36 protein-coding genes, 1 tRNA gene and 1 pseudogene are annotated in these 50,412 nt (G+C 73.8%); 16 read left to right on the top strand and 22 right to left on the bottom strand.

The window, feature by feature from the left end; translation table 11 throughout:
• From ACH4K1_RS16720 to ACH4K1_RS16700, 5 genes and pseudogenes are all read left to right on the top strand, one after another.
• Positions 1–612 (top strand): annotated as a pseudogene (locus ACH4K1_RS16720) (M23 family peptidase); the annotation flags it as partial.
• 29 nt (positions 613–641) lie between these two features.
• On the top strand, positions 642–2,663 hold the full coding sequence (locus tag ACH4K1_RS16715; RefSeq protein WP_398090046.1) for a family 43 glycosylhydrolase: 2,022 nt from the start codon (positions 642–644) through the stop codon (positions 2,661–2,663).
• A 126-nt stretch (positions 2,664–2,789) separates the two neighbouring features.
• Positions 2,790–3,560, top strand: a complete 771-nt coding sequence (locus ACH4K1_RS16710; RefSeq protein ID WP_398090045.1) for a serine/threonine protein kinase — start codon at positions 2,790–2,792, stop codon at positions 3,558–3,560.
• Positions 3,561–3,635: 75 nt separating this feature from the next.
• On the top strand, positions 3,636–4,952 hold the full coding sequence (locus tag ACH4K1_RS16705; protein ID WP_398090044.1) for a serine/threonine-protein kinase: 1,317 nt from the start codon (positions 3,636–3,638) through the stop codon (positions 4,950–4,952).
• Positions 4,953–5,145: 193 nt separating this feature from the next.
• Positions 5,146–6,186, top strand: a complete 1,041-nt coding sequence (locus ACH4K1_RS16700) for a BTAD domain-containing putative transcriptional regulator (protein ID WP_398090043.1) — start codon at positions 5,146–5,148, stop codon at positions 6,184–6,186.
• 138 nt (positions 6,187–6,324) lie between these two features.
• Here ACH4K1_RS16700 and ACH4K1_RS16695 read toward each other — a convergent pair whose 3' ends face one another.
• Together ACH4K1_RS16695 and ACH4K1_RS16690 are read right to left on the bottom strand one after the other, a co-directional pair.
• Positions 6,325–7,371, bottom strand: a complete 1,047-nt coding sequence (locus ACH4K1_RS16695; protein WP_398090055.1) for an alpha/beta hydrolase — start codon at positions 7,369–7,371, stop codon at positions 6,325–6,327.
• Positions 7,372–7,458: 87 nt separating this feature from the next.
• Positions 7,459–9,951 carry a penicillin acylase family protein gene (locus ACH4K1_RS16690; RefSeq protein WP_398090042.1) on the bottom strand — a complete coding sequence of 831 codons (2,493 nt, stop codon included), beginning with the start codon at positions 9,949–9,951 and terminating at the stop codon, positions 7,459–7,461.
• Between the two features lie 251 nt (positions 9,952–10,202).
• Here ACH4K1_RS16690 and ACH4K1_RS16685 point away from each other — a divergent pair, with 251 nt between their 5' ends.
• Both ACH4K1_RS16685 and ACH4K1_RS16680 read left to right on the top strand, forming a co-directional pair.
• The gene (locus ACH4K1_RS16685; protein ID WP_398090041.1) at positions 10,203–10,439 is read left to right on the top strand and encodes a hypothetical protein; all 237 of its coding nucleotides are present in this window, start codon (positions 10,203–10,205) and stop codon (positions 10,437–10,439) included.
• Between the two features lie 109 nt (positions 10,440–10,548).
• On the top strand, positions 10,549–11,049 hold the full coding sequence (locus ACH4K1_RS16680) for a peptidase inhibitor family I36 protein (RefSeq protein WP_398090040.1): 501 nt from the start codon (positions 10,549–10,551) through the stop codon (positions 11,047–11,049).
• Here the strand turns inward: ACH4K1_RS16680 and ACH4K1_RS16675 are convergent.
• Complete coding sequence (locus tag ACH4K1_RS16675) at positions 11,013–11,411, bottom strand: VOC family protein (protein ID WP_398090039.1); 399 nt, start codon at positions 11,409–11,411, stop codon at positions 11,013–11,015. The genes ACH4K1_RS16680 and ACH4K1_RS16675 overlap by 37 nt on opposite strands.
• A complete protein-coding gene (locus tag ACH4K1_RS16670; RefSeq protein WP_398090038.1) occupies positions 11,408–11,908 on the bottom strand; it encodes a cupin domain-containing protein in 501 nt (166 codons plus the stop codon). Before ACH4K1_RS16670 ends, ACH4K1_RS16675 begins: the two co-directional genes overlap by 4 nt.
• A gap of 115 nt (positions 11,909–12,023) precedes the next feature.
• Between ACH4K1_RS16670 and ACH4K1_RS16665 the strand changes: the two genes are divergently transcribed.
• Positions 12,024–12,533, top strand: a complete 510-nt coding sequence (locus ACH4K1_RS16665; RefSeq protein ID WP_398090037.1) for a MarR family winged helix-turn-helix transcriptional regulator — start codon at positions 12,024–12,026, stop codon at positions 12,531–12,533.
• A gap of 607 nt (positions 12,534–13,140) precedes the next feature.
• Here the strand turns inward: ACH4K1_RS16665 and ACH4K1_RS16660 are convergent.
• Positions 13,141–13,216: transfer RNA gene (locus tag ACH4K1_RS16660), tRNA-Arg, on the bottom strand.
• A 306-nt stretch (positions 13,217–13,522) separates the two neighbouring features.
• Here ACH4K1_RS16660 and ACH4K1_RS16655 point away from each other — a divergent pair.
• The 7 genes from ACH4K1_RS16655 to ACH4K1_RS16625 all read left to right on the top strand — a co-directional run bounded on the left by ACH4K1_RS16655 (position 13,523) and on the right by ACH4K1_RS16625 (position 22,235).
• Positions 13,523–15,166 (top strand): ATP-binding protein, encoded by a 1,644-nt coding sequence (locus tag ACH4K1_RS16655; protein WP_398090036.1) that lies wholly within the window; start codon positions 13,523–13,525, stop codon positions 15,164–15,166.
• On the top strand, positions 15,163–17,013 hold the full coding sequence (locus tag ACH4K1_RS16650) for a GTPase (protein WP_398090035.1): 1,851 nt from the start codon (positions 15,163–15,165) through the stop codon (positions 17,011–17,013). Before ACH4K1_RS16655 ends, ACH4K1_RS16650 begins: the two co-directional genes overlap by 4 nt.
• Before the next feature lie 130 nt (positions 17,014–17,143).
• The gene (locus tag ACH4K1_RS16645) at positions 17,144–17,605 is read left to right on the top strand and encodes a single-stranded DNA-binding protein (RefSeq protein ID WP_398090034.1); all 462 of its coding nucleotides are present in this window, start codon (positions 17,144–17,146) and stop codon (positions 17,603–17,605) included.
• Positions 17,606–17,792: 187 nt separating this feature from the next.
• Positions 17,793–19,286, top strand: a complete 1,494-nt coding sequence (locus ACH4K1_RS16640) for a Cys-Gln thioester bond-forming surface protein (RefSeq protein ID WP_398090033.1) — start codon at positions 17,793–17,795, stop codon at positions 19,284–19,286.
• Between the two features lie 125 nt (positions 19,287–19,411).
• On the top strand, positions 19,412–21,076 hold the full coding sequence (ettA, locus tag ACH4K1_RS16635) for an energy-dependent translational throttle protein EttA (RefSeq protein WP_073766146.1): 1,665 nt from the start codon (positions 19,412–19,414) through the stop codon (positions 21,074–21,076).
• A gap of 5 nt (positions 21,077–21,081) precedes the next feature.
• A complete protein-coding gene (locus ACH4K1_RS16630) occupies positions 21,082–21,504 on the top strand; it encodes a thioesterase family protein (protein ID WP_228991236.1) in 423 nt (140 codons plus the stop codon).
• A complete protein-coding gene (locus ACH4K1_RS16625; RefSeq protein WP_398090032.1) occupies positions 21,501–22,235 on the top strand; it encodes a hypothetical protein in 735 nt (244 codons plus the stop codon). The genes ACH4K1_RS16630 and ACH4K1_RS16625 overlap by 4 nt, the downstream gene beginning before the upstream one ends.
• A 99-nt stretch (positions 22,236–22,334) precedes the next feature.
• Here the strand turns inward: ACH4K1_RS16625 and ACH4K1_RS16620 are convergent, their stop codons facing one another.
• The 4 genes from ACH4K1_RS16620 to ACH4K1_RS16605 form a co-directional block, all read right to left on the bottom strand.
• On the bottom strand, positions 22,335–23,378 hold the full coding sequence (locus ACH4K1_RS16620) for an ABC transporter ATP-binding protein (RefSeq protein WP_398090031.1): 1,044 nt from the start codon (positions 23,376–23,378) through the stop codon (positions 22,335–22,337).
• Positions 23,375–26,254 (bottom strand): ABC transporter permease, encoded by a 2,880-nt coding sequence (locus tag ACH4K1_RS16615; protein WP_398090030.1) that lies wholly within the window; start codon positions 26,252–26,254, stop codon positions 23,375–23,377. The genes ACH4K1_RS16620 and ACH4K1_RS16615 overlap by 4 nt, the downstream gene beginning before the upstream one ends.
• A 1-nt stretch (position 26,255) precedes the next feature.
• On the bottom strand, positions 26,256–29,543 hold the full coding sequence (locus tag ACH4K1_RS16610) for an FtsX-like permease family protein (protein ID WP_398090029.1): 3,288 nt from the start codon (positions 29,541–29,543) through the stop codon (positions 26,256–26,258).
• 363 nt (positions 29,544–29,906) lie between these two features.
• Complete coding sequence (locus ACH4K1_RS16605) at positions 29,907–30,311, bottom strand: globin (RefSeq protein WP_073766136.1); 405 nt, start codon at positions 30,309–30,311, stop codon at positions 29,907–29,909.
• A gap of 185 nt (positions 30,312–30,496) precedes the next feature.
• Here ACH4K1_RS16605 and ACH4K1_RS16600 point away from each other — a divergent pair, with 185 nt between their 5' ends.
• Positions 30,497–31,501, top strand: a complete 1,005-nt coding sequence (locus ACH4K1_RS16600; RefSeq protein WP_398090028.1) for a methyltransferase domain-containing protein — start codon at positions 30,497–30,499, stop codon at positions 31,499–31,501.
• A 106-nt stretch (positions 31,502–31,607) separates the two neighbouring features.
• Here the strand turns inward: ACH4K1_RS16600 and ACH4K1_RS16595 are convergent, their stop codons facing one another.
• The 13 genes from ACH4K1_RS16595 to ACH4K1_RS16535 form a co-directional block, all read right to left on the bottom strand.
• Positions 31,608–33,251, bottom strand: a complete 1,644-nt coding sequence (locus tag ACH4K1_RS16595; RefSeq protein WP_398090027.1) for an FHA domain-containing protein — start codon at positions 33,249–33,251, stop codon at positions 31,608–31,610.
• A gap of 130 nt (positions 33,252–33,381) precedes the next feature.
• Entirely contained in the window at positions 33,382–34,731 is a 1,350-nt protein-coding gene (locus tag ACH4K1_RS16590) for a VWA domain-containing protein (protein WP_398090026.1), read from the bottom strand.
• A gap of 174 nt (positions 34,732–34,905) precedes the next feature.
• Positions 34,906–36,369, bottom strand: a complete 1,464-nt coding sequence (locus ACH4K1_RS16585) for a PP2C family serine/threonine-protein phosphatase (protein ID WP_398090025.1) — start codon at positions 36,367–36,369, stop codon at positions 34,906–34,908.
• A gap of 2 nt (positions 36,370–36,371) precedes the next feature.
• Positions 36,372–39,197, bottom strand: coding sequence for a tetratricopeptide repeat protein (locus tag ACH4K1_RS16580; protein ID WP_398090024.1), 2,826 nt, complete (start codon positions 39,195–39,197; stop codon positions 36,372–36,374).
• Entirely contained in the window at positions 39,194–40,543 is a 1,350-nt protein-coding gene (locus tag ACH4K1_RS16575; RefSeq protein WP_398090023.1) for a hypothetical protein, read from the bottom strand. Before ACH4K1_RS16575 ends, ACH4K1_RS16580 begins: the two co-directional genes overlap by 4 nt.
• 107 nt (positions 40,544–40,650) lie before the next feature.
• Positions 40,651–41,685: a glutamate ABC transporter substrate-binding protein gene (locus ACH4K1_RS16570; RefSeq protein ID WP_398090022.1), complete on the bottom strand. Its 1,035-nt coding sequence runs from the start codon at positions 41,683–41,685 to the stop codon at positions 40,651–40,653.
• Positions 41,686–41,696: 11 nt separating this feature from the next.
• Positions 41,697–43,085, bottom strand: coding sequence for a hypothetical protein (locus tag ACH4K1_RS16565; RefSeq protein ID WP_398090021.1), 1,389 nt, complete (start codon positions 43,083–43,085; stop codon positions 41,697–41,699).
• A gap of 301 nt (positions 43,086–43,386) precedes the next feature.
• Positions 43,387–44,388 (bottom strand): N-acetylglucosamine kinase, encoded by a 1,002-nt coding sequence (locus ACH4K1_RS16560; RefSeq protein WP_398090020.1) that lies wholly within the window; start codon positions 44,386–44,388, stop codon positions 43,387–43,389.
• Entirely contained in the window at positions 44,379–45,644 is a 1,266-nt protein-coding gene (locus tag ACH4K1_RS16555) for a 6-phospho-beta-glucosidase (RefSeq protein WP_398090019.1), read from the bottom strand. Before ACH4K1_RS16555 ends, ACH4K1_RS16560 begins: the two co-directional genes overlap by 10 nt.
• 1 nt (position 45,645) lies before the next feature.
• Complete coding sequence (locus tag ACH4K1_RS16550; protein ID WP_398090018.1) at positions 45,646–46,557, bottom strand: carbohydrate ABC transporter permease; 912 nt, start codon at positions 46,555–46,557, stop codon at positions 45,646–45,648.
• A 3-nt stretch (positions 46,558–46,560) separates the two neighbouring features.
• Positions 46,561–47,502 (bottom strand): carbohydrate ABC transporter permease, encoded by a 942-nt coding sequence (locus ACH4K1_RS16545; RefSeq protein WP_398090017.1) that lies wholly within the window; start codon positions 47,500–47,502, stop codon positions 46,561–46,563.
• A 6-nt stretch (positions 47,503–47,508) separates the two neighbouring features.
• Positions 47,509–48,840 carry an ABC transporter substrate-binding protein gene (locus ACH4K1_RS16540; RefSeq protein WP_398090016.1) on the bottom strand — a complete coding sequence of 444 codons (1,332 nt, stop codon included), beginning with the start codon at positions 48,838–48,840 and terminating at the stop codon, positions 47,509–47,511.
• A gap of 58 nt (positions 48,841–48,898) precedes the next feature.
• Positions 48,899–50,122: an ROK family protein gene (locus ACH4K1_RS16535; RefSeq protein WP_398090015.1), complete on the bottom strand. Its 1,224-nt coding sequence runs from the start codon at positions 50,120–50,122 to the stop codon at positions 48,899–48,901.
• Positions 50,123–50,412: the final 290 nt, after the last annotated feature.

Here is a 50,412-nt window from a genome sequence, read left to right as displayed (position 1 = left end):
ACGGCGCCGAACGGTGGTTGGTCCGGGTGGGAGGGGACCGGTGGTGGTCCGGGGAACAGCCGGATCGAGATGGGGAAGGCGCCGGACGGCCGCCTCGAGGTGTTCGCGCTGAACGGCGAGGTGTTCGAGCATCAGTACCAGACGGCGGTCAGTGGCGGTTGGTCCGGTTGGGAGAAGTTCGGCGAGGGCGGCCACGACCTGACGGTGGACCAGAATCAGGACGGTCGTCTCGAGGTGTTCGCCTCGGGTCCGGTGGGGGTGTTCCACCGGTATCAGACGGGTCCTTCGGGCTGGTCGGGCTGGAAGGGGACCGGTGGTCTGGCGAACGCGCAGCTGACGACCCAGCGGGCGGTGGACGGTCGGGTCGAGGTCTTCGCGATCAACGGTGACGCGGCCCAGCACATGTGGCAGACCGGCGTGAACGCCGCCTACGGGCCCTGGGAGTCCTTCGGCACCGGTGGCACGGAGATCACGGCGGTGGCCAACGCCGACGGCCGGATCGAAGTGTTCGGAACCAGCCCCGCCGGAGTCCACCACCGCTGGCAGACCGGATTCTCCAGTTGGTCCCAGTGGGGCTGGCTCAGGGACACCGCCGGACCCGGAATCGACTGACGACCCGCCACACCCCTCTGGAGCGTCCCGTGCAACCGATCAGCAGGCGGCGCCTGCTGCGCGCGGCCGGAGCGGGAGCCCTCGTGCTCCCGCTCACGGCCCGTGCCGCGACCGCCGCCCCCGCTCCCCAGGCGCAGTGGGTGGGCGCCGGCTCCTTCACCCATGTCTACGACCCCTCCACCCCCGGCCGCCGCCGCTACCTCAACGATCACACCCTGATCAGGGCGAACGGCCGATGGCACCTCTTCGGCATCGTCGGGGACAGCGTCGCGCCCGGCCAGGTACCGGACAGCTCCGCCGAGACCTCTTTCGTCCACGCCTCCGCCCCCCAGCCGTACGGCCCCTGGACCAGCCATGCCGACGCGCTGACCGTCGCCCCGGCCTACCACGGCGAACAGCACCTGTGGGCCCCGCACGTCATCGAGGCCGATGGCCGGTACTGGATGTTCTACGCCGCAGGAGGCGCCGCCGGGGCCGCGATCAACCTCGCCACCTCCCCGGACCTCTTCACCTGGACCCGGATCCCCTCGGGCCCCCTCTTCCGGGGGCGGGCCGCACGCGACCCCATGGTGGTGCGGATCGGCGCCCAATGGGTCATGTACTACACCGAGCTCGCCGCCTCCGACGGCCGTCACCTGGTCTGCTACCGCCGCTCCGACGACCTGCTCCACTGGGGCGAGCCGGGCATCGCCTACGCCGACCCCAGCACCGCCGCCTCCGGAGTCTCCGTCACCGAATCGCCCTTCGTGACCGCGAAGGACGGCTGGTACTACCTGTTCATCGGGCCCCGCGGCGGATACACGGGCACCGACGTCCTCGTCTCCCGCGACCCCTTCCGCTTCGCCCTGGACGGCTACGCCGGACATGTGCCCGGGCACGCGGTCGAGCCGGTCGCCGACGGGGACCGCTGGTACGCGAGCGCCGCCGGCTGGTTCGGGCGCGGCCTGTACCTGGCCCCGCTGCACTGGCAGGAGACGCCGCCCTTCTGGCAGAGCCCGGACAATCCGGTCGCCGCCCAGGACGCCCAGGGCCGCCTGAACGTCTTCGCCCTCGACGACGCGGGGCGCTCGATGCTGCGGCGCGTCCAGCTCGACCCGGACGCCGGCACCTGGTCGGCGTGGGAGGAGTTCGGCGGGCCGGCCGGCGCGGTCCCCACCCTCGGCCGCAACACCAACGGCAGGCTGGAGGTCTTCTCCCTCGCCCCCGGCGGCGCCCACCTGCACCACCGGGTCGAGCGGCCGGGCGGAGGCTGGTACGACTGGGAGGAGTTCGGCGGACCGGCCGGAGCCGCCCCCGCCGTCGCGCGCGACGCCTCCGGCCGCCTGGAGGTCTTCGCCCTGAGCCCCGGCGGCGCCGTGGTCTCCCGGCGTCGGCAGTGGTCGCCCGGGGCCCTCACGTGGGACGCGTGGGAGCCCGGATTCGGCGGCCCGGCGGGAGCCCCGCCCGTCGTCGCCGCCCATGCCGACGGGCGGCTGGAAGTGTTCAGCCTCCAGCCCGGAGGCGCGGAGATCCGGCACCGGTGGCAGCTGTCGCCGGGCGGCTCCTGGTCCTCGTGGGCCCGCTTCGGCACCGCGGCCGGCGCGGCTCCGCGCGTGGCGCGCGACGGCAGCGGGCGGCTCACCGTCTCCGCCCTCGGACCGTCCGGTGCGGGAGCGTTCCACCGCCGCCAGTCCGCACCGAGCGGAGGGTGGGACGACTGGCTGCCCCTGTTCGGCTGGTCGGCCGGGACTCCGCTGCTCCTGCCCGGCGCCGATGGCCGACTGGAGGCGTTCGCCCTGTCACCCGGGGGCGACCGGCTCGATCACCGGTGGCAGTACGCGCCCGGCGGGGGCTGGGATCCCGGAGGCGAGTTCGGTGAGCCCGGCGGCCTCCTCGCCGCCACCCCCGCCGCCGCCCTGGACGCGACCGGGCGCATCCATGTCTTCGCGGTCTCCACCGAGGGCCGGGTGCGGACCCGCGTACAGGCCCGGCCGGGCGGCGGCTGGCAGCCCTGGGCCTCCTTCGGCGACCGCGCCGTGGCTCCGCTGCGTTCGGGATCCCCCGCTCTCTGAGGGGCCGCCCGCCCGCCCGCCTCTCCCGCGGCTGTCCTAAACGTGACTGATACCACGCGGTAGGGCGGCACTCACAGGCGGTAGCGTGCCCCATGCCGTTGGGAAACCGTGGGGGACGGGGGAGCGTTGAGCGGGATTGTCGTGCATCTGCCAGGCGGGGACGGGAGCGCTCCGGTGACCCTCCGGCTCGGTCCCGGGGAGAGTGCGCGTTTCGGCCGCGGCTCGTCCACCACGCCGGTCGAACTCCGCCTGGCCGAGTCGACCGTGTCCCGCCTCGCCGGGGAGATCCGGGCGACCGACGACCACTGGCAGTTGAGCAATCTCAGCAGCACCCACAGCTATCTCGTGGAGAACCCGGAAGGGGCGGGGGAGTACCTCCGGGTTCCGCCGCGCCGCCTCGGGGCTTCGATCCCCTTCGAGTTCTCCCGCGTGGTGCTGCCCTCCCGCAGCGACACCCCGGTCAGCTTCCAGGTGTTCGCCCCCGACCACGTCTACCTCGATCCGCGCTCCACGGGCGGAGCCGGGGAGAGCCGCACCCTGACGGCGTACTCCCTGGACGAGACCTCCACCTACTTCCTGGTGCTCGTCGCGCTGTGCGAACCGTGGCTGCGCGACGCCTGGCCCGTCGCGGTTCCGACCACCCCCCAGGTCGTCGAACGGCTCCGGGGCCACCCGGCGTGCGCCAAGCTGACGGCGCGCGCGGTCAGTTCGCACATCGACTACCTGGCGGACGAGAAGCTGAGGGTGGACGTCCCCGCGGCCGACGGCGCCGGGCGGACGGAGCGCCGGAACGGCAAACGCGAGGCCGTGGTGGCGATCGCTCTGAGATTCGGCATCGTGCATGAGGAGCACCTCGCGCTCCTGCCGCGAAGAGTCCAGCCCCCGACCGGGCGGTAGGCCGCGGTGCCCCCGCAGAACCGGGCCGCGTCCGGGAGCGGCGACCGGGCCGGAATCCTGCCCCCCGGATACCGCGTGGGCGAGTGGACCGTCACGGAGCAGATCGGTTCCGGAGGCTGGGCCACCGTGTACGCCGCACGGCCGGCGGACCGGCCGGACGGCCCCGAAGTCGCCCTCAAGGTCATGCCCACCGCCGGACTGGCGCCCCGCCAGGCCCGCGACGTGGCCGAAGCGGCGAGCCGCGAGGTCGAACTCGGCCGGCAGGCGCCCCACCCGAGACTCATCAGGCTCCTCGACACCCTCGTACTGAACGCCCCGGACCGGCCCGCCCTCGACGGGGCGATCGTCCTCGTCATGGAGCGGGCCAGGTGCAGCCTGCGCGAACTGCTCGCCGCCGGGATCACCGAGGAGGAGGGCGGCCGGATCATCACCGGCATCTGCGAGGGGCTGGCCCATCTCCACCGCAGCGGCTGGGTGCACACCGACCTCAAACCCGAGAACGTCCTCATCCACCAGGACGGCGAGGTGCGGCTCTCGGACTTCGGCTTCGCCATCGAACTCAGCGGAACCCACGGCTACGCGGCCCCCATGGGCACCCCGGACTACCTGCCCCCCGAGCGGTGGCGGCAGCCGCTGGGGGAGCGCGGCGTCCAGGTCCGGCCCACGGCCGACGTCTGGGCCCTCGGGATCGTGATCCACGAGGTGTTCGCCGCGGGCGCCTCGCCGTTCCCCGGCGCCACCCCCATCACGCGGGGCGCCGCCGTGCAGGAGTACGGCGAGGGCCGGGCGGCCCTGCGGATGGACAACGCCGTCCCGGAGTTCTGGCGCACCGTGGCCGCCGACTGCCTCGCGCCCACGCACGAGGCCCGGGCCGCGCACACCGCCGAGAACCTGCTCGAACGGATCACGGCCGCCGCGCGGAGCCCCGGCCGCCGGGCGCCGCGCCCCCGGTTCCTCTCCCGGCTCGGCGTCCTCGCCGCCCTTCTCGCGTGCGCGGCGACGCTCACCGGGGGGCTCTGGTGGATCGGGGACGGGGAGGACGCCGGCCGCTCCCCCGTGCGCATCCGGGTGTTCAACGCCGAGCGAGGCTGCCAGGACCGCGAGGGCCGCCACCCGGCGTGCAGTCTGGGGCTCGCGATCGATCCGCACCAGCCCTACACGGCCGAGAACGTGGTGTCGACGCGGGTGTGGCACGGGGACGTCCTCGAAACGGACTGCCGGCTGCGCGACGGCTGGCCCATCATCGACGAGGCGGACCTGCACTCCACCCTCTGGTTCCGGATCCGCCTTCCCGGCGAGGACGCGGAGTCCACGGCCTGGCTGCCCGCCGTCCGTACGAAAGACCATCCGGCCCTCCCCTGGTGCACCGGCCCCTCGGAAGGCCCCGGTTGAACGGCGCCGGCCCGCCCACCGGGGAAGACGGGTCTGCGGCTCCCCGGTGGGGGGCGCCGGACACGGGCCGTCCGGGGCGGGCCTCCGGCAGCCCGTCACTCCGGATCGTTCCGGATACCCGGCCCGGCGCTCCCTCCCTAACCTGACCACCGCACCGCAAGAGAGCCGTCCGAACGGAGCCGGGGGCACAGCCATGTCGACGACCACCCTCACCGGACACCCCACCGCCGCACAGCTTTCGCCCCCGGAGCGCCGGGTGCTCGCGGCGGTCGGCTGCGGACTGCGGGACGACGAGATCGCCATCGCCCTCGCCCTCTCCGAGGAGAGCGTCGCCGAGCACCTCGCGGGCGTCCTGGTGAAGCTCGGCCTCCGTGACCGGGACGCCGCCATCGTGCACGCCTTCGACTGCGGTCTGGTCGTCCCCGGGCACGGCGTCCGCACCCCTGCGCACCGGCCGCATCCGCAGGCCCCGGCACTGCCGACGGCGGCCGGCCGGCTCGGGATCTCGCTGCTCGGTCCCCTGCGGGTCCGGCAGGACGGACGGCGACTGGACGCGGGGCATCTGCGTCAGCAAGCGGTCCTGGCGGTCCTGGCGCTGGGCGCCGGGCGATCCTTCAGCCGGGGGGAACTGCTCGACGGAGTGTGGGGCGCGGAGCCACCGGCCGGGAACGTGGTGCCCGTCTACGTCTACCGGCTGCGCAAGGTCCTGCACCCCGGCGGGGGGCAGGACCCGGTCATCGAGCACGGCGCCCGCGGCTACCGGCTGGCCTCCGCGGCGGCCGACGTGGACGTGGCACGGTTCGAGCAGCTCTCCGCCGCCGTCGCGGAGGCGGAACGGGCGGACGAACCGCGTGCGGTGGTGAGCCTGTGCACCCAGGCGCTGGGGCTCTTCCGGGGGGAACCTCTGGCCGGGCTCCCCGGCCCGTTCGCCGAAGGGGAGCGGCTGCGGCTCACCGAGCGCAGGATCGCCCTCACGCAGCGGAAGCTGGAGGGGCAGCTGCGGCTCGGCCGGAACGCGGAGGCCACGGCCGAGTTGTTCGCGCTGACGGCGGCGCACCCCCATAACGAGCCGCTGGCGGCCCTGCTGATCCGGGCACTGCACCGGAACGGGCGGCAGGCCGAGGCGCTGACGGTGTTCGAGCGTGCCCGCCGCCGCCTCGCCGACGATCTGGGGGTCGCTCCGGGGCCGGTACTGCGAGGCGCGCACCGCACGGTACTGCGCGCCCGCCCCTGACCGCACCGGTGACGGCGCTCACCCGAGCGGGTGGAGCCGTCCGGGCTCCCCCACGGGCACTTCCCGCTCGGCGGCCGGGAACGGCTCCCGTCCTCCGTCGCCCGCCCGCGGCGGAGGGCGACGGAGGACGGACGTCTTTCAGGAGGCGAACTCCTTCTCCAGCCGGGGGATCAGGTCGCGGAGGTCCTGCTCCCAGCAGCCGGCGTTGTGGCCGCCGTCGCACCGGGTGCCCCAGGAGGCTCCGTCGCCGTAGTTGACGTAGTAGTAGGACATGCCCAGCGCGTCCATGGCGGCCTTGACGTTCTTGGCCGCGCCCGCGACCCAGAACTCCAGGTCGAAGATCGTGCCGTTGCCCTCGCCCACGTAAATGGAGACCCCGACCCCGCCGTTGGCCAGCTTGGCCATGTGCTGGGACGGATCGACCTGGTTCCACCGCCAGTCGGCGTTGAACACCGGGTAGGGGGAACCGAACGCGGCGTCACTGTCCACACCGGGCTTGTAGGGGGAGTCGGCGGGGTCGCAGACCTCGGACGCCGAGGCGCAGGCGACGCCCTGCGCGTCGATGAGCGTGGCGACCACCGCCATCCGGAGATCCATGGACCTGGCCGACAGGTCGATGTCCCCGGAGAGGGACGCCGTGTGGCGGAACAGGTCGGGGCGGGCCTGGGCGTAGTGGAAGGCGCCGAACCCGCCCATGGAGACGCCGGCGATGGCCCTCCCCTTCTTGGTGGGGATGGTCCGCAGGTTGGCGTCGATGAACGGGATCACCTGGTCGAGGTGGAAGGTCTCCCAGTTCTGGGCGCCGGCCGCGGTCTTCTGGTTCAGCCAGTTGGCGTACCAGCCCCGCGGGCCGCCGTCCGGGACCACGGTGATCATCCGGTCCGACGTCTTCAGGGCCGGATACGTCTGGCCGACCGGATCGTCGGGCGAGCCGTGCAGGAAGTACATCACCGGGTAGCGCCGGTCCGGGTCGTCGTAGTAGCCGCTCGGCAGGATGATCTTGATGTGCTGCTCGCCCTTGACCTGGGGGGTGTTCACCGTGAGGTAGAAGTCGTGGGCGTCACCGACCGCCGCGCCGACCTGGGTCAGGCCGAAGCCGTCCGGCATCGTCGGAGGTGCGGTGGCCGGGCCGGAGGCGCCGGCCGAACCCGCCGGCGCGACCACGGTCGCCACGGCGGCGAGCATCCACACCAGTGCGAGCCGCCACCAATGGACTGTTCTTTTCACTGCGTTCTCCCTTTTCGAGGCTTCGCTTCCGAGGCTTCCGCGCGCTCATTCCAGAACCTTGGTCCGCAGCTTCGGAGAAGCCGCGATCTGCTCCTCCGTGAACCGCTCCGTCACCCACGCTCCGGCCGAGAACAACCTGGTCTGGTCGGCGTAGTGCGGAGAGGTGGGATCGGCCGACTGGGAGTAGGCCATGACGGAGTACGCCTCCGGCGGGCCCTCCGCGGTGAACCGCACCTGCTGGACGAAGCTGGATCCGAAGACGACGTCGAACTCTCCGTCGACCTGGCCGGGGGTGATCACATTGAGCACGCCCAGCTGGCCGAGCCCACCGTGGATCGGGATCCGCTCCCCGTTCCGGGTGATCTTCTGGACGTCCGAGAGCGGGGCGTTGAGGGGAATGCCCGCCTTGCGCAGGGCGAGCACCGCCCGGGCGAACGCGGCGCTGACGTCGGAGTGGCCCGCGTCCAGCGAATTCGGCGTGTGGACCGGGTCCTTGGGGTCGAAGGGAACCCGCCACGGCAGCTTCTCCACACCCCGCCCGTTGAGCAGGTAGGCCCAGTAGTTGGCGAAGAGCCAGGAACCCCGGCTGTCCGCCGAGTAGTCGTGGCTGGTCCAGGCGGCCAGGATCGGGCACGCCTCGCTGACGTTGACGAGGACCCCGTCCACCAGGATGTGCCCGAAGGGGGCGTTCCGGCACATGGTCACGGTCGCGTTGAGGGCCAGATCGGCCGCCCTGCTGTTGTCGGAGAACAGCAGCTTCCCCATGGTCTCCGGTGTGAAGCCCCTGCCCGGCAGGCCGTCGGCGCCGTTGATCCGCTTCTGCGCGGTGAGGATGAGCTCCTGCGTGCGCAGCGACCGCGGCGCCGAGGTGTCGCCCATCACGCGGGGGAAGGCCAGCGGCTCCTCGGGGTTGGCCAGCCAGGCGCTGTCATTGGCGTTGCCCGCGAAGTCGGAACGGATCAGCCGGGGCTGCTTGTGCGGGTCCAGCAGTCCGGGAGCGGCCGCGTCCGGGTCGTCGGGCCAGTCGCACGCACTGCGTTTCCCGTCGAAGATGGAGACCGGAGGCACGTTCGGCAGCCGCAGCGTCTGGTGGAACAGCATCCGGCCGGTGAGCGTGAGGCACGACTCCGCCAGCTCGTCGGTGATGTTCGGGGTGGCCTGGATGTCCGCGTACAGGGCGTTGCCCTTGCGGTCGGAGGCGACGGTGTTGAAGAACGGGATGCCCTGGGTGGTCTCCAGGATGTCCACCACGTCGTGCACGTCCGTGGCCTGGTCGAGGCGGAACCAGGTGTTCAGCGCCCGCAGGTTGTGCATGTTCACGTCGCGTACCGCGTGCGCGCTCACCACCCAGGGCAGCGCCTGGCCGTGGATCGAGGTGGTGACCGGGCCGTAGCGGGTGGACCACAGGGTCCGGGTGACCCGGGAGAGCGACCCGTCCGGCTTGAGCACGTCGACCCCGACCTGCTGCGAGGTCATCCGCTCCCACGCGCCGTCCACGAGGTACAGGGTGGGATTCAGCGGATCCACCTGCACGTCGAACAGCCCGAACGGAGCCACCGTGGCGACCGTGTGGCTCCAGGCCACGTTCTCGTTGTAGCCGATGTTCACCGCGGGGAACCCCAGCAGGCTGGCCCCGGATACGTTGACCTCGCCCGGAATCGTCAGCTGGCTCTGCCACATGCGGTTCTTGCCCTGCCACGGGAAGTGCGGGTTGGCCAGCAGCATGCTCGTACCGCCCGAGACCCCCTGCGAACCGACGGCCAGCGCGTTGCTTCCCATGCTCTGCTGACGGCTCACCGCCATCGCCTCGCGGATCTTCTCCGCGGTCCTCGCGGCGGACTTCTTCGTGGCCTTCGCCGCCTCCTTCGAGGGTGCGGTGGACCGGCCGGCCGCCGAGGCTCCCGGAGGCGCGGCGGTGACCATGCCGTCCAGGAGGGCGTCGGCGCTGCCCATGATGATCTCGGCGTGCGCGTGCCGGTAGACGTCCAGCTCCGTGATCGGCCGCACCCAGGCCGCGCCGCGGCAGGCGGGGTCGGAGATGCCGTCCGCGCCGGTCTCCGCCAGATACCTGTTGTACCCCTGGACGTAGCCCCGGATGGCTTGCCGGACCTCCGGCGCCGGCCCGTCGGGGGCGGGTTGTTCGAGAAGCCGCTCCACCACGCGGTCGTCCTTGATGCGCTGGAAGTACAGGTCGCTGTTGAGGTTGGTGGTGGTGTTCTGGTTCTGGCCGGGACTCGCCCTGCCGTCGGGGCCCAGATGGCGTGACCGCTGGGCGGAGACCATCAGGTAGGTGTCGGCGAGGGTGCAGATGTTGTCCTTGGCCGACGCGTACCCGTAGCCCGTTCCCAGCCCCTCCCAGTCCGAGGCGATGATGTGCGGAATCCCGTACTCGGTGTAGCGGATCGTCGGCTTCTGAGGTTCGGTCCCGGTGGCGGTCCTCCCCTGTGCCGTCGAAGCGGTGGCCGCCAGCGCGCTCATCACCACCAACGCGGCCACGACCATCCGTGGCAGTCTCGCTCGGTATCTCCTGCGCGGCATTGCCGTCCTCCCCCTGGGGTGCAGCCCGTCGTTCCGAACGGATTCACGCTAAGGAGGACCGATGAAATCTCGATGATCAGCGCGTGGGCCCCCCCGCGGACCGGGCAGCCGCCCCTGGGCGCGGCCGTGCTCGTCCCCCACGGGCCGGGGGGTGTCATTCCGAACCGGAGTACACCAGGGCCCTGGCCGCGTGGCGCGGCTGCACGGCGGCGCGGGGACTGCCCTACGCGAGTTCCTCGGAGGCCGGCGCCGTGGCGAAGGCGACCCGGGGCCGTCCCACCGAGAAGGCCTGGCGGCGCGAGGTGACCGTCGCCGTCGCCGACGCCCAATGCAACCGTGCGGCCGGACTGGCGAGGACCGGGGCCCGACCGCAGCGCGAGCGGGTACGGGACGCCGCACGCGACGAGTTCGCGCGCCGGACCCGCTACTGCACCCGAGCGGTCACCGAGACGCTCGGCAGGGCCCGCTCCCTCGCCGATCCCGGCTGAACGGGCCGGACAAGGCGAGGCCGGACCCGCCCCGCCACCCCACCGACCGCCGGCCCGGCCGCCGGGCCCCGGCACCCGCCGGGGCGCCACCCACCAGGAGGAGAACCTCATGCGCGCCGTCCGACGCACCCTGCTGGGACTGACCCTGGCCGCCGGCCTGCCGGCGGCGACCGCCACCGGCGCACACGCCGGGGGCACCAACCCCACCTACACCACCTGGAACCCGGGCAACTGCCCGGCGGGGAACCTGTGCGTCTACAAGGGGGTCAACTACGCGACCGAGGGCGTCGGCATCGCCATGTTCCAGTACGACAACCGCATCTGGTCCGAGACCAGGAACAGCTGCATCGCCCACGAGGACTCGTCCTGGTTCACCAACGGAACCGGCACCTCGTACAGCTCCGTGGTGGTCTACCCGGACAACAACTACGGCGGGAACTCCTTCTGCCCGGACAAGGGCCGGGGCAACACCTGGGACAGCGTGGCGAACGACCAGGGGGAGGCGAACCAGTGGATCGACGGCCCCTGCCGACCCGCCCGCGGGCACCGCACGCGGGCGGCGCCGGACGCCGTTCACGTCCAGGTGCGTGAGCACAGCACGAGGCGGTAGCCGTCCGGGTCGGCGACCGTCGCCCCGTGCTCGTCCCAGTACGGGTTGTGAGCCGGGACCCGGGTCCCGCCGGCCGCCGTGAGACGGTGGATCAGGGCGGGGTCCACCGGCTCTCCGAGGTAGACCACGAACAGGTCGTCCACCGTCGGAGCCGGCTCCAGGGGGTGGTCCGGGTCGTGCGTCAGCTCGAAGTGCCAGGTGCCGCCCGGGGGGCCGACCATCAGCAGGTCGTGGTGGCCCGGCACGCGCTCGGTCGTCCGCCACAGCACGGTCAGCCCCAGGCCCTCGGTGTAGAACCGTTCCGCGGCGGCGAGGTCCCGCGAGGGCCGGGCCACCCGGATCGGGGTCGTGGCGTCGATCACGCGGAACGCTCCAGGGCGGCGCGCCAGACAGGACTGTCGACGTAGTGGTTGTCGAAGCGCTCCGAGGACTCGGCGATCTCCTTCGCGTCCGCTTCGCCGCGCATCACCCGTCCCAGCAGCCGCAGGTAGTCGAACCTGCCCATTCCGGGGGTGAAGACGAAGAGGACGTCCGCTTCACGGCCCGGCGCGGCCGCGAAGGCGTGCGGGGTGTGGGGAGGCACCGCCAGGAAGTCCCCTTCTTCCAGGACGGTGACCTCCTCGCCCACCAGAACCTGGAGCGCACCGCTGATCACGAAGAACAGTTCGGTCGCCCGGGTGTGGAAGTGGGCCGGCGCCCCTACGGCGCCCTCGGCGAAGGTGGAGCGGTAGCTCGTGACGCCGCCCGCCGTGCCGTCCGAGTCGGCCAGCAGGGTCATCACACTGCTCGGGTCGGCACAGGTCTCGGCATCCGCGTGACGGGTCAGCACCGCTGCCGGGGGGGTCTGGGATACGGACATGGGGCGCTCCTGTTGTTCAGTCTTGATAATCTCAACGTTGAGATGAAATCACCTCTCCTTCCTCGGCGTCAACTATCTTTACGTTGAGAAGATGTCCGTTGAGAGGAATGTGGCGATGAGTGATGCCGTGGACGCGATCATCAGTCAGTGGGCCGAGGAGCGCCCCGACCTGGTGGAGGACCTCTGGCCGGTGGAACTCCTCGCCCGGGTCCAGCGGTTGGGGCGGGTGGTCGACAAGTCCGCCAAGGCCGCTGCCGCCGCACACGGGGTGGAGCACGGCGAGTTCGACGTGCTCACCACGTTGCAGCGCTCGGGGCCGCCCTACACCCTCACGGCCGGGGCCTTCCTCAAGGCGTCCATGGTGACCTCCGGCGCGATCACCAACCGCATCGACAGGATGGAGGCGAAGGGGCTGGTCGAGCGGGTGCGCGACGAGGGCGACAGGCGCACCGTCAGGATCCGCCTCACGGAACGCGGGCACGAGGTCACCCGGGCCGCCTTCGCCGACCATCTGGCGCACTACGCGCGGCTGCTCGCCGACGTGGACCGCGACCTGGTCGCGAACACCGCCGAGGGCCTCCGGCAGGTGCTGGAGGCCCTCGGGGACACCACCCCCGTCACGTGAGGGCCGTCCCGTTCCCGCGGCCGCTCAGGAGCCGGCGGAACCGTACGGATCGAAGCGGAACGTGCTGAAGAAGTGGTCCCCGGGCTGCGCGACTCGCCCGGCCCGCCCCCTCGCGGCGGTCGCGCGGCGGCGTCTGCGACGCCGCGACCTGCCGAAGCCGCCCGGCGGCTTCCGGTCGGCGCTCGTACGGGGCGGAGACCGTACCGACGTGCACAGCCCTGCCGTTGGCGCCGACGGGGCGCAACTCCGGCAGTGGAAGGCCGTCTGCGTCGACAAGGATGCTCCGCGCGATTCCGGAGCGGCGCTGAAAGCCGGTGAACGCTCGCGCCCCGCCCATCGCGTCACGAACGATCAGCGAACCCCATCGCTCCCCGACCCGGCCGGGTGTGCGTGCCGCGGGGCGGGCGGGGTCGGTCCGGGGAGGGGCTGCGGGGCTTTCCGGGAGCGCGATTCGGGGGGCATGGGGGATGGCCACGCGTGGAAGGCCCGTTTCAGCCGGTGCCGACCGGACGCGCACCCCGGCGGAACGCGCGGGCCCGACGCGTCGCGAAGGCCAGGCAGACATGGCCTGACCTGTGAAAACGTCACCCTTTCGGTGCGACGTCGGTGGCGCCCCCGGCAGGACTCGAACCTGCGGCCAAGCGCTTAGAAGGCGCCTGCTCTATCCACTGAGCTACGGGGGCCGGGAGTCCTGATCGGTGGTTCCGTGGCCGTGCCGGGACAAGGATAGGGCTCCGATCGCCTGGACCCGGTTGCTTCACCTGCGTGGCACGATGTGGAGGTTCGGTGAAGCGAATCGATAATCGCAGGTAGGTGCGATTCCCGCACCGGTTTTCGCTCCCCTCGTGCCGGGTGTTGTGCACTCGTTATGCCTCCGCCCCGCTCACCCCCTCTGTCCGGCCTCTGTCAAGAGGGTGGAACCGCCGCGCAGAGAGGCCCATACGCTTCAAAAAGGCTTCAAAATTGGGCATTCTTCGCATGTGGTGACCATGGACGTACGGCCTCAGCTCATCGACGCACTTTCCGCCCTGCGCGACCGTGTCGCCGCCGTGCGCCTCCCCCTGCCCCTGCCGGGGGCCGAACGCGCCCGGCAGTCCCGGGCCGAACTCCTCGCCCAGCTCGACGACTACCTCCTGCCGCGCCTCAAGGACCCCGAGGCGCCGCTGCTCGCCGTGATCGGCGGCTCCACCGGGGCCGGGAAGTCCACCCTCGTCAACTCCCTGGTGGGATGCCGGGTCAGCGAGGCCGGAGTGCTGCGGCCCACCACCCGGACCCCGGTACTGGTCTGCCACCCGGACGACCACCACTGGTTCGCCGGGGCGCGCGTGCTGCCCCGGCTCACCCGGATCTGGCTCCCCCCGGGGCAGACGGCCGACCCGGACGGGCTGGACGACCTCGCCGCACGGGGCGGGGACGGGGAGGACGCCCTGCGGGTGGAGACGGCGGTCAGCCTGCCCCGGGGGCTCGCGCTCCTGGACGCCCCCGACATCGACTCCCTCGTCGTGCGCAACCGCGTCCTCGCCGCCGAACTCCTCTGCGCCGCCGACGTCTGGGTGATGGTCACCACCGCCTCCCGCTACGCCGACGCGGTGCCCTGGCATCTGCTGCGCACCGCGAAGGAGTACGACGCCGCCCTCGTCACCGTCCTCGACCGGGTGCCCCACCAGGTGATCGCCGAGGTCTCCCGGCAGTACGCCGCGCTGCTGACCCGGGCCGGACTCGGGGAGGTACCCCGGTTCACCATCCCCGAACTCCCCGAGTCCACCGGCGGCGGCAGCGGGCTCCTCCCCGCCAGCGCCGTCGCCCCGCTGCGCGCCTGGCTCGCCCACCGGGCCCAGGACCCCGCCGCCCGGCAGCAGGCCGTGGGGCGCACCGCCTCCGGCGTCATCGAGTCGCTCACCGTGCGGATGCCCGCCCTGGCCTCCGCCGTCGCCGTCCAGTACGCCGCCTCCGTACGGCTGACCGGCGTGGTCGAGGAGGCGTACGGCAAGGAGGCCGCCCGCATCCGCCGCCGGCTCAAGAACGGCGCGGTCCTCTCCGGGGGCGCGCGGACCCGCTGGCGCGGCTTCCCGCTCTACAGCTCGCCCGAGGAACTCCTCGACGCCCTCGTCGACAGCCTGGCGGCCCTGCTCCAGTGCTCGGTCTCCGCCGCCGACGAACAGATCCGGACCCAGTGGCGCCGCGAACCCGCCGGAGCCCGCTTCCGCTTCGAGGACGCCGGGCGGGAGGCCGGGGGCTGGGGCCCCGCCGAGGACGTCGAAGGTCGGATCGCGGTCGCGGTACGCCGGTGGCGGCGAGTCCTGGAGGAGCTGGCCGAGGAGGAGGTGCGCCGGCTCGACCGCAGCGTCGCTCCCGCCCCCGAGAACGTCGCCGCCCTGCTCGCCGCCGCCCTCCTCGGCGGGCGGCGCGCCCGCGCGGCGGGGGAGCAGCTGGCCGAACGCATCGGCGTCCAGGGCGCGCTGCGCCTGCGCGACAAGGGGGGCGAGCTGCTGACGACCTACCTCGACCAGGTCCTCGGCGGCGAACGCGACCGCCGCCTCGCCCCGCTCGACGCGCTCGACGTCGCCCCCGAACCCCAGGCCGAACTGATCGCCGCGCTTTCCGTACTGCAGAAGGAGAGGTGGCAGCGATGACCGCCGTCACGGACGAGGACCAGAGCAAGGACAGCGGCACCCGCAAGCGCGACGGGCGCTGGGACGACGGGCTCATCGCCCGGCGCGCGGCGGCGGCCAGGACCCGCGAGGCCGCCGACCCCGCCCCCCGCACGCCCGACGACGACGAGGCGGACCTGCAGGTCGAGGCGTACGCCCCCGCCGGGGGGCCGCTGCCCACCCGGCTCGACGCCCTGCGCGAACTCGTCGGCCTCTCCCGCGCCCGGCTCGACCGGGAGACCCTCGCCGAGGCGGGACGCGTGCTCGACGAGGCCGCCGCCCGGCAGCGGCTCTCCTCCCGGCACACGGTCATCGCCGTAGCGGGCGCCACCGGCAGCGGCAAGTCGACCCTGTTCAACGCGCTTGCCGGGGCCCCCATCTCCGACACCGGGCTGCGCCGGCCCACCACCTCCCAGCCCATCGCGTGCAGTTGGACCGACGGGGCCGCCGGGCTGCTGGACCGCCTGGCCGTCCCCGGCCGACTGCGCCGCAGGCCCCACCCCGGCCCCACCGCCTCCGACGAGGCGTTGCAGGGGCTCGTCCTGGTCGACCTGCCCGACCACGACTCGGCCGCCACCGAGCACCGCGAACAGGTGGACCGGGTCCTGGCCCTGGTCGACGCGGTGATCTGGGTCGTCGACCCGGAGAAGTACGCCGACGCCGCCCTCCACGAGCGCTACCTGCGCCCGCTCGCCGGCTACGCGGAGGTCACCTTCGTCGTCCTCAACCAGACCGACCGGCTGCCCGGCGAGGCGGCCGACCTCGTCCTCGACGACCTGCGCCGCCTCCTCGACGAGGACGGCATCGCCCTGGGCGAGCACGGCGAACCCGGCGCCACCGTCATGTCCCTGTCCGCGCTCACCGGCGACGGGGTACCCGAACTCCGCGAACTCATCGGCCGCTTCGTCCAGGACCGCACCGCCGCCGCCCGCCGCCTCTCCGCCGACATCGACGCGGCGGCGGGACGGCTGCGCCCGGTGTACGTGGCGGACGGCCGACCCGGTCTCGGGGAGCTGGCGCGCGAGGAGTTCACCGACCGGCTGGCCGAGGCGGTCGGCGCGACCGCCGCCGGGCAGGCCGCCGAGCGGGAGTGGCGCAGGAACGCGAGCCGGGCCTGCGGGACGCCGTGGCTGCGGCTCTGGCGCTGGTACGAGAACCGGGGCCTGCCCGGCAGCCTGGACCGGATGGGCCAGGCGCTCACCCCGCCCGAGGAGGAGCTGACGGCCCGGCAGCGGGTCGAACAGGCGGTGCGGATCGTCGCGGACGAGGCGGCGGGCGGGCTGCCCGGGCCCTGGGCGCAGGCGGTGCGCGAGGCCGCGTTCACCGGGGCGCAAGGATTGTCCGAGGCGCTGGACGACCTGGCGGTCAAGGCCGGGCCCCCCGGCGCCGGCAGGCGGGGCGGGGAGACGGAGACGGGGCGGAGCACGACCGCAGGCGCGCTGCCCGGCGGCCGGCCGGCCAAGCCGCCCCGGCCCGCGTGGTGGCCGGCCGCCGTGCTGGCCCAGGCGTCGATGACGCTCCTGCAGATCTTCGGCGGCCTGTGGCTGGTCGGCCAGATCGTCGGGGTCCTGGAGCCGGGGCTCGTCGTCCCCGCCCTCGTCATGCTGGCCGGAGTCGTCGGCGGCCCGCTGGTGGAGTGGGCGTGCGCCGCCGCGATCCGGGGACCGGCCAGGCGGTACGGGCAGGACGCCGAGCGGCGGCTGCGCGAGGCGGCGGCCGGATGCGGCCGGGCCAGGGTCCTCGACCCGGTCTCGGCCGAGCTGGCCCGGTACCGGGAAGTGCGCGAGCGGTACGTGACGGTGACGGAGTTCTCCACAACCGGCCGGTAGTCCACAGGCCCCGACGCGATCCCCGCCCGGCGTCCACCATGGAGTCCCACGCGGCACGGCGCCGTCCGACGCCGTGCGAAGCGCTACGACGCCGCGGGAAGCCGTGCGACAAGGAAAGCGGGGGCGGGAAATGAACGAGACCTTGGTGACCCTGGTGGGCAACGCCGCGACGGCGGTGGAGTTCCGGGAGACGGCCACCGGAGGAATGGCGCGATTCCGTTTCGCCGTGACCCCGCGGCGCTGGGACCGCGAGAAACAACTCTGGGCGGACGGCCGCACCAGCTTCTACACCGTCTGGTCCTGGCGGGCGCTCGCCGCCAATCTCGCCGGTTCCGTTTCGGTGGGGGAACCCCTGGTGGTGCACGGCCGGCTGAAGGTCCGTGAGGAGGAACAGGCCGGTCAGCGGCGTGCGTTCGTCGATGTCGAGGCCATCGCCGTCGGCCACGACCTGAGCCGGGGGACCACTGCCTTCCGTCGGACGGCCCGAGGGGAAAGCGAGCTGACGGAGCGTCCGGAACGTGCCACGGAGGGCGACGCGAAAGGTGGGCCGAAACAGCTGGAACATGCCGCCGCCCTGACCGCCGTGTCTTGAAAAGGCTGTTCGGGGAGGGCATCCGGGGATAACGATTCCGATTCGGAATGGTTGGCGGAGGGCGGTACGGGGGACGCACCTTCGCCCGTTCTTTAGGATTCCAGTGCTCACGGGTCACTTGGGTCTGCTGGCGAGGCATTCCCCACACGCGCACCACGCGCCAGGGCCTCGCCCGGAGGGGAATTCTGTGTTTTCTGCGTCTTCAGCGTCCGCTGCGCCGTCCGGCACGACAGGGGCGCCCCCCGGACGCGGAGTCCGCCGTCCGGCCGCCGCGCTGCTGCTCTCCGGCCTCGTCGCGGCGACCGCGCTCGTGGGCGCGGGGCCGGCGGCGGCCGACGACCCGGGCCGCCACCACGGTGGTGCGGCCGCGGTGCTCGACGGGCTGAAGACCTTCGACAGCGCCGTGCTCCGCGTCGAGGGGAAGAACGGCGCACCCGACCGGTCCCAGGAACTCCCCGCCGGACTCTTCGAGATGACGGTGGACGGCGGCGGCAAGCTCAAGACCTACTGCATCGACCTCCACAACCCCACCCAGGACCAGGCGAAGTACCTGGAGACCCCCTGGGCCGAGACCTCGCTCAACGGCAACCGGGACGCGGGGAAGATCCGCTGGATCCTCCAGCACTCCTACCCGCGGGTCGACGACCTGGCCGCGCTCGCGGAGGCGGCGGGCACGGGCCCGCTGACCGAGCGGACCGCCGCCGCCGGAACCCAGGTCGCCATCTGGCGCTACTCGGACGACGCCGACGTCACCGCCTCGGACAAGCAGGCGGAGAAGCTCGCCGACTGGCTGCACCGCAGCGCGCGCACGGTGAAGGAGCCCCGGCCCTCGCTGACCCTGGAACCGGCCGCCGTCTCCGGCCGGCCCGGCGAGCGGCTCGGACCCGTGACCGTACGCACCGACGCGGACCAGGTCTCGGTGGCGCCCCCCGCCGGGGCGGCGGCCGGCGGGGTCCGGGTCACCGACGAGAAGGGCGCCCCCGTCACCGACGCCGAGGACGGGGACCGGCTCTACTTCGACGTGCCGAAGGGCGCCGCCGACGGCACCGCCTCCCTGGGCGTCCAGGCCACCACCTCCGTGCCGGTCGGCCGGGCCTTCGCCGGGACCGGCCGCACCCAGACCCAGATCCTGGCCGGATCCAGCGAATCCACCGTCTCCGCCCGCGCCACCGCCACCTGGGCCGGTACCGGTGCCGCCCCCGCGCTGACCGCGCGGAAGAACTGCGCCGAGGGCGGGGTGGACGTCACCGCCGCCAACCGGGGCGACGAGCCGTTCACCTTCGAGCTGGCCGGGGCCGAGCACACCGTCGCCGCCGGGGAGACCCGCACGGTGACGGTCCCGGTCGCCGAGGACCAGGCGTACGACGTCACCATCACCGGGCCCGCCGGGTTCAGCCGCACCTTCACCGGCGTCCTCGACTGCGCCACCAGCGGCAGCGTCCTGGAGAAGGAGGACGACGGGACGGCCGGGGCGGGCAACGACGTCGGCACGCAGAGCGCCCAGCGGTCCGTCCCCGCCACGACCGGGTCGGGCACGTCGGGGCTGGAGGGCGACCTCGCCGCGACGGGCGGTTCCAGCGCCACCTCGATGGTCGCGGCCCTCGCCATCGGCCTGCTCGTCATGGGCGGCGGCACCGTCTTCCTGCTCCGCCGGAAGCAGCCGCACACCGGCGGTGAGTGAGCTTCCGCCCCCGGGGAACCGGCGGCGCTCCGGCCCCCGCCCCCGGCCGGGTTTCCGTCCGGGGGCGGGTGTCAGGCAAGATGGGTGTATCTGCCCACACCTCTATTGCTGCCGGACGGTTTCTCTTGGCTGAGTACATCTACACCATGCGCAAGACGCGCAAAGCGCACGGCGACAAGGTGATTCTCGATGACGTCAACCTGAACTTCCTGCCCGGCGCGAAGATCGGTGTCGTGGGCCCCAACGGCGCCGGCAAGTCCACGGTGCTGAAGATCATGGCGGGCCTGGAGCAGCCGTCCAACGGCGACGCGTTCCTGTCGCCCGGCTTCACCGTCGGCATCCTCATGCAGGAGCCGAAGCTCGACGAGTCGAAGACCGTCCTGGAGAACGTCCAGGACGGCGCCGCCGAGATCATGGGCAAGCTCAAGCGCTTCAACGAGGTCGCCGAGCTCATGGCGACCGACTACTCCGACGCGCTGATGGAGGAGATGGGCAAGCTCCAGGAGGACCTGGACCACGCCAACGCGTGGGACCTGGACGCCCAGCTGGAGCAGGCCATGGACGCCCTGGGCTGCCCGCCCGGCGACTGGCCCGTCACCAACCTCTCCGGTGGCGAGAAGCGCCGTGTGGCGCTCTGCAAGCTCCTCATCGAGGCCCCGGACCTGCTCCTCCTCGACGAGCCCACCAACCACCTCGACGCCGAGTCGGTGAACTGGCTGGAGCAGCACCTCTCGAAGTACGCGGGCGCCGTCGTCGCGGTCACCCACGACCGGTACTTCCTGAACAACGTCGCCGAGTGGATCCTGGAGCTCGACCGCGGCCGCGCCATCCCCTACGAGGGCAACTACTCCACCTACCTCGACAAGAAGGCCGCCCGCCTCAAGGTCGAGGGCCGCAAGGACGAGAAGCGCCAGAAGCGGCTCAAGGAGGAGCTGGAGTGGGTGCGGTCGAACGCCAAGGGGCGCCAGACCAAGTCCAAGGCCCGTCTCGCCCGGTACGAGGAGATGGCGGCCGAGGCCGACAAGATGCGGAAGCTGGACTTCGAGGAGATCCAGATCCCGCCGGGCCCGCGGCTCGGTTCCATCGTCGTCGAGGTCGAGCACCTCTCGAAGGCCTTCGGCGACAAGGTCCTCATCGACGACCTGTCGTTCACGCTGCCCCGTAACGGCATCGTCGGCGTCATCGGTCCGAACGGCGCGGGCAAGACCACGCTGTTCAAGATGATCCAGGGCCTGGAGACGCCGGACAGCGGTTCGGTCAAGATCGGCGACACGGTCAAGATCTCCTACGTCGACCAGTCCCGCGCCAACATCGACCCGAAGAAGACCCTCTGGGCCGTCGTCTCGGACGAGCTGGACTACATCAACGTCGGCCAGGTCGAGATGCCGTCCCGCGCCTACGTCTCCGCGTTCGGGTTCAAGGGCCCGGACCAGCAGAAGCCGGCCGGCGTCCTCTCCGGTGGTGAGCGCAACCGCCTCAACCTGGCGCTGACGCTCAAGGAGGGCGGCAACCTGCTGCTCCTCGACGAGCCCACCAACGACCTCGACGTCGAGACCCTGTCCTCGCTGGAGAACGCCCTCCTGGAGTTCCCGGGCGCGGCGGTGGTCATCTCCCACGACCGCTGGTTCCTGGACCGGGTGGCCACGCACATCCTCGCCTACGAGGGCGACTCCAAGTGGTACTGGTTCGAGGGCAACTTCGAGTCGTACGAGAAGAACAAGGTCGAGCGGCTCGGCGCGGACGCGGCCCGTCCGCACCGCGCCACCTACAAGAAGCTCACGCGAGGCTGATCGTCTTGGCCCGTCACCTCTACAGCTGCCCCCTGCGCTGGTCGGACATGGACGCCTTCGGCCACGTCAACAACGTGGTCTTCCTCCGCTACCTGGAGGAGGCGCGCATCGACTTCATGTTCCGGCTGGCGCCCGGGGACGGTTCGCCGTCGTTCTCGGGCGGGTCCGTCGTGGCCCGCCACGAGATCGACTACGTACGGCCGCTGGTCCACCGGCACGAGCCGGTGACCGTCGAGTCCTGGGTCACGAAGATCGGCGCCGCCTCGCTGACGATCGCCTACGAGATCAAGGACCCCGACCAGGTGTACGTACGGGCCTCGACCGTCGTCGTGCCGTACGACCTCGCGGCCGGGCGGCCCCGGCGGATCACCGCCGAGGAGAAGTTCTTCCTCCAGCAGTACCTGGCAGAGGAGCCCGCCGCGGCATGACCGTGCCCGTGCAGTCGCTGCGGTTCGCCGACGCGAGGGAGGCGGCGGATCTCGCCGCCTTCCTCGGCCGGCTGCTCCACTACGACCGGGCCGCGGCGGTCCGGTTGCAGGCGGGCGGCGGCGACGCGCTCGCCGTGTTCGGCCGCCCGCCCTCCTTCGAGGTCCTCGCCATCCGTACGGCCCGCCTGGCCGGCCCCGCGGCGCTCGACGCCACGGTGTCGGCCGGCGAGCTGCTGGAGTCCCTCGACGCCCCCGGCGCGGAGGGCGCGAGCGGTACGGGCGACGGTGCGGGCGGTGTGCTGCCCGCACCCGTCACCGGGCCGCCCTGGACCGGCGTCCTGCCGCCCCGGGGGCCCTGGCGGGAGGAGGCCGGACTGCCCCGGCCCGATGCCCTGCGCACCGCGCTCGACCTGGCCGTCGCCGAATTCCGCCGCCGGGACGAGGCGCTCCCCGACGAGCTGCGCACCCGCGCCGAGCGGGAACGCATGGGCCGCGAGATCTGGTCCCGGCAGGTCGGCGCGACGGGGCTGCCCCTGCGCGCCGTGCACGCCGCCCAGTCCCTCGGCTTCCTCCGCCCCGACCCGGACTTCCCCGTCTCGCTGCTCTCGGCGGGCGGCTGGCTGCGGCTGCGGACGCCGTTCGGCTCGATCGCCCTGCGCCGCGACCCGGCCGGCGGCCTGGGCGGCCCCGGCGGGCTCGGCGGACTCGGCCTCTCGGTCGGACGGGGCTGAGGCGGACCGGCCGACCGCGCCCGTCCGGGGAGGCGGACGCGGCCGAGGCGCCCGACCGCGGCTGAGGGAGCCGGGCGTGCCTGGGGCAGCCGGCCCCCGTCACTCTTTGTCCGAAGCCTCCTGCGCGGGTCCGTCCGGTGCGGGCCCGTCCGTCTCCTCCCGCGTTCCGTGCGCGTCCGGCCAGACGCCGATGTGGTCCTGCTCCAGCTCCAGCAGCACCCGGTGCTCCATGCCCAGCGCCTGCGTGTAGTCCGCGGGCAGCTGGAGCCGCCCCGCCCGGTCGAGCATCGCGTACTCCCGGGCCACCTGCGACTCCTGGCCCGTCGCCGCATCCACCTCCGTACGGCGCAGCACTTCGGAGGAGGTACGGCCGTCGCGGATGGCGACCGTACGCCGCACCTCGTTCGCGACCGCCTGGTCGTGGGTGACGATCACGATCGAGGTCCCCAACTCCTCGTTGGCACGGCGGAACGCGGCGAAGACCTGTTCCCCGGTGGCCGAGTCCAGCTCCCCGGTCGGCTCGTCCGCCAGCAGTACGGACGGGGCGTTGGCCAGCGCCACCGCGATGGCCACCCGCTGCTGCTGCCCGCCGGACAGCTGCTGGGGCCGCCGGTCGCGGCACTGCTCGATGTCGAGCATGGTGAGCAGGGACTCGGCGCGGGCCGCCCGTTCGCGCTTGCCGGTCCCGCCGCGCAACTGCATGGGCAGGGTGATGTTCTGGATCGCGGTGAGGTAGGGGAGCAGGTTGCGGGCGGTCTGCTGCCAGACGAACCCGACCACGTCCCGGCGGTAGCGCAGCCGTTCCTTCGGGCCCATCGACAGCAGATCGCACCCCGCGACCTTCGCCGAGCCGGCCGTCGGCACGTCCAGCCCCGCGAGGATGTTCATCAGCGTCGACTTCCCGCTGCCCGACGCCCCCACCAGGGCCATCAACTCGCCCTCCTGGACCAGCAGGTCGAGGCCCTGGAGCGCCTGCACCTCCACCCCGTCCGTGGTGAAGATCCGCACCACGCGGTCGCAGGCGATCAGCGCGTCGTGCCCGTAGGCCGGGCGGTCCCGGCGGGCCGCCGCCCGCCGCTCCAGCTCCGCCAGCGTCGTTCCGGCCGCGCGGGCCGTGCCTGCCGTCTCGGTGGACGAGGTCATCGGGAGTCTCCTGCCCTGAGTTCGGTGATCGATCCGCGGCGGCTCGCCCACCATGCCTGCACACCCGCGACCGCCGCGGTGAGCGCCACCACCCCGGCGGCCGGCAGCCCCAGCGACCAGAGGTCGGTGCGCAGCGTGACCGGGCTGGTGTCCGATCCGGCGACCCCCGCGAGCGCCAGCGGCACCAGGTCGATGCCGGGGGAGAGCAGGACGATGGTCGCCCAGCCGGTGAACAGGCCGCCGCCCGCCGCCAGCAGCGCCTGCGGCGTCGCCTCGAAGGCCAGCAGCCGCCTCCCCTGCGCGGTGGTGAGCCCCATCGTGCGCAGCCGTGCCAGCAGGGTCTTGCGCTCCGGCGCGGTCTGGAGCAGCGACAGCAGGACGGCCAGCAGCGCGTACCCGGCGCCCGCCGCGACGGCCGCGAGGTAGATCCGCTCGGCTCCCGCCTGCATCGGGGTGTCCACATACCTGGCGCGCTCCTCGGAACGCAGCTTCACGGCGTACTCCTCGCCGCTCTCCGCGACCGCCGCCCGCAGCTTTCCGGCCTCCGGCGCCCCGGCGAGGAGCAGCGTGGTGGGCGCGCCCTGCTCCAGGGAGGCGGCGTTCACGATCAGGAAGTCGGTGGAGGGGACGGCCGCGGCGCGCTCCGTGGTCCCCACGACCCGCACCGCGAAGTTGCCGGACAGCGTCTTGATCGCGCGCGGCTCCTTGCCCAGCCGGGCCGCCACCCCCGGGGAGGCGATGGCCGGCAGGACCTGTTCGGACCCGCCCTCGCCCTCCTCGACCGGGCGGGCCGTGGCGCCGGTGAACCTCAACCGGTCGGCCGGGAGGTCCGGGAGCCCGGCGGCGCGGGCCGCCCGCGCGTACGAGAGGGGGTCCACGCCGACCAGGGCCGCCGTCCTGGAGTCGGTGGCCGTCCCCGTGTCCGTACCGGAAACCGCGCCGGAACCCGTCTCCGTACCGTCGTCGCCGTCCGGGCCCGTGGCCCCGGCCCCGCCGGGAGCCGCCTCGGGGAGGGCCACGCCGTACTCGATCCGTACCGGCGCCGCGTCCCGTACGCCCTCCAGCCGGCTCACCGTGCGGACCAGCCCGTCGGGGAGCGTCGTGCGCTCGCTCACGCCGCTGACCCGGGCGTCCGCCCCGACCGCCGCCAGCGCCGCGTCGTCCCGCGCGTCCCCGATACCGGCGATCACCGAGCCGCCGAACGCCGCCGTGGCCAGCGCCAGCAGCAGGGCGAGCAACGGCAGCGCGCCACCGGCCGACGACCGGCCGGCGCGGGCCAGCGAGAGGAAGCCGATCGCCCCGCGCAGCCGGGCCACGGGGCGGGCGGCCAGCCGCAGCGGCAGCGGGTGGAGCCGCACCAGCACCAGCGCCGCGATCAGCGCGACCAGCACGGGCGCGGCGCTGACCAGCAGGTCGGCGCCGCCCTCGGCGGCCGTACCCCGTCGGCGCAGCGCCGTCACCGCACCGGCCGCCAGCACGACCAGGGTCAGTTCGACGACGGTGCGGCGGCGCGACGGCCGCGCACTCACCATGTCCTCGCGCGGTGCGCCCAGGACGGGCCGGATGTGCTGGAGCGTCGTCCGCAGCGGCAGGGCGACGCACACCAGCAGCCCGACCCCGGCCGCGGCCAGCGCCCCCGGCCACCACCGGCCCTCGCCCACGAGCACCGTCGCGAGCAGCAGCCCGAGCGCGCTCGCGGGCAGGACGGTCACCGCGGTCTCCGCGAGCAGCCGGCCGCCGATGCCGCGCAGCGAGCCGCCGCGCGAGCGCATCAGCGCCAGTTCGGCGCGGCGGCGGCCGGCGATCAGGGCGCCCGTCATCAGCAGGACGACGGCGGCCACCGAGCCGATCCCGAGGGCGGCGACCGCGATGACGGGACCGATCGCGTCGCGCATCCGCCCGTTGGCCTCCACGATGTGGCCGAGGCCGGTGGAGACCACCGCGGTGCCGTCGGCGATCTCGCGCACCTTCAGCAGCCCGGGGCCGCTCTCCAGCGAGGCGATGACGGACGTCAGCCGCGCGCCGTCGGGGCCGGTCAGCGCGGCCGGGTCGGGCGGGATCCGCCAGTAGAGGACGGGCTCGGCGGCCGTGCTCAGGAGCACGGGGCCGGCGTCCTCGGCCAGCAGGACGGTGCCGGTCCAGTAGTGCTGCGGGAAGGGGCTCGCGGGGTCCAGGACCAGGGAGGGGGTGCGCAGCAGCGGATCGGCGGACCAGTAGCTTCCCCGCGGGTCGCGCGGAGCCACGATGCCGGTGATCGTCACGGTGATGGGTTCCTGGGCCGCGGTGAGCAGCGTGATGGTCGCGCCGACCTTCACCTTCAGCTCGGCAGCCGTCTCCTCGGTGACCGCGCCCTGCACCGCACGGGTGCCCGAGGTCACCTGCCGGGGAGTCGTCGGCCAGGCGCCCGAGGCCAGGGTGGCGTGCTCCTTGAGACCCGACTGCGCCGCGTACGTGAGCTTCGGCGGCAACGCCTCCGGCCTGGGCAGCCAGGGCTCGGTCGCGACGGCCGGCTTCGTGGTGCGCACCCCGTACGCGACCGACGCGGTGTCGGCGCGCAGCGGTGCCGGCAGCGCCTTCAGGAGCCCCGCCCCGATCCGAGCCAGCACGGGGCTCCGCATCTCGGCTTCCCGCTGCCCCTGCGGCAGTTCGAGACCGGGCTGCGGACGGGAGACCTCCACGACGCTGCGGCTCGCAGCGGCCGTCAGGATGTCGTGACGCAGCCCCTTCGTCTCGTACGCGTCCACGGCCCGCGGGAAGGCCGCGGCGAGGAACGCCGTCACCAGCACCAGCACCGCGAGGGCCGACGCCGCACCGGGCGCGGTCCGCAGCCGGGTACGGATCCAGGGGGCCTCGGCGGGCCGCTTGTCGTCGCTCATATCAGTGGTCCCCCTGGTGGCGCAGCGTGACCGCCGGGTTCCCGCGGCGCAGCGCCATCGCCGCGACGATCACGAGCGGCAGGGCGGCGACCCCCGCCAGCAGTGCCGCGATCTGCCCGGCGGGCAGCTCGACCAGCACCGGCGGGACGGGCCGTCCGGCCTGTCCGGTCAACACGATGAGCGGGACGACGGCCCGGGTCAGCACCGTGCCGATGCCGAGCCCGATCAGCAGGGCGAGGACGATCAGCACCCCCTGCTCGGCGGCGACCATGCGGGCCAGCTGGCGGCGCGGGGCGCCGAGCGCCCGCAACACGCCCAGCTCGGCCGACCGTTCGCGCCGGGAGCCCGAGGCGCTGACCGCGAAGCCGACCGCCGCCAGCGCGGCGGCGACCACCGCGACGGCCGGCAGCGCCGCCTGCGGACCGGCCCCCAGCGGATCGTCCACCAGCCTCTGGGCGGCCTCCGCGCGGACCAGGACCTGCGCCGGGTCGGTGTCCGGCAGGGCGCGCAGGGCGGCCGCCGTCTTCGCGGCGTCCCCGGGCGCGGTGCTCAGCCACCACTCGGTCGCCTCGATCGTCGCGGTCGGCCGGTGGGCCAGGACCTGGGTGACGGCCTTGAGGTCCATCAGCAGCGCACCGCCCCCGCTCACCGGGTCCTCGGCCCCGGACGGCTTCACCGCCTCCGTGGTCGGCAGCCGCCGCACGGAGGCGGCCAGCTCCACCCGGACGGTGTTCCCGGCCAGGGTGACGTCGATCCCGTCGCCCAGCTTCGCGTTGGTGCTCTTCAGGTAGGCGTCCGTCGCCACCGCCTTGACGGACGTGGCCTTCGGCCGGGCGGCGGTGATCCGCAGGGTGCTGGTGACCGGCTCCCAGGACTCCTCGTCGCCCACCCCGGTGTCGTACGTGAAGTCCGGCAGGTGCGAGGCCCCGTTGCGCACCGGCGGTTCGCCCCGCCGGACCTCGCCTCCCTCGGTGAACGCCATGGACCCCGCCCAGCGCACCGGAGCGGACGCGGTGACCGGGCGTTCGGAGCCGGACGCGGTGACCACCCGCACGTCGCTCAGGGAGACCCGCTGCTGCCGTGCGCGGTCCCACGGCGGCTGTCCGTCCACCTCGACGCCGGTCACGGCCAGACCGCCCGTCGGCGACACCGGTACGGACACCGCGACCGGACCGCCGTCCACGGGCACCGGACCGGCGAGGGCGCGGTAGGGGAGTCCGTAGCGGTCCTCCAGGAGCAGGGTGACCACCGGCGGCTCCTCGTCCGGGCCCGGCGCGGTCCCCTTCGGCGCCACCGTGGTGATCCGCAGGTCCAGCTTCAGCCGGGCGCCGTCCTCCGGCAGGACGAGGCCGGGGCGCGGGGCGGGATCGGGGGCGATGGTCTCGAACAGCCGGCGGGGGCTCTCCCCGGAGAGGTCGGAGCGCATCAGCATCCGCTCGTCCGCGTGGGCCGTGTCCAGGGCGAGGACCTCGGCCGTGCGCCCGCCGGAGACCTCCACGTCGGTCCGGAAGGCGGGGGCGGCCTGTCGCACCCCGGGCAGGGAGGTGTAGGCGCCGGCCGCCGCCGGGCCGCCGCCGGGCCCGCTCACCATCCGCACCGAGGCGCCGGAGGCGAAGTCGGCCTGGTCGGACTGCGAACGGTTCCACGAAGCGCTCTGCCCGATCGCCAGCATGCCCATCGCCACCGACAGGACCAGCAGCAGCACCGGGCCCGCGCCGCGCAGCGGGCGGCGGCTGAACTGCCAGCCCGCCAGGGCCGCCGGCAGCCCCCGGCCCCTGGCCGCCCACCGCTCGGCGAGCTTGGCGGCGGGCGGCAGCAGACGCAGGGTCAGGACCGTGCCGGCGAGCAGCGCCAGGGCGGGGGCGACCACCAGCAGCGGATCGACCCCGAGGTCGCCGGCCCGGTCGCCGGTGAGCGCCCCGCCGCCGGCCTGCCGGTCGAGCTGCCAGTACGCCACCGCCGCGATCAGGAGGAGCCCGACGTCCGCGCCCGCCCGCACCGGGCCGGGCAGCGAAGCGGCCCGGGTCCCGCGCCCGCCCGTCCCGGCCGCCAGCGACGGGGCCACCACGGCCAGCGCGCAGGCCAGCGCGATGCCCGCGGAGACCAGCCACACGGTGGCGGTCGAGGACGCGCCGACCCGCAGTCCGATCCGGGCCAGGGCGCTCCGTTCGGCCAGCAGTCCGGTCAACGGCCCCGCGAGCAGCGGCGCGACCACGGCGGCGGGCACGGCGAGCAGCAGCGCCTCCAGCGCGGCGAACGAGGTGATCCGGGCCCGGGAACCGCCCCGGGCCCGCAGCAGCTCGCGTTCGCTGGCACGTTCGCTGTTCAGCAGCCGGGCCACCAGCAGCAGGGCATACGCGGCGAGCAGCACCAACTGCACCGCGACGATCATCAGAGTGGAACGGGAGACCAGCAGGGCCCGGTCGAGCTGGTCGAGCACGGTCGGCAGCGCCGTCCGCGCGGTGACACCGGAGGAGAACACCGGCGCGGCGGTCAGCGCCCCGGGGGCGGCGGCCGACGCCTCGCGCAGCCCTTCCATGGAGCCGGTGGTCAGCCCGGCGAAGTCGGCGGTGGCCAGCCACGCCGTGTTCCCGCCGCTGAGGGCGCCGGAGGCGAGGACCGAGGGGTCGGTGAGCAGCGGGCCGTACGTGGTGAAGGCCAGCTTGCGCACCCCGCGCCCGCCGAGCGGATCGAGCTGCCAGTACGGATCGGACTGGTCGGCGACCTCGTAGACACCGGTGACCAGGACCTGCCGCTTCTCCTCCCGCAGCCGGTCGGTGACGGTGAACCGCCCGCCCGGCTTCAGCTTCAGCGCCTCGGCGGCGACGGCGGGCAGCGCGACCCGGACGGGTCCGTCGTCTCCGGAGGCGGCTTCGGGAGCCCTGCCCTCGGTGATCCGCACCCGGGCGGGGTCGAGGGCGGCGAACTGGGTCAGGTCCGGCTCGCCGCGCCGGGCGGCCGGGTCCTGGAGGGTGCGCGGCAGGGCGTACGACCCCGAACTCTCCAGCCTCCCCACCGTCACGGGCAGCCCGTCGAAGGCGTCCCGGGAAGCCTCGCGGACGGTGTCGTCGGCCTCGGCGCGCCGCTCGTGGCCCACGGAGGCGGTCACGACGAGGGAGGCGGAGGCGGCCGCTCCGTGGGTGAGCGTGTGGCGCAGGGCCGCGTCGCCCACGGAACCGGAGAACGCGGTGAGCGCGGCCAGGACGGACGTGGTCAACAGGACGGCGAGGAGGGCCGCGGAGAGCAGCAGGCGGTGAGCCCGTACCCGCAGAAGGACGAAACCCGTCACCTGATCCCCCAGCCCCGGAAACACCGCATGCGCACGCCCCCCGGCGTACCGGTGATGCTTTCAGAGGCGGCCGGGTTTCGGTAACCGCTTGCCGCTACACCTTGATGCGATCGTGATCGTTATGCGGAGAGGGAAGACCGGATTCCGCAGTCGTCCGGTCACGGATCGTTCACCCGTCACGCCCAGGTGGGGCAGAGGGGCCGGAGCGTGATCGGTCGGCGGCGCCGCCCGGACCGACCGGCCGCGGCGCATCCGCCGGCCGCGGCCGGACAGCGGTGCCGAGGGGCGGCGGCGGCCGGCCGGCGATGCCGCTCGGCCGGCGGTGTTGATCAGCCGGCGGTGTTGATCAGCCGGCGGTGCTGATCAGTCGGCGGTGTTGATCATCGAGGCGGCGGCGTACGTCATGTAGTCCCACAACTGCCGCTCGTGCTCCGGCGCGAGCTCCAGCTCGTCCAGCGCCGCCCGCATGTGGGTGAGCCAGGCGTCATGGGCCGCCCGGTCCACCCGGAACGGCGCGTGCCGCATCCGCAGCCGGGGGTGGCCCCGGTGGTCGCTGTAGGTGCGCGGACCGCCCCAGTACTGCATCAGGAACAGCGCGAACCGCTCCTCGGCCGGGCCCAGGTCCTCCTCCGGGTACATCGGCCGCAGCAGCTCGTCGCCCGCCACGCCCTGGTAGAAGCGGTGGACCAGGCGGCGGAAGGTCGCCTCGCCGCCGACCTGCTCGTAGAAGGTCTGCTCCTGAAGCGTGTCGCGCGGAATCTCAGTCACCCGTCCATGGTCGCAGACGCCCCGGCCGAGGACGGGGGTCCTAGGACCAGGGGCGGGCGGACCGGGCGGACACCGGCCCGGTCCGCGGTCACCGCGCTGTCCGCCGCCCGCCGCCTGCCGCTTGCCGCTTGCCGCCCGCCGTTCACCGGCTCGCCCGCACGGCTCCGGCGCAGGACAGTGGAGGTATGGGCGCACACCGGTACGGACCCACCCCGCCCGCCTCCGACGACGCCGAGGCCGACGCGGCGCGGGCGGCCCTGGTACGGGAGATCGACGCGCGGGGCGCGTTCCCCGACCCCGCCTGGCGCACCGCCTTTGCGGAGGTTCCCCGCCATCTGTTCGTGCCGTTCTTCTACGTGCACGGCATCCGGGGCTACGAACGCCTCTGGGGCGAGGACCCCGACCCCGAGCGCCGCTCCCGCTGGCTGCGCGGGGTGTACGCGGACGGGGCGCTGGCCACCCGCCTCAAGGACGGCGAACTCGTCTCGTCCTCCAGCCAGCCGTCCCTGATGGCCCTGATGCTCGACGCCCTCGACGTCGAGGACGGGCACACCGTCCTGGAGATCGGTACCGGCCCCGGCTACAACGCGGCCCTGCTCGCCCACCGGCTCGGCGACGCGGCGGTGACCACCGTCGATCTGGACCCCGGGATCACGGACGCGGCCCGCAGCCACCTCGCCGCGGCCGGCCGCCGCCCCACGGTGGTCACCGGCGACGGCGCGCGGGGCTGCCCGGCGCACGCTCCGTACGACCGGATCATCGCGACCTGCACCCTGCCGTCCCTACCGCGGAGCTGGCCGGAACAGTGCCGTCCGGGGGCGCGGATCATCGCCCCGCTCGCCACGGGGCTGGTCTCGCTCCGGGTCCGCGCGACGGCGGACGGCCCGTGCGCGGAGGGGCACTTCCTTCACACCCCGGCGTATTTCGTGCCCCTGCGCGGGGCGCACCCGGCCGCCGGCCCCCTTCCGCGCCTCGGCGGGCTGCCGGGCCGGGTGGCCGGGGACGACCTGTTCCGGTTCCTGCTGACCCTGACCGCGGGGGCGCTCGATCCGCATGAGGCCCTCTCCCTCTGGGAACGCGAGGGGCGCCCGCAGCGGGAGAGGTACGGCATCACGGTCGGCCGGGGGCGGCAGTGGGCCTGGCTCGACGACCCGCAGGGCCCGTACACCTGGCCGCTCCCCGCCGCATGAGACGGCGCCCGCCCGGCCCCGGAGGGCAGGACGGGCGCCGTCGTCGGTCCGGGGCCGCCCGCACCGCGGGGGCGTTCGGTCCCGTCGGGCGGGTGTGCCGTTCCGTTCAGTCCCGGCGGAGCGTGATCGTCGTCCACGCCCCGACGTGCACCCGGTCGCCGTCCTGGAGCGGTACGGGGACGTAGGGCTGGATCGGGTCCTCGGAGCCGTTCAGCGTGGTGCCGTTGGTGGAGTTCTGGTCGACGACCGCCCAGCCGCCGTCCGGCTGCTGCACCAGCATCGCGTGCTGGTGCGAGACGCCCGGGTCCTCCGGAGGCACCGAGAGGTCCACGTCGGGGGACTCGCCGGTGCTCTGCCGCCGACGTCCGATGGTGACCTGGCCGCCGGTGAGCGGAAGGCGTTGCTCCGGGGAGTACGCGGGCAGGTTGAGCCTGCTGGCCTCGGGGCCGCTGCGCTGCATCATCGCCAGGAAGTACTCGCGGTCCGGGGCGATCACGGCCGTCCAGGAGGCGGGCTGCTGCGGGCCGCCCCCGCCGGGCGCCCCGGCGTGCTGCCGACCGCCCTGGTCGTACCCCTGGTCCTGGCCGCTCTGGTCGTCCTGGTCGTACCCCTGGCCCTGGCCGCCCGGGCCGTACTCCTGGTCCTGGCCGCTCCGGCCGTGACCCGCGTACCCCTGGTCCGGACCACCGCGGTCCTGAAGGCCCTGGCCCTGCCCCACGCCCTGCCCCACGCCCTGGTCCGGGCCCTGGTGAGGGCCCGGCTGCTGGAAGTGCTGGGGCGGCTGCGGGGGCTGCGGCCGGGAGGGCGGCGGCAGCATCCAGTCGTCCCCGCCGGCCGTGTGCCCCGACGAGCGCGGCGGCGCGGGCGGCCCCGACTGCTGCTGCGACGGCGCGAAGGGCGAGGACTGCCGGGGCTCGAACGGCGAGGGGGCCGGGGGAGCGGGCTGCTGCGGTTCGAACGGGGAGGGAGCCGGCTGCCGGGGCTCGAACGGCGAAGGAGTCGGCTGCCGCTGCGGTTCGAACGGCGAGGGCGCCGACTGCTGCGAGGGATGGCCCTGCTGCGGGAACGAGGGCGGCGGGGGGCCTTGCCGGAACGACGGGGGAGGCCCGCCCTGGCCGCCGTTACCGTGCGGGCCGCCGTTCCCCTGGGGGCCCCCGTCCCCGTGCGGGCCGCTCCGCTCGGGGGCGAGCGGCTCGGCGGGACGGTTCATCTGCGAGGGGCGCGAACCCTGGTAGTCGAACGGATCGTGCGGCTGGGGCGCACCGGGGCCGCCCTGCCCGCCGGGGCCGCCCTGGCCGGGCTGCGTGCCGGGACCACCGTGCCCGCCCTGCCCGCCGGGGCCGCCCTGGCCGGGCTGTCCGCCGTGGCCGGGCTGTCCGCCCTGGCCCTGCGCCTGGAAGCCGGGCGGCAGGTTGAGGCCGGGCGGGGGGCTGTCGGGCGTGCCGTGCTGCGGGGCGAGCGGGGTGTAGGAGGTCGCCTTGTTGGTGAGGAAGTTCCAGCGGCACTCCTCGCAGAACGGCGCCATCGCCTCACGCGGCGTGCGGCACTGCGGGCACAGCTCCGCCTGCATGGTGGGCGGGCCGCCACCGGTACCGGAATCCGGCTGCGGGTAGCCGTAACCGGGCGCGGGTGGCGGAGGGGGCGGCGGGGGCACGGCGCCCGCGGGCGCACCGCCCGGGGCCATGCGGTGTCCACAGACCTCGCACCAGTCCTCGGAACCCGACTGGTGTCCGTTCGGGCAGGTCGGCATGTCGGCGCTTCCCCCTCTCCTCTTCCGGCCGCGGGGGCCGTCCTTGCTGTCGATCGCGGCGTCGTCGCTCAGCGAATACGTCGGGCTGTTCGGTTCTCACGGCCTGTGGTCATCGGATGACCGGACCGTGTTACTTCTTGACGCGAACGGTCTTGGTCGAGCGCGTTTCGAGAGTCATCTCGTCCGCTTCCGCAACCTTCGCCTTCAGTCGCACAGTACCTGTCGCGGCATCCACGACGTCGACCACCTTCGAGAGCAGCCGTGCGGTGTCCTGGTTCCCGGACGCCGACGCCAGCTGCACCGCACGCCCCAGCTTGGCCGTCGCGCCGTCGACATCACCCGACTTGCGCGCTTCCAGACCCTGCTGGATGACCTGTGCCAGCTCCGCCTGGCCCGTGTAGTGCGCGACCTGCGGGTTGATCGAGGTGGAGGCCGCCATGTCGTCCGTCCACACGGCCCGTACGAGCCCCTGCGACAGGGTCTGCGGAGCGCCCGCGGGGCCGGGCAGGACCAGCGAGACCCGGGCCGCCAGCATCTCCTGGCCGATCCCGGCCTCCGGAACCCGCACGCACACGTGGTAGTCCCGCGACTCGTCCCCCCACGAACCGGTCGGGTAGTCCCCGGACCGGGGGCCCGCCTCGGTGCGCCGCCCGGTCAGGTCCGCCACGGTCGGCGCGACCTGTTTCACGAATTGGATCTCCACCCCCACGGGCGTCCAGAGCCGCAGCGCCACGTCCGCGACCTCCTTGCCCATGGCGTTCTCCATCATCCGCGTGAAGTCCGCGGCCAGGCCCGAGGGGTCGGCGACGATGTCGGCCGTGCCGAGGAGGGCGGCGGCGACGCCGGCGACCTCCTTCACCTCCCAGTCGGTGCCCACCCCGCGGGCGTCGCAGGTGAACCGGCCCGCACAGGAGTCCAGGGCCGCCCGCAGGTCCTCGGGCGCCTCGTGCTCGTTGCGGCCGTCGGTCAGCAGGATGCCGTGCCGGATGGCCGCGTCGGCCGAGCCCAGCAGCCGGTCGGCCAGCTGCAGCCAGGTGCCGATGGCGGTGCCGCCGCCCGCGCTGAGCCTGCGCAGGGCCTCCCTGGCCGCGGCCTTCGTGTGCGCGTCGGCGACCGCGAGCCGCCCGTCGCCCGGGTAGACGTCCTTGGCCACGTGCGTCCCGGCGACCACCGCGAACAGGGTGCCCTCGCGCAGGGTGTCGACGGCCGCGGCCGTCGCGTCGCGCGCGTGGCGCATCTTCGTCGGCGGGTGGTCCATCGAGCCCGAGCAGTCGACCATCAGCACGACGGCGGCGCCCGGCCCCCGCCCCGCCCCGTGCGCGGGCCCCGAGCCCGCCAGGGGTATCCCGCCGGTGGTGCCGCCGCCGGTCGAGGTGACGGTCACGACGGCGTTGACCTCGCGTCCGCCCTCGGGCAGGAACGCGTTCTGGTACACCTCGACGGAGAACTGCGGCACGTTCGACTTGGAGAAGTTGGCCATGGTCGGCTCCTAGGGCCTCTCGTTCGGATCAGGCCGGGCTCGCGGGGCCCGCACGCACTCCCGGAGCTTCTCGGCTTCGCGCGAGCAGGGAGGGGCCCTGCGGCGCCGTCGTCAGTCGCCCGTGCCCCCTCCCCGCGCCCTCGACTCCGTCCGGGCCGGGAGGGCCCGTGAGGATCACACGGCTTCGCGGGCCGATCCTGCCCCTCCCGGACGTACGGCGAACGGCAGCAGCGCCACTGTTACGTTGTCGTGGCCCCCGCCGTCGAGCGCGTGTCCGACGAGCACCCGGGCGGCGTGCAGCGGACGCTCCTGGGCGTCGTCCGGGACGACGGCGGCCATCTCCTCGGCGGACTCCGCGTAGTTCCACAGGCCGTCCGTGCACACCACCACCAGACCCGGCCGGTCCGGCTTGAACGCGGCGGTGTGCGGCTCCAGTTCGTACGCGTCGGCGCCGAGCCAGCCGGTGATGGCGTGGGCGCGGTCGTCCGCGTACGCCTCCGCCTCGTTCATCAGGCCCGCCGCCACCATTTGCGCGGCCCAGGAGTCGTCCTCGGTGAGCCGGGCGGTGGGCCGGGCCCGGTCCTGGGGCACCCAGTAGGCGCGGCTGTCGCCGACCCAGCCGATGACCAGCAGGTCACCCGCCATGACCGCGCCGACCAGGGTGCAGGCCGGGGCGTTCTGATGGCGGTGCGTGTCGTGCTCCATCGCCCCGGCCGGCTCCTGTGCCAGGGCGTTGACCGCTTCGGACGCGGCGACGATCGCCTCGTGCATCGCCTGCTGCGGGTGCGTACCGCGCGGCAGGGACTCCAGCAGCGCCTCGTTGGCGGCGCTCGCGGCGGCGGCCGACGCCTCGTCCGGGCGGCTCGCCGAGGAGACCCCGTCGCAGACGATCGCGACGACGGCCGGCGAACCGTCCGGCAGCGCGGTCGAGGAGAGGGCGAAGGAGTCCTCGTTGCGGTGGTGGCGCAGCCCCCGGTCGCTCACGGCGGCCACCGCGTCGAGCTCCTGCTCCATGTGGTCGCGCTCCCGGGGCTGGGCGTGCCCGCAGTTCTCGCAGTAGCCGTCGGGGTCCACCCGGCCGGAGCGGCACGCCACACAGAGCTTCGCCCCGGGGCCGGGGGCGGGAGGGGGCGGGGCGTGTTCCGCCGTACGGGGGTCGGGCGCGGCCAACGGGAAGTCACCGGAGTCCGCCGCGGTTCGCGGATCCGCCGCACCGGCCGGGGGCGCGGCGCCCGGCGCGTCCGTCCCGCCCGGGGCCCCCCGATGGTCGTGGCGTACGCGGACGGCCTCGGCCTCGTGGCCCGGCGCCCCGTCCGGCCCGGTCCCCGCCGGCGGCCTGCCGTCCGAGTCCGTCCCCGGCACGTTCGCCGGCCGGTGCACGGGGGCGGGCGCGTCCGAGCTGTCGGTCTCCGCGGCGGCGGGCCACCGCACCGCCCCGGCCTCCACCCCGCCGGCCTCCGACGCCTCCGCCTGTCCGGCCGGGGGCACGGTGATGGCCACCGTCGGCCGGTCGCCGGGGCGCGTCGGCACGGCCGAGAGGTCGTAGCCGCACGCTCCGCAGAAGCGGTCGCCCCTATCCAGCGGCTCCTCGCAGCCGGGGCACTTCGCCAGGGCGGGCTGCTGGTGGCTCTGTGACATCTTCACACCCACGTCCGGGGGCGGAAACGGTTGGCCCGCTCCACCAGTTCGATCCTCTCGTCGCCCTGCTGCGCGAGCCGGGCGAGCCTGCGGTACGAGCGTTCGAGCCCGAACCGCAGTCCCCGTTCGTCCAGTTCGGCGCCGAGCAGCTTCCGTGCACCACGCGGCGTACCGGCGGCCGGTCCGCCCGGCCCCTGGACACCGGGACTACCGGAGAGTACCCAGTCCAGCGCCTTGCCCAGTACCTCGGTCGACAACTGCTCGTGGCGCACCGGGTCCAGGCCGAAGGCCGCCAGCGCCGTCACCTGATCCCCGGCGGCCGTCAGGTCGGCCCGCAGCGGCTCATGGGGCGAGCGCTCGCGCAGCCGCGCCCGGACGGCGGCCACCCGCGCCGCCGTGTAGTGGATCGACGCCTCCGGCACCGACTCCAGGGTGGACACCGCCGCCCCCCGCTCACCGGCCGCGATCTGCACCCGGGCCAGGCCGAACGCGGCGCTGACGAACCCCGGGTCGGTCGCCCACACCAGGCGGTAGTACTCGGCGGCGTTGTCCAGCTGGCCCAGCACCTCCGCACAGATCCCCAGCGCCAGCTTGGGCGTGGTCTCCCCGGGGAACGCGTCGTAGACCGCGTCGAAGGAGAGCGCCGCCGATTCGTGGTCGCCGGTCACCAGCGAGGTGATCCCCCGGTACCAGACCACCCGCCAGTCGTCGGGGTGTTCACCCTCCAGGGTGGACAGCGCGCGGGCGGCCGGGTCCAGGTCCCCCATCTCCAGCCGGGCCCGCAGCTCCCGCAGCCGGGTCTCCAGCGAGGGGGCCGGGACCGCGTGCAGGGCGGTGATCAGCTCGGCGGGGGCGGAGGCCATGAGACCGGCCAGGAAACCGGCGTTCGGGTCCGTCGCGTCGACCCGGGGGACCGGCAGCGCCAACGAGGTGGCCCGGCTGTCGAACGGGGCGAGCCGGGCGCCCCCGGAGGGGCCGTACGGACCGGACGGCACGGCGTACGGCCCGGCGGACGGGCCCGGGGCCGGCTCGGCCGCCCGGGGCGCCGGAACAGGGGCGTGCGCCGGGGGAGGGGACGGGAACGGAGCCCCGCCGCCCGGCGCGGAACCCCGGACGTGGGTCGGCTCCACGGCCAGCGGAGCGGCCCCCGGCCCGGACGCGCCGCCCCCCGCCGGCCCGTGCGGCTGCGCGCCCACCGGCAGCGCCCCGGCCACCGCCGGGGCCACGGCCCCCGGAGCGACCGGCTGCGCCCGCCCGGCGGGCCCCTGTGCCGGAACGCCCGGATTCGGACGGCCGCCGCCCCCGCGCCGGCCCCCCGGCCCGCGCGCCGCTCCGGTCTCCCGGCCGCCCAGCAGCGAGACGTCGTCGGACTGCGGGGCGAACAGCTCCGTGTCGACCACGCGCAGTTCCCCGCCGAACAGCGTGGAGAGCGCCGGACGCGGCCGGCCGGTCTGCAGCGCCACCACCTCCCGCAGCACCCCCGTCACCTGCTCGGCCATCTCCGCCGCCGAGGCGAAGCGGCGGCCCGGGTCCGGATCGGTGGCCCGCACCAGCAGCCGGTAGAACGACTCGTAGGTGCGGAACACCTCGATCGTGTCCGGGTCCGGGAGGGCGTCGGCGTAGACGTTCGTGTACCCCTGGAAGTCGAAGGTGAGGACCGCCAGCGTCCGGGCCACCGTGTACAGGTCGGAGGCGACCGAGGGGCCCAGCTCCGCGACCTCCGGCGCCTGGTAGCCCACCGTGCCGTAGATCGCCGACTCGTCGTCGTCCATCCGGCGCACCGCGCCCATGTCGATCAGCTTGAGCTGGTCCTCGGTCTGGATCGCGTTGTCGACCTTGAAGTCGCAGTACAGGAGGTTGCGGCTGTGCAGATGGCCCAGCGCCTCCAGCGCCTCGATCCCGTACGCGCACGCCTGCTCCACCGGCAGCGGGTCGCGCTTCCCGGCCGGGGTGCGGCGCTCGTTGGCGATCTCCTTGAGCGACTTGCCGCCGACGTACTCCATCACGATGTAGCCGTCCAGCGACCCGGTCCGCTGGTCCAGGTGCTCGACGAAGTTGTAGATCCGCACGATGTTGGCGTGCTCGATCTCGGCGAGGAAGCGGCGCTCGGAGATCGCGGCGGCCATCGCGTCCTGGTCGCCGGTGTCCAGCAGGCCCTTGAGGACCACCCAGCGGTCCGACACGGCCCGGTCCACCGCCAGGTACACCCAGCCGAGCCCGCCGTGCGCCAGGCAGCCCACGACCTCGTACTGGCCGTGCACGACGTCACCGCTGTTCAGCTTCGGCACGAAGGAGTAGGGGTGCCCGCACTTGGTGCAGAACCCCTCGGTGCGCCCCGGCCGCCCCCCGCGCGCACGTCCCACCGGCGCGCCGCAGTCCGAACGGGAGCAGAACCGCTTCCGCTCCGGCACCTCGGCGTGCTCCATCACCGCCGTGCGCGGATCGTGCCGGGGCACGTCCGGCACCTGGACCAGTCCGGCGCCCAGCCGCCCCCGCGCCGAGGCGGCCGTGGTCGAGCCGGAGGAACGCACCGAGACCGACCGGGAGGCGGACGCCCCGGACAGCGAGCGCGACAGCCGGCCGGAGACCGAACGGCGCGAGGTCGACGAACGGGACGAGGACCGGGCGGAGGCGCGGGAACCCGACCGCTGGGAGGAACTGTCCGGGCCGCCGGCCCGTCCGCCCCCGGCGATCCCGGTGGGCGGCGAGGAGACCATGCCCGTCGGCGAGACGACCGGCGCCAGACCGCAGGTGTCGCAGTACAGCTCACCTCCGCCCATGTCCTCGTAGGCCCCCTCGCACGAGGGTCGCTGGCACCGCGTACTCATCGTCTCTCCCCCTGTCCGCCCGCGCCCCACCGGTCCTCCGGCTCCTCGGGCCGGTGCGGCGTCAGCGCGTCCGCGACCGCGTGCTGGTAGCGCAGGACGGCCTGCTCGGCGGCGCGCAGATCGCACGGCGCGCTCCACAGCATGCGGCGGGCCGCGTCGTACCGCTCGATCAGCACCGGGTCCTCCGCCAGGCCGTGCCGGGCCGCCTTCGCCCTGTACGCGTCCAGCCGGCCGCGCAGCTCCGCCCGGACCGCCAGCGGAGCGGTCACCGATGTCAACGACTCGCGGGCGCGCAGCAACTCCTCCTCGGCCTCCTGCTCCAGCGCCTCCAGCAACGGCGACAACCGGTGCCACTGGGCCCGCCTGCGGTGGTCCGACGCCGTCGCCAGCCGCTCCTGGAGGGCGGTCGGCGGCCCGCTGACCGCCGGCACTTCGGAGGCGGCGATCTTGGCCAGCACCTCGCCCCGCGCCGCCCGCGCCTCGGTGAGGGTCCGGTCGGCCCGCGAGAGCACGTCCCGCAGCCGCGCCAGGCGCGCCTCGGCGTCCTGGCGCACCGCGAGGACCGCCTCGATCTCCCGCCGTACGTCCTCCAGGGCGCGGGCCGCCCGGTCGTAGCGCGAGGTGTCGGGGCGGCCGCCGCCCGGCGCGGCGCTGCCGGGGCCCGGCAGCCAGAACGCCAGGGGGTCGGAGACCACCTGCACCCGCAGCGTGGTCAGCTCCTCGGTGATCGCCACCAGGTCGTCCCCGGCCGGATGCTCACCGGGCCGCACCCCCACCGAGTACGCCAGCGAACGCGTCCGGTGCAGTTCGGCCGCGAGCAGGTCGATCCGGGCGGGCAGCGCCGACCAGACCGCGTCGGAGGCGACGACCATGTCCAGCGACCTGGCGTACAGCTCGTTCATCCGGGCCACCAGCTCCTGGAGCGAGAACCGCTCGGAGAGCCGGGCCGGGCCCACGGCCGAGGGCGGCACCGCGCCCGCGTTGGCGACGGTGACCGCCTCGCCGCGCAGCAGCTCCGTCAGGGCGAGAAGGTCCTCCCGGTTCGGGTGCCGGCGGCGCGCACGGATCTCCCGGGCCTCCGCCAGCGCCCCCGCGTACGCGTCGAAGTACCCCCACAGCAGGGTGATCGACTGCTCGGTCGTGGCCCAGCGCTCCCGGGTGACGCCGGTCAGCTCGGCCCCCTCCAGCAGTCGGCGGCCGGCATGGTCCTGGAGCGCGAGGAGCGAGGTCTCGATCGCCTCGTGCTCCGCGCCGAGCCGGGCCAGCGCACGGTCCGCCTCCTCCCGGTCCAGGACCGGGCCGGGGGGCCTCCCCGCGAAGCCGGGGAAGGATCCCGCGACGCCCATCGATCACCTCTCCGCTCTCCCCGCCGGGCCGGTGGGCCCGGCGGGATCGGTCTGCTTGGGTCCGGCTTCGGCCCGCCCGCCCCGGCCCGCGTGGGGGGCGAACCGCGTCAGTCGCCGCGGTACTTGGGGGCGGGCGGCCCGGATATGCCGGGCAGTCCGGCCGCCAGCCACCGCCGGTAGGACGTCATCCACGCGCTGTCGTCGCCGCCCGCCCGGAAGTCGACGAGGACCTTGTTCACCCGGGCCACCAGATCGTCGGCGCCCTTCTTCGCCGCGACGCCGTAGTACTCGGTGGTGAACGGGGCCTTCCCCTTGAGCTCCACCGCCGGGTCCTGCGCCGCCTGACCGGCCGCCAGGGCGTTGTCCGTGACCACCGCGTCGACCTCGCCCAACTGGAGCCGCACCAGGCAGTCCAACTGGTTGGGCACGGTCAGCAGGTCCGGATCGCGCTCGGTGCCGTCGTGGTCGTCCTGGTAGAGCGCCCCGAACGACTGCTTCTCCAACGCCTCGTACGCCGTGGAGCCCTCGGCCGAACAGACCCGCTTGCCCTTCAGCGAGGCGTCGTACCCGGTGATCGCCGACTCCTTCGGGGCGAGCACCTGCTGCCCGGTCTGGAAGTAGGCGGTGGAGAAGGAGACCTGTTCGAGCCGCTTGCAGTTGATCGTCATCGTCCGCACGACCACGTCGACCCGGTCGTGCTCCAGAGCGGCGATGCGCTGGTTGGTGGGGATCGCACGGAAGACCACCGCATCCGGGTCGCCCAGCACGTCCCGGGCGACGGCCCGCACCAGATCGATGTCGAACCCTTCGAGCTGCCGGCTCTCCGGGTTGCGGTACCCCCAGCGGAAGCTGTTCTGGTCGACGCCCGCGATCAGCTTGCCGCGCCGCTTGATCCGGTCGATGTTCGGCCCGTCACCGCCGGACGGGCGCAGACTCGCCTCCGGCTCGGTGCACGCCTTGGCGCGCGCCCCCTCGGCGGTCACCACCCCGCCGCCCGGGAGGCCCGCCCCGGCCGCCCCGCCGCCGTGGTGGGCCAGCGGCAGCAAGGTGACCGCGGCGGTGAACGCGCACGCCACCGCCATCCCCGTCACACCGCCCCAGCCGCGCAGGCGGCGCGCGGGCCGGTCCTTCGACCTGCTCATCGCTGCCCCTCTCACCGGTACTCCGAGAGCCTGCGGTTGACCCCGGCGACCACCGCGGCGGCCCCCAGGACCGCCAGCACCGCGGCCCCCGTGGGCAGCCCCCGCAGAGCCCCGCGCCCGTCCTCCGCCGCCGAGGCGAACTCGCCCTGCTCATGGGCCAGCGCCTTCTCCAGCGCGGTGTCCACCTGCTGGAAGGACTGCCCGGTGGACTTCCCCGTCCCGATGACCTGCTCCAGAGCGCCGTCGTAGTCGCCCCGGTCGTCCGTGGCACGGGCTTCGCGGTGGCGGACCTGCCACCGGGCCACGCCCTCGGCCGCGTCGGCCACGGGAGCCTTCCCGCGCGCGTCGTCCGCGAGCCGTCCGGCCTTCTCCAGCCGGTCCTTCAGCGTCTTCATCCCCGTGCCGTAGTCCGCCTCGTACTGGTCGGCGGAGCCGTCGGGGGTCAGCACCGCGCCGCGCGCCACCAGGGTGAGGTTCTCGTTGGCGCGCGCCTTGAGGGAGCTGATCCGGGCGTCGTTGAGCACGTCCAGGGAGGCCTGGCCGTGCACCATCGCCGCGCGCAGCTCCGTACGGGCCACGGTGTGCCCCACGGCCGCCCACAGCACCACCACCGAGGCGGCGGCCGTCGCCGCCACCAGCCCGTGGTTCAGCACCCGGTTGGTCCGCCGGTAGGTGCGCCGCTGCATCCACACCAGGGCGCCGAGCACCACGATTCCCGCGCCGACCGAGAGGAAGGGCCGGCGCCGGGCGTCGGCGGAGTCCGCCTCCAGCCGGCCCGTCTCCGCCGCGTACAGCCGCTCGGCGGCCGGCAGCATCTCGCCGGCCATCTTCCGGTTCGCGTACCGGAGATAGGCGCCGCCCAGCGGCAGGCCCTGGCGGTTGTTGGCGCGGGCGCGCTCGACCAGGCCCGTGTAGACCGGGAGCAGCTTGTTGAGGGTGGCTATCTCACGGCTGGAGGCGCTGCCCGACGCGGTGTTCCCCGACGCCTTCACCAGCAGTCGGGCCGCCTCCTCGATGTCCTCGCGGTACCGCTCCCGCACGGCGTCGGGCTCCTGCGCGCCGGCGAGGAACCCGCCGGCCGCCGTGGTGTCGGCGTCCGCCAGGAAGCGGTAGACGTCCGCCGCGTCGGAGCTGAGCGGCTGGCTGCGGCCGACCACGTCGTCGGCGGCGGCGGCCCGCTGCGAGATCTCCAGCGTGGTCACCGCGCCGAACGCCACGACCAGCAGCGCCAGGACGGCCCCGAAGATCCGGAGCCGGCCGGGCTCGGTCGTCGCCGCCGCGCGCAGCCGTTCGACCTGGACCGCCCGGGCGGCGCGGGGCCGGGCGGGCACGGCGGTGGGCGCGGGCACCGGGTCCGGTGCGCGCAACGTCTGCGAGCCGCCGCTCGGCGGGTGTGTCACTCGCCCTCCCCCTCGGTCGCCGACGGCAGGTCCCCGTCCCCGTCCCGTTGTCAGTCCCCGTTGCCCGTCCCCGCATTCGACCAGGGCGGGCGCAGCCGATCAAGGCGAACAGCGCAACGTGCCCGGATACATCCCCATAAGCGAACGGACTCCCCATCAGGTACACGTTCCACGGGCCCGATCGGTTCCCTCCCGCCCCCCGTACGCCGGGCGTTCACCCGTACGGGGAGCGCACACGAAGCGTCCCCCCACGCGCAACGCGTGAGGGGACGTCCCGCCGGGCCCCGCCCGGCCCGGAACCTCAGACGTACTGCCCCCGGAGCCGCCGGTGGACCTCCGGCCCCGCCCCCGTGCGGTCCAGGCCCAGCAGCGCCGCGCCCAGCACCGGCGGCTCGGACACCACGCGCACCTCGGCCTTCGGCGCGCGGTCCTTGAGGAGCGCGGCGATCCGGTCGTTCAGCTGCGGGTGGCGCGCGGCCAGCACACTGCCGCCCAGCAGCACCGGAACCTCCTCCTCCAGCAGGCCGAGCCGGTCCAGCGCGACCGAGGCCATCGCCACCACCTCCCCGGCCAGCCGCTCCACCAGCGCCGCGGCCACCGCGTCCCCGCCCGCGGCCGTGGCGAACAGCACCGGTGTCAGCTCGTGCCGCCGCGCCATCGGGATCGCGCCCCGGTGCAGCGCCTCGATCAGCGCGTACATCGAGTCGAGCCCGAAGTGGCCCGGCAGCGCGCGGGACAGTTCCGACGCCTCGCCGCGCCCGTCCTCGGCGCGCGCGGCGAACCACAGCGCCTCCTCGGCGAGCCCCGAACCGCCGCCCCAGTCGCCGGATATCCGGCCGATCGCGGGGAAGCGGGCGGCCCGCCCGTCCGGGGTCATGCCCACGCAGTTGATCCCGGCCCCGCAGACCACCGCCACGCCCCGGGGCTCGTCCACCCCGGCGCGCAGGATCGCGAAGGTGTCGTTGCGTACCTCCACCGAGGAGCCCCAGCCGCGGGCCTCCAGGGCCACCGCCAACTCGGCCTCCTCGACGGGCAGGTCGGCGTTGGCCAGGCACGCGGAGACATGCACGGAGGAGCCCGGCGGGGCGAGCGCGGCGTGCGGCCCGCCGCCCCCCGGCAGCTCTGCGACCGCCCGCCCCAGCACCTCGGCCAGCACGTCGATCGCGGTCTCCACCCCGACCACGGGCGGTTGGAAGCCGCCGCCGCGCGCCGAGGACAGCACCGTGCCGTCCTCGCCGATCAGCGCCACGTCGGTCTTGCTGTTGCCCGCGTCGATGGCGACGACCGACACGTTCACGCCCACGCCAGGTGCTCCCGGTTGTGGGCGATCAGCCGGTCGGTGAGGCCCTCGGCGTGGTCGAACTGGCCGATCAGCGGGTGGGCGAGCAGCGCCTTGAAGACCCGGTCCCGGCCACCGCGCAGCGCGGCGTCCAGGGCGAGGTCCTCGTACGCCGTCACGTTGGCGATGAGACCGGCGTACAGCGGGTCCAGCGCCGGGACGGCCAGCGGAACCGCGCCGTCGCGCCCGACCCGGGCCTGGACCTCGATCACCGCGTCGTCCGGGAGGAACGGCAGGGTGCCCCGGTTGTACGTGTTGACCACCTGGACCGGCGAACCGCCGTCGCCCAGGAGGGAGGCCGCCAGGTCCACGGCCGCCTCGGAGTAGAACGCGCCGCCCCGCTTGGCCAGCAGTTCGGGCTTCTCGTCCAGCGAGGGGTCGCCGTACATCGCGAGGAGCTCCTTCTCCATCGCCGCGACCTCGGCGGCCCGCGACGGCTTGGAGCCCAGCTCCTTCACCACCTCGTCGTGGGCGTAGAAGTAGCGCAGGTAGTACGAGGGGACGACGCCGAGCCGGTCCACGATCCGCCGGTCCATGCGGAGGTCGGCGGCGACGGCGTCGCCGTGCTCCGCGAGCAGCCGGGGCAGGACGTCCTCGCCGTCCGGGCCGCCGAGCCGCACCCCCAGCTCCCACGTCAGGTGGTTGAGCCCGACGTGGTCGAGGTGCACCTCGGAGGGGTTCACGTCCAGCAGCCGGGCGAACTTCCGCTGGAAGCCGATCGCCACGTTGCACAGGCCGACCGCCTTGTGCCCGGCCTGGAGGAGCGCCCGGGTGACGATGCCGACCGGGTTGGTGAAGTCGATGATCCAGGCGTCCGGGTTGGCGCGGCGGACCCGCTCGGCGATGTCCAGCACCACGGGCACGGTGCGCAGCGCCTTGGCGAGGCCGCCGGCGCCGGTGGTCTCCTGGCCGACGCAGCCGCACTCCAGCGGCCAGGTCTCGTCCCGTTCGCGTGCGGCCTGGCCGCCGACGCGCAGCTGGAGCAGGACCGCGTCGGCGTCGGCCACGCCCGCGTCGACCTCGGTCGTGGTCGTGATCCTCCCCGCGTGGTCCTGCTTGGCGAAGATCCGCCGGGCGAGGCCGCCGACGAGCTCCAGGCGGTCGGCCGCCGGATCGACGAGCACCAGCTCCTCGATCGGCAGCGTGTCCCGCAGCCGGGCGAATCCGTCGATCAGTTCAGGGGTGTAGGTGGACCCGCCACCCACTACTGCGAGCTTCATGTCAGCCCTTTACTCCGGTCAGTGTGACGCCCTCGACGAATGCCTTCTGGGCGAAGAAGAAGACGGCGATCACGGGGGCCATGACCAGGACGGTCGCGGCCATGGTCAGGTTCCAGTCGGTGTGGTGCGCGCCCTTGAAGGACTCCAGGCCGTAACTGAGCGTCCAGGCGGCCGGGTTCTCCGAGGCGTAGATCTGTGGTCCGAAGTAGTCGTTCCAGGCGGCGAAGAACTGGAAGAGGGCGATGGCCGCGATGCCGGGCTTGGCCATCGGCAGGACGACCTTGACCAGCGTGCGGAGTTCGCCGCAGCCGTCGACCTTCGCCGCGTCCAGGTACTCGTTCGGGATGGTGAGCAGGAACTGCCGCAGCAGGAAGATGGAGAACGCGTCGCCGAAGGCCATCGGGATGATCAGCGGCCACAGGGTGCCGGAGAGGTCCATCTGCTTGGCCCAGAACAGGTACATCGGGATGATGACGACCTGCGGCGGCAGCATCATCATCGAGATGACGAGCATCAGCGACAGCCTGCGTCCGCGGAAGCGGAACTTCGCCAGCGCGTACGCCACCGGAATGGACGACACCACGGTGAGGACGGTGCCCACGCCCGCGTACAGCAGGGTGTTGCGCCACCAGACGAGGAAGCCGTCGGTGTGGAAGACCCGCGTGTAGTTGCCCCACTCCCAGGTGTTCGGGGTGAGGTCGCGGGTCAGCGCCTGCTGGTCGCTCATCAGCGAGGTCAGCACCACGAAGACGAACGGCAGTACGAAGAAGAGCGCGGCGGCGACCCCGAGGGAGTGCACGGCGATCCAGTGCAGCAGCGCCTTGCGGCGGGCGGTGCGGGCCGCCGTCGTCCGGGGCGCGGCGGGGGCGGGCGCCGGCGCGGGCGCGGTGGTCTTGTCGATGAGGTGGGTCATGGCTCAGTCACCGGCCGGGATCAGGTTGTTGCGGCCCCGCATCAGCAGCGCGGTGAAGGCCATGGCCAGGGCGAACAGGACGAGGGCGACGGCGCAGGCGGCACCGTAGTCGAAGCGCTGGAAGCCCAGGTTGTAGACGAGCTGCGGAAGCGTCAGTGTCGACTTGTCGGGATAGCCGGGTTCGAAGGACTGTCCGGAGCCGCCGATGACACCGGAGGCGACCTTCCCGGCGACCAGGGGCTGCGTGTAGTACTGCATCGCCTGGATGACGCCCGTCACCACCGCGAACAGCACGATGGGCGAGATGTTGGGCAGGGTCACGAAGCGGAACTTCTGCCAGGCGGACGCGCCGTCCAGCTCCGCTGCCTCGTACTGCTCGGTGGGTACGTCCAGCAGCGCGGCCATGAAGATCACCATCAGGTCCCCGATGCCCCACACCGCGAGCATGGTGAGCGCCGGCTTGGACCAGGAGGCGTCGTTGAACCAGCCGGGCGTCGGCAGCCCCAGCTCCCCGAGGATCGAGTTGACCGGACCGGTGCCCGGGTTCAGCAGGAAGACGAAGGCGAGCGTCGCGGCGACCGGCGGGGCCAGGTAGGGCAGGTAGAACAGGGTCCGGAAGACCCCGGCGCCCGACTTGATCCTCGTGATCAGCAGCCCGACGCCGAGGCCGAAGACGACCCGGCAGGTGACCATCACGGCCACCAGCCACAGCGTGTTGCGCAGCGACGGCCAGAACATCGGGTAGTCGGTGAAGATGTACGTCCAGTTGTCCAGCCCGTTGAAGGCCGGGACCCCGAAGCCGTCGTACTCCGTGAAGGAGAAGTAGACGGTCGAGACCATCGGGTAGGCGAAGAAGACCGAGAACCCGATCAGCCACGGTGACATGAAGGCCGCCGTGCGCAGCGCCGACCTGCGGCGCTTCGAGCGGAGCGTGTGCGTCGTCATCGGGGGCTACTTGGCCTTGGCGATGTCGGTGTCGATCTGCTTCGCGGTCTTCTCCAGACCGGCCTGGAGGTCCTTCACCGCGCCCTTCTCGTACTGGTAGCCGAAGTCCTGGAGGGTCAGCTGGTACGTCGAGCCGTTGACGGCTCCGTCGGGCGTGCTGGACTTCGGGTGCTGGGCGATGTCCAGGAAGGTCTTGAAGCGCGGGTCGAACTTCAGGTCCGGCGACTTCAGCGCCGCGAGGGTGGAGGGCACGTTGCGGATGCCGTTGGCGAACTCCACCACCGCCTTGGTGTCGCTGGTCATGTACTTGACCAGCTCCCAGGCCGCGTTCTGCTTCTTGCTGGCCGGGGCGATGCCCACGATCGTGCCGGAGAGGAAGCCCTTGCCGTAGCTGTCGGCCTCGTCGTCGGCGACCGGCATCGGCGCCACGCCGATCTCGAAGTCGACCCCGGCGTCCTCCGCCATCCCGAGCCGCCACTCGCCGTCGAGCTGCATGGCCACCTGGCCGGTGTGGAAGGGGTGTTTGGCGCCCCACTCGTCACCGAAGGTGCCCCGGTACTTCTCCAGCTTCTCGTAGCCGCCGAGCTCCTCGACCAGCTTCTTCTGGTAGGTGAACATCTCCGCGAACGCCGGGTCCTTGGCCACGTTGGACTTGCCGTTCTCGTCGAAGTACGCGTGATCCCACGAGGACATGTAATGGTCGGCGACGGTCTCGTAGCCGTGGAAGGTCGGCATGAACCCGAGCTGCTGGTAGGTGTCGCCCTTCTCCACCGTCAGCTTCTTCGCGACGCTCGCCAGCTCCGACATCGTCTTCGGCGGCGCGGTGATCCCGGCCTTCTCGAAGGCGTCCTTGTTGTAGTAGAGGCCGTAGGCGTCGGTGAGCAGCGGCAGGGCGCAGCGCTTGCCCTCGAACTGGGTGTAGTCCAGGAGGACCTTCGGGAAGGTCTTCTCCAGGTCGAGCTTCGACTTCTCGATGAACGGCTTCAGGTCCGCGAACGCGCCGGACGAGCAGAACTTGCCGACGTTGGAGGTGGTGAAGGAGGAGACCACGTCGGGTCCGTTCGAACCGCCCGCCCGCAGCGCCTGGTTCAGCTTGTCGTCGTTGATGTTGCCGGAGACCTTCACCGTGATGTTCGGGTGGGCCTTCTCGAACCGGTCGATGTTGTCCTGGACCGCCTTCACCTCGGCGGGCGCGCTCCAGCCGTGCCAGAAGTTGATCGTGGTCTTCGCGTTCGGGTCGTCGGAGGCCCCGGCCTCGGTCTGGCCGGTGCACGCGGTGGCGAGCACCGATATCGCGGCGACGGCGACGGCGGTGGTGGTGAGACGGCTGGTGCGCATGACGGAACTCCCAGGGACGGGGAAGAGAATCAGACGGCAGGACGGGAAGGGGCGTGGTTCAGCGCGAGGTGTCGAACACTTCGTCGCGGGTGTCGGCGAGCGCCCTCTCCAGGGCGCCGCGCAGGACGGGGGTGCGGTCGATCTCGCCGACCACCAGGCGGGGCCGGGAGGCGGCGAGTTCGGCCAGCTCGGACTGGATCAGGGAGCGCAGGACCTCGCCGCCCGCCGCGACCGCCCCGCCGGCGAGCACGATCAGCCCGGGGTCCAGGACGGCGGTGACGGAGGCGAGCCCGGTGGCCAGCCGCTGGGCGTACTGGTGCAGCAGCTCGGTGAGCGCCTCGTCCTCCTCGTACGCCGCGGCGGCCCGCGCCAGCAGGCCGGCGGCGACCTTCGCGTACGGCTGCTGCGGGGTGTCGATGCCCAGCGACCTGGCGAGCCGGGGCACCGACTGGGCGCCCGCCAGCTCCTGGAAGCCGCCGCTGTTGGCCTTGACGACCTGGCGTACGAGCGGGGTGCCCGGCACCGGCAGGAAGCCGACCTCGCCCGCGCCGCCGGTGAAGCCCCGGTGCAGCCGGCCGTTGATGACGAGGGCGGCGCCCAGCCCCTCCTCGTTCCACAGCAGGACGAAGTCCTCGTGGCCGCGGGCCGCGCCGAGGCGCTGTTCGGCGACGGCGACCAGGTTGACGTCGTTCTCGTACTCCACCGGCATCGGCAGGAACGCGGCCAGCTCGTCCAGCAGGGTGGGGGAGTGCCAGCCGGGCAGGTGCGAGGCGTACCGCAGCCGTCCGGTGCCCGGGTCGAACGCCCCCGGGGTGCCGATGACGAGCCGGTGGACGTCCGCGCGGGCGAGCCCCGCGTCCTTCACCGCCCCGTCCAGCGCGTCGGCGACCTGGCGCACCACGCTGTCGGCGCGCCGCCCCGGGGTGGCCAGCTCGAACTCTCCGACCGTCCGCCCGGTCACGTCCGCGACGGCGGCGGCGATGCGCCGCCCGTTCACGTCCAGCCCGGCGACGTGGGCGGCCCCCGCGTTCACCGTGTAGAGCTGCGCGTTGGGCCCGGGGCGCCCCTCGCTGGTCCCGGTGGCGACGACGAGCCCGGCGGCCTCCAGCCGGGCCAGCAGCTGGGAGGCGGTGGGCTTGGAGAGGCCGGTCAGCTTCCCGATCCGGGTCCGGGAGAGCGGACCGTGCTCCAGCAGCAGGTCGAGGGCGGCGCGGTCGTTCATGGCCCGCAGCACCCGGGGGGTGCCCGGGGTGTGGGGTGGGCCGGGAAGGTTTCCCGCCATCGTGGATGCACCGCCCTCTGCCGGGCCCGTACGCCCGCGACTCTGTTAGGAAAGTTTCCTGTTTGGTTGAGAGGACGGTAGGGCGCAGGCCACCTGGGCGTCAATGGGGGCGACTATCGGACAGCCAAAGTGTTACCCAGGCCAAGAAGAAGCGACCGTCGCACCATGACGCGGAAGGGGGGGGGCCCCCCCCCACCCGGGGGGGCCCCCCCCCCCCCCCGCCCGACGTGGTGTTGGTTGGCGGGGGGGGGGTTGGGGTGGTGGGCCCGGGGGAGGGGGGGGGGGCGCCC

It is taken from the genome of Streptomyces sp. NPDC017448, from assembly GCF_044330565.1.
In the GTDB taxonomy this organism is placed as follows: domain Bacteria; phylum Actinomycetota; class Actinomycetes; order Streptomycetales; family Streptomycetaceae; genus Streptomyces.
The sequence above is the reverse complement of the archived record's forward strand: the minus strand, read 5'-3'. Positions and strand labels throughout refer to the sequence as shown.

What these genes read in the sequence shown, in the direction of transcription:
- ACH4K1_RS16670 (WP_398090038.1), bottom strand. Translation starts at nt 11,908, where the DNA reads ATGTCCGTATCCCAGACCCCCCCGGCAGCGGTGCTGACCCGTCACGCG.
- ACH4K1_RS16690 (WP_398090042.1), bottom strand. Translation starts at nt 9,951, where the DNA reads ATGCCGCGCAGGAGATACCGAGCGAGACTGCCACGGATGGTCGTGGCC.
- ACH4K1_RS16650 (WP_398090035.1), top strand. Translation starts at nt 15,163, where the DNA reads ATGACCGCCGTCACGGACGAGGACCAGAGCAAGGACAGCGGCACCCGC.
- ACH4K1_RS16615 (WP_398090030.1), bottom strand. Translation starts at nt 26,254, where the DNA reads ATGAGCGACGACAAGCGGCCCGCCGAGGCCCCCTGGATCCGTACCCGG.
- ACH4K1_RS16620 (WP_398090031.1), bottom strand. Translation starts at nt 23,378, where the DNA reads ATGACCTCGTCCACCGAGACGGCAGGCACGGCCCGCGCGGCCGGAACG.
- ACH4K1_RS16665 (WP_398090037.1), top strand. Translation starts at nt 12,024, where the DNA reads ATGAGTGATGCCGTGGACGCGATCATCAGTCAGTGGGCCGAGGAGCGC.
- ACH4K1_RS16550 (WP_398090018.1), bottom strand. Translation starts at nt 46,557, where the DNA reads ATGACCCACCTCATCGACAAGACCACCGCGCCCGCGCCGGCGCCCGCC.
- ACH4K1_RS16695 (WP_398090055.1), bottom strand. Translation starts at nt 7,371, where the DNA reads ATGCTCGCCGCCGTGGCGACCGTGGTCGCGCCGGCGGGTTCGGCCGGC.
- ACH4K1_RS16555 (WP_398090019.1), bottom strand. Translation starts at nt 45,644, where the DNA reads ATGAAGCTCGCAGTAGTGGGTGGCGGGTCCACCTACACCCCTGAACTG.
- ACH4K1_RS16535 (WP_398090015.1), bottom strand. Translation starts at nt 50,122, where the DNA reads ATGGCGGGAAACCTTCCCGGCCCACCCCACACCCCGGGCACCCCCCGG.
- ACH4K1_RS16625 (WP_398090032.1), top strand. Translation starts at nt 21,501, where the DNA reads ATGACCGTGCCCGTGCAGTCGCTGCGGTTCGCCGACGCGAGGGAGGCG.
- ACH4K1_RS16595 (WP_398090027.1), bottom strand. Translation starts at nt 33,251, where the DNA reads ATGCCGACCTGCCCGAACGGACACCAGTCGGGTTCCGAGGACTGGTGC.
- ACH4K1_RS16680 (WP_398090040.1), top strand. Translation starts at nt 10,549, where the DNA reads ATGCGCGCCGTCCGACGCACCCTGCTGGGACTGACCCTGGCCGCCGGC.
- ACH4K1_RS16575 (WP_398090023.1), bottom strand. Translation starts at nt 40,543, where the DNA reads ATGGGCGTCGCGGGATCCTTCCCCGGCTTCGCGGGGAGGCCCCCCGGC.
- ACH4K1_RS16580 (WP_398090024.1), bottom strand. Translation starts at nt 39,197, where the DNA reads ATGAGTACGCGGTGCCAGCGACCCTCGTGCGAGGGGGCCTACGAGGAC.
- ACH4K1_RS16590 (WP_398090026.1), bottom strand. Translation starts at nt 34,731, where the DNA reads ATGGCCAACTTCTCCAAGTCGAACGTGCCGCAGTTCTCCGTCGAGGTG.
- ACH4K1_RS16700 (WP_398090043.1), top strand. Translation starts at nt 5,146, where the DNA reads ATGTCGACGACCACCCTCACCGGACACCCCACCGCCGCACAGCTTTCG.
- ACH4K1_RS16545 (WP_398090017.1), bottom strand. Translation starts at nt 47,502, where the DNA reads ATGACGACGCACACGCTCCGCTCGAAGCGCCGCAGGTCGGCGCTGCGC.
- ACH4K1_RS16540 (WP_398090016.1), bottom strand. Translation starts at nt 48,840, where the DNA reads ATGCGCACCAGCCGTCTCACCACCACCGCCGTCGCCGTCGCCGCGATA.
- ACH4K1_RS16585 (WP_398090025.1), bottom strand. Translation starts at nt 36,369, where the DNA reads ATGTCACAGAGCCACCAGCAGCCCGCCCTGGCGAAGTGCCCCGGCTGC.
- ACH4K1_RS16600 (WP_398090028.1), top strand. Translation starts at nt 30,497, where the DNA reads ATGGGCGCACACCGGTACGGACCCACCCCGCCCGCCTCCGACGACGCC.
- ACH4K1_RS16570 (WP_398090022.1), bottom strand. Translation starts at nt 41,685, where the DNA reads ATGAGCAGGTCGAAGGACCGGCCCGCGCGCCGCCTGCGCGGCTGGGGC.
- ACH4K1_RS16655 (WP_398090036.1), top strand. Translation starts at nt 13,523, where the DNA reads ATGGACGTACGGCCTCAGCTCATCGACGCACTTTCCGCCCTGCGCGAC.
- ACH4K1_RS16645 (WP_398090034.1), top strand. Translation starts at nt 17,144, where the DNA reads ATGAACGAGACCTTGGTGACCCTGGTGGGCAACGCCGCGACGGCGGTG.